This is a genomic window from Pseudomonas neuropathica (assembly GCF_015461835.1).
GTDB lineage: Bacteria > Pseudomonadota > Gammaproteobacteria > Pseudomonadales > Pseudomonadaceae > Aquipseudomonas > Aquipseudomonas neuropathica.
The window spans coordinates 346,029-403,065 of record NZ_JACOPX010000003.1 but is presented as its reverse complement, the minus strand read 5'-3'; the positions used below and the strand labels follow the sequence as shown (position 1 = coordinate 403,065).

At 58.7% G+C, this 57,037-nt stretch carries 51 protein-coding genes, 2 pseudogenes and 1 riboswitch (2 of these 54 only partly in view); of the genes and pseudogenes, 24 read left to right on the top strand and 29 right to left on the bottom strand.

Annotation, left to right across the window (positions count from 1 at the left end):
- Positions 1-20: riboswitch (FMN riboswitch) on the top strand; it begins 152 nt to the left of the window's first position.
- Positions 21-121: 101 nt separating this feature from the next.
- Entirely contained in the window at positions 122-631 is a 510-nt protein-coding gene (locus tag H8F23_RS05685) for a 6,7-dimethyl-8-ribityllumazine synthase (RefSeq protein ID WP_194933692.1), read from the top strand.
- A 155-nt stretch (positions 632-786) separates the two neighbouring features.
- Here H8F23_RS05685 and astE read toward each other — a convergent pair whose 3' ends face one another.
- The 7 genes from astE to H8F23_RS05650 all read right to left on the bottom strand — a co-directional run bounded on the left by astE (position 787) and on the right by H8F23_RS05650 (position 8,654).
- Positions 787-1,797, bottom strand: coding sequence for a succinylglutamate desuccinylase (gene astE, locus H8F23_RS05680; RefSeq protein ID WP_194933691.1), 1,011 nt, complete (start codon positions 1,795-1,797; stop codon positions 787-789).
- Between the two features lie 12 nt (positions 1,798-1,809).
- On the bottom strand, positions 1,810-2,100 hold the full coding sequence (locus tag H8F23_RS05675) for a hypothetical protein (protein WP_016983958.1): 291 nt from the start codon (positions 2,098-2,100) through the stop codon (positions 1,810-1,812).
- Between the two features lie 57 nt (positions 2,101-2,157).
- The gene (gene astB / locus H8F23_RS05670) at positions 2,158-3,504 is read right to left on the bottom strand and encodes an N-succinylarginine dihydrolase (protein ID WP_093430395.1); all 1,347 of its coding nucleotides are present in this window, start codon (positions 3,502-3,504) and stop codon (positions 2,158-2,160) included.
- A gap of 163 nt (positions 3,505-3,667) precedes the next feature.
- Entirely contained in the window at positions 3,668-5,137 is a 1,470-nt protein-coding gene (astD, locus tag H8F23_RS05665; RefSeq protein ID WP_194933705.1) for a succinylglutamate-semialdehyde dehydrogenase, read from the bottom strand.
- Positions 5,134-6,159 (bottom strand): arginine N-succinyltransferase, encoded by a 1,026-nt coding sequence (astA, locus tag H8F23_RS05660; RefSeq protein ID WP_194933690.1) that lies wholly within the window; start codon positions 6,157-6,159, stop codon positions 5,134-5,136. Before astA ends, astD begins: the two co-directional genes overlap by 4 nt.
- A gap of 51 nt (positions 6,160-6,210) precedes the next feature.
- The gene (gene aruF, locus H8F23_RS05655) at positions 6,211-7,230 is read right to left on the bottom strand and encodes an arginine/ornithine succinyltransferase subunit alpha (protein WP_007951057.1); all 1,020 of its coding nucleotides are present in this window, start codon (positions 7,228-7,230) and stop codon (positions 6,211-6,213) included.
- Between the two features lie 203 nt (positions 7,231-7,433).
- Positions 7,434-8,654 (bottom strand): aspartate aminotransferase family protein, encoded by a 1,221-nt coding sequence (locus H8F23_RS05650; RefSeq protein WP_008077923.1) that lies wholly within the window; start codon positions 8,652-8,654, stop codon positions 7,434-7,436.
- A 304-nt stretch (positions 8,655-8,958) separates the two neighbouring features.
- Here H8F23_RS05650 and H8F23_RS05645 point away from each other — a divergent pair, with 304 nt between their 5' ends.
- Positions 8,959-16,746 carry a dermonecrotic toxin domain-containing protein gene (locus H8F23_RS05645; RefSeq protein WP_194933689.1) on the top strand — a complete coding sequence of 2,596 codons (7,788 nt, stop codon included), beginning with the start codon at positions 8,959-8,961 and terminating at the stop codon, positions 16,744-16,746.
- A 7-nt stretch (positions 16,747-16,753) separates the two neighbouring features.
- On the opposite strand, the gene argR is transcribed toward H8F23_RS05645, so the two are convergent.
- From argR to acs, 7 genes are all read right to left on the bottom strand, one after another.
- The gene (gene argR / locus H8F23_RS05640) at positions 16,754-17,746 is read right to left on the bottom strand and encodes a transcriptional regulator ArgR (protein ID WP_194933688.1); all 993 of its coding nucleotides are present in this window, start codon (positions 17,744-17,746) and stop codon (positions 16,754-16,756) included.
- A 241-nt stretch (positions 17,747-17,987) separates the two neighbouring features.
- Positions 17,988-18,752 (bottom strand): ABC transporter ATP-binding protein, encoded by a 765-nt coding sequence (locus H8F23_RS05635; RefSeq protein WP_194933687.1) that lies wholly within the window; start codon positions 18,750-18,752, stop codon positions 17,988-17,990.
- Positions 18,753-18,779: 27 nt separating this feature from the next.
- Positions 18,780-19,892, bottom strand: coding sequence for a M14 family metallopeptidase (locus H8F23_RS05630; protein ID WP_194933686.1), 1,113 nt, complete (start codon positions 19,890-19,892; stop codon positions 18,780-18,782).
- A 1-nt stretch (position 19,893) separates the two neighbouring features.
- Positions 19,894-20,592: an ABC transporter permease gene (locus tag H8F23_RS05625; protein ID WP_007912703.1), complete on the bottom strand. Its 699-nt coding sequence runs from the start codon at positions 20,590-20,592 to the stop codon at positions 19,894-19,896.
- Positions 20,589-21,278: an ABC transporter permease gene (locus H8F23_RS05620; protein WP_016773583.1), complete on the bottom strand. Its 690-nt coding sequence runs from the start codon at positions 21,276-21,278 to the stop codon at positions 20,589-20,591. The genes H8F23_RS05625 and H8F23_RS05620 overlap by 4 nt, the downstream gene beginning before the upstream one ends.
- Positions 21,279-21,369: 91 nt before the next feature.
- On the bottom strand, positions 21,370-22,143 hold the full coding sequence (locus tag H8F23_RS05615; protein WP_038366516.1) for an ABC transporter substrate-binding protein: 774 nt from the start codon (positions 22,141-22,143) through the stop codon (positions 21,370-21,372).
- A 723-nt stretch (positions 22,144-22,866) separates the two neighbouring features.
- A complete protein-coding gene (gene acs / locus H8F23_RS05610) occupies positions 22,867-24,822 on the bottom strand; it encodes an acetate--CoA ligase (protein ID WP_194933685.1) in 1,956 nt (651 codons plus the stop codon).
- A gap of 450 nt (positions 24,823-25,272) precedes the next feature.
- On the opposite strand from acs, the gene H8F23_RS05605 reads away from it, so the two are divergent.
- From H8F23_RS05605 to H8F23_RS05595, 3 genes are all read left to right on the top strand, one after another.
- Entirely contained in the window at positions 25,273-25,533 is a 261-nt protein-coding gene (locus H8F23_RS05605) for a DUF2790 domain-containing protein (protein WP_093430405.1), read from the top strand.
- 542 nt (positions 25,534-26,075) lie between these two features.
- On the top strand, positions 26,076-27,326 hold the full coding sequence (locus tag H8F23_RS05600) for a ribonucleotide-diphosphate reductase subunit beta (RefSeq protein WP_095126160.1): 1,251 nt from the start codon (positions 26,076-26,078) through the stop codon (positions 27,324-27,326).
- Between the two features lie 347 nt (positions 27,327-27,673).
- Positions 27,674-28,207 carry a BRO-N domain-containing protein gene (locus H8F23_RS05595; protein WP_194933684.1) on the top strand — a complete coding sequence of 178 codons (534 nt, stop codon included), beginning with the start codon at positions 27,674-27,676 and terminating at the stop codon, positions 28,205-28,207.
- Positions 28,208-28,343: 136 nt separating this feature from the next.
- Here H8F23_RS05595 and H8F23_RS05590 read toward each other — a convergent pair whose 3' ends face one another.
- Positions 28,344-29,438, bottom strand: coding sequence for an HNH endonuclease (locus H8F23_RS05590; protein WP_324187878.1), 1,095 nt, complete (start codon positions 29,436-29,438; stop codon positions 28,344-28,346).
- 191 nt (positions 29,439-29,629) lie between these two features.
- Between H8F23_RS05590 and H8F23_RS05585 the strand changes: the two genes are divergently transcribed.
- A complete protein-coding gene (locus H8F23_RS05585) occupies positions 29,630-30,616 on the top strand; it encodes a hypothetical protein (protein ID WP_194933682.1) in 987 nt (328 codons plus the stop codon).
- A 3-nt stretch (positions 30,617-30,619) separates the two neighbouring features.
- On the opposite strand, the gene H8F23_RS05580 is transcribed toward H8F23_RS05585, so the two are convergent.
- The 3 genes from H8F23_RS05580 to H8F23_RS05570 form a co-directional block, all read right to left on the bottom strand.
- Positions 30,620-31,768 carry a hypothetical protein gene (locus H8F23_RS05580; protein WP_194933681.1) on the bottom strand — a complete coding sequence of 383 codons (1,149 nt, stop codon included), beginning with the start codon at positions 31,766-31,768 and terminating at the stop codon, positions 30,620-30,622.
- A 132-nt stretch (positions 31,769-31,900) separates the two neighbouring features.
- Positions 31,901-32,575, bottom strand: coding sequence for a DUF6933 domain-containing protein (locus tag H8F23_RS05575; protein WP_194933680.1), 675 nt, complete (start codon positions 32,573-32,575; stop codon positions 31,901-31,903).
- Between the two features lie 77 nt (positions 32,576-32,652).
- Positions 32,653-33,468 (bottom strand): sulfite exporter TauE/SafE family protein, encoded by an 816-nt coding sequence (locus tag H8F23_RS05570; protein ID WP_194933679.1) that lies wholly within the window; start codon positions 33,466-33,468, stop codon positions 32,653-32,655.
- Positions 33,469-33,580: 112 nt separating this feature from the next.
- Here H8F23_RS05570 and H8F23_RS05565 point away from each other — a divergent pair, with 112 nt between their 5' ends.
- The 3 genes from H8F23_RS05565 (at position 33,581) to H8F23_RS05555 (ending at position 35,051) form a co-directional block, all read left to right on the top strand.
- A complete protein-coding gene (locus H8F23_RS05565) occupies positions 33,581-34,348 on the top strand; it encodes an AraC family transcriptional regulator (protein WP_194933678.1) in 768 nt (255 codons plus the stop codon).
- 93 nt (positions 34,349-34,441) lie between these two features.
- A complete protein-coding gene (locus H8F23_RS05560) occupies positions 34,442-34,759 on the top strand; it encodes a helix-turn-helix domain-containing protein (RefSeq protein WP_194933677.1) in 318 nt (105 codons plus the stop codon).
- A gap of 10 nt (positions 34,760-34,769) precedes the next feature.
- Positions 34,770-35,051 (top strand): XRE family transcriptional regulator, encoded by a 282-nt coding sequence (locus tag H8F23_RS05555; protein WP_194933676.1) that lies wholly within the window; start codon positions 34,770-34,772, stop codon positions 35,049-35,051.
- A 21-nt stretch (positions 35,052-35,072) separates the two neighbouring features.
- Here the strand turns inward: H8F23_RS05555 and H8F23_RS05550 are convergent, their stop codons facing one another.
- Complete coding sequence (locus H8F23_RS05550) at positions 35,073-36,128, bottom strand: MBL fold metallo-hydrolase (RefSeq protein ID WP_194933675.1); 1,056 nt, start codon at positions 36,126-36,128, stop codon at positions 35,073-35,075.
- Positions 36,129-36,345: 217 nt separating this feature from the next.
- Here H8F23_RS05550 and H8F23_RS05545 point away from each other — a divergent pair, with 217 nt between their 5' ends.
- From H8F23_RS05545 to H8F23_RS05530, 5 genes and pseudogenes are all read left to right on the top strand, one after another.
- On the top strand, positions 36,346-36,954 hold the full coding sequence (locus tag H8F23_RS05545; protein WP_194933674.1) for a TetR/AcrR family transcriptional regulator: 609 nt from the start codon (positions 36,346-36,348) through the stop codon (positions 36,952-36,954).
- Between the two features lie 156 nt (positions 36,955-37,110).
- On the top strand, positions 37,111-38,178 hold the full coding sequence (locus H8F23_RS05540; RefSeq protein WP_194933704.1) for a diguanylate cyclase: 1,068 nt from the start codon (positions 37,111-37,113) through the stop codon (positions 38,176-38,178).
- Positions 38,179-38,367: 189 nt separating this feature from the next.
- Positions 38,368-39,141: pseudogene (locus H8F23_RS29240) on the top strand (PAS domain-containing protein); the annotation flags it as partial.
- Positions 39,127-39,687, top strand: a complete 561-nt coding sequence (locus tag H8F23_RS29235) for a methyl-accepting chemotaxis protein (RefSeq protein WP_407692551.1) — start codon at positions 39,127-39,129, stop codon at positions 39,685-39,687. The pseudogene H8F23_RS29240 and the gene H8F23_RS29235, both read left to right, overlap by 15 nt.
- 187 nt (positions 39,688-39,874) lie before the next feature.
- Positions 39,875-40,408, top strand: coding sequence for a DUF1003 domain-containing protein (locus tag H8F23_RS05530; RefSeq protein ID WP_194933672.1), 534 nt, complete (start codon positions 39,875-39,877; stop codon positions 40,406-40,408).
- Here the strand turns inward: H8F23_RS05530 and H8F23_RS05525 are convergent, their stop codons facing one another.
- Positions 40,409-41,350 carry a LysR family transcriptional regulator gene (locus tag H8F23_RS05525; RefSeq protein WP_194933671.1) on the bottom strand — a complete coding sequence of 314 codons (942 nt, stop codon included), beginning with the start codon at positions 41,348-41,350 and terminating at the stop codon, positions 40,409-40,411.
- A gap of 15 nt (positions 41,351-41,365) precedes the next feature.
- Here H8F23_RS05525 and H8F23_RS05520 point away from each other — a divergent pair, with 15 nt between their 5' ends.
- Together H8F23_RS05520 and H8F23_RS05515 are read left to right on the top strand one after the other, a co-directional pair.
- Positions 41,366-42,070, top strand: a complete 705-nt coding sequence (locus H8F23_RS05520; RefSeq protein ID WP_194933670.1) for a CTP synthase C-terminal region-related (seleno)protein — start codon at positions 41,366-41,368, stop codon at positions 42,068-42,070.
- Positions 42,070-42,375 (top strand): antibiotic biosynthesis monooxygenase family protein, encoded by a 306-nt coding sequence (locus H8F23_RS05515; protein WP_194933669.1) that lies wholly within the window; start codon positions 42,070-42,072, stop codon positions 42,373-42,375. Before H8F23_RS05520 ends, H8F23_RS05515 begins: the two co-directional genes overlap by 1 nt.
- Before the next feature lie 125 nt (positions 42,376-42,500).
- On the opposite strand, the gene H8F23_RS05510 is transcribed toward H8F23_RS05515, so the two are convergent.
- Positions 42,501-42,827 carry a DUF2025 family protein gene (locus H8F23_RS05510; protein ID WP_116029935.1) on the bottom strand — a complete coding sequence of 109 codons (327 nt, stop codon included), beginning with the start codon at positions 42,825-42,827 and terminating at the stop codon, positions 42,501-42,503.
- Between the two features lie 221 nt (positions 42,828-43,048).
- Between H8F23_RS05510 and H8F23_RS05505 the strand changes: the two genes are divergently transcribed.
- Positions 43,049-44,176, top strand: coding sequence for a glycerophosphodiester phosphodiesterase (locus H8F23_RS05505; protein WP_194933668.1), 1,128 nt, complete (start codon positions 43,049-43,051; stop codon positions 44,174-44,176).
- A gap of 161 nt (positions 44,177-44,337) precedes the next feature.
- The gene (locus H8F23_RS05500) at positions 44,338-44,643 is read left to right on the top strand and encodes a PepSY domain-containing protein (protein ID WP_194933667.1); all 306 of its coding nucleotides are present in this window, start codon (positions 44,338-44,340) and stop codon (positions 44,641-44,643) included.
- 310 nt (positions 44,644-44,953) lie between these two features.
- Here H8F23_RS05500 and H8F23_RS05495 read toward each other — a convergent pair whose 3' ends face one another.
- From H8F23_RS05495 to H8F23_RS29225, 3 genes and pseudogenes are all read right to left on the bottom strand, one after another.
- Entirely contained in the window at positions 44,954-45,397 is a 444-nt protein-coding gene (locus H8F23_RS05495) for a hypothetical protein (RefSeq protein ID WP_194933666.1), read from the bottom strand.
- Positions 45,398-45,507: 110 nt separating this feature from the next.
- A complete protein-coding gene (locus tag H8F23_RS29230; protein WP_407692550.1) occupies positions 45,508-46,212 on the bottom strand; it encodes a methyl-accepting chemotaxis protein in 705 nt (234 codons plus the stop codon).
- A gap of 228 nt (positions 46,213-46,440) precedes the next feature.
- A pseudogene (locus H8F23_RS29225) lies at positions 46,441-46,551 on the bottom strand (hypothetical protein); the annotation flags it as partial.
- A gap of 855 nt (positions 46,552-47,406) precedes the next feature.
- Here H8F23_RS29225 and H8F23_RS05485 point away from each other — a divergent pair.
- Positions 47,407-48,429, top strand: coding sequence for a transporter (locus H8F23_RS05485; protein ID WP_099756971.1), 1,023 nt, complete (start codon positions 47,407-47,409; stop codon positions 48,427-48,429).
- A gap of 201 nt (positions 48,430-48,630) precedes the next feature.
- Positions 48,631-50,244, top strand: coding sequence for an inorganic phosphate transporter (locus H8F23_RS05480; protein ID WP_194933664.1), 1,614 nt, complete (start codon positions 48,631-48,633; stop codon positions 50,242-50,244).
- Between the two features lie 124 nt (positions 50,245-50,368).
- On the opposite strand, the gene H8F23_RS05475 is transcribed toward H8F23_RS05480, so the two are convergent.
- A complete protein-coding gene (locus H8F23_RS05475) occupies positions 50,369-51,265 on the bottom strand; it encodes a LysR family transcriptional regulator (RefSeq protein ID WP_194933663.1) in 897 nt (298 codons plus the stop codon).
- A 120-nt stretch (positions 51,266-51,385) separates the two neighbouring features.
- Between H8F23_RS05475 and H8F23_RS05470 the strand changes: the two genes are divergently transcribed.
- Positions 51,386-52,144 (top strand): SDR family NAD(P)-dependent oxidoreductase, encoded by a 759-nt coding sequence (locus H8F23_RS05470; RefSeq protein ID WP_194933662.1) that lies wholly within the window; start codon positions 51,386-51,388, stop codon positions 52,142-52,144.
- A 92-nt stretch (positions 52,145-52,236) separates the two neighbouring features.
- On the opposite strand, the gene H8F23_RS05465 is transcribed toward H8F23_RS05470, so the two are convergent.
- The gene (locus H8F23_RS05465) at positions 52,237-52,674 is read right to left on the bottom strand and encodes a multidrug/biocide efflux PACE transporter (RefSeq protein WP_093430434.1); all 438 of its coding nucleotides are present in this window, start codon (positions 52,672-52,674) and stop codon (positions 52,237-52,239) included.
- Between the two features lie 89 nt (positions 52,675-52,763).
- On the opposite strand from H8F23_RS05465, the gene H8F23_RS05460 reads away from it, so the two are divergent.
- Complete coding sequence (locus H8F23_RS05460) at positions 52,764-53,618, top strand: LysR family transcriptional regulator (protein WP_194933661.1); 855 nt, start codon at positions 52,764-52,766, stop codon at positions 53,616-53,618.
- A 225-nt stretch (positions 53,619-53,843) separates the two neighbouring features.
- On the opposite strand, the gene H8F23_RS05455 is transcribed toward H8F23_RS05460, so the two are convergent.
- Genes H8F23_RS05455 through H8F23_RS05445 form a run of 3 tightly spaced genes read right to left on the bottom strand, consistent with a single transcriptional unit; the run spans position 53,844 to position 55,888 of the window.
- Positions 53,844-55,085 carry an RNA polymerase sigma factor gene (locus tag H8F23_RS05455; RefSeq protein WP_194933660.1) on the bottom strand — a complete coding sequence of 414 codons (1,242 nt, stop codon included), beginning with the start codon at positions 55,083-55,085 and terminating at the stop codon, positions 53,844-53,846.
- The gene (locus H8F23_RS05450; RefSeq protein WP_194933659.1) at positions 55,078-55,422 is read right to left on the bottom strand and encodes a YciI family protein; all 345 of its coding nucleotides are present in this window, start codon (positions 55,420-55,422) and stop codon (positions 55,078-55,080) included. The genes H8F23_RS05455 and H8F23_RS05450 overlap by 8 nt, the downstream gene beginning before the upstream one ends.
- Before the next feature lie 40 nt (positions 55,423-55,462).
- Positions 55,463-55,888, bottom strand: coding sequence for a YybH family protein (locus tag H8F23_RS05445; protein ID WP_194933658.1), 426 nt, complete (start codon positions 55,886-55,888; stop codon positions 55,463-55,465).
- Between the two features lie 140 nt (positions 55,889-56,028).
- Between H8F23_RS05445 and H8F23_RS05440 the strand changes: the two genes are divergently transcribed.
- Together H8F23_RS05440 and H8F23_RS05435 are read left to right on the top strand one after the other, a co-directional pair.
- On the top strand, positions 56,029-56,514 hold the full coding sequence (locus H8F23_RS05440; protein WP_194933657.1) for a GNAT family N-acetyltransferase: 486 nt from the start codon (positions 56,029-56,031) through the stop codon (positions 56,512-56,514).
- 18 nt (positions 56,515-56,532) lie between these two features.
- Positions 56,533-57,037: the 5' portion of a pyridoxamine 5'-phosphate oxidase family protein gene (locus tag H8F23_RS05435; RefSeq protein ID WP_194933656.1), read on the top strand. 101 nt of this gene lie beyond the right edge of the window; 505 of the gene's 606 nt are visible here — the first part of the coding sequence; its start codon is at positions 56,533-56,535; its stop codon lies beyond the right edge, outside the window.

Sequence of the window (57,037 nt, the reverse complement as noted above, 5' to 3'; positions counted from 1 at the left end):
CGGATGAAGAGAGAACGGGATTAACGCCAAAGGGCCGTCCGCGCGATGTTGTGCGTGTGCGCACCCTTGAATCCCTTTCGATTCATAACGCCCTGTTTTTCACACAAACAGGAGTCAGAAAATGCAACCCACCGCTATCGACAGCAAAAGCAAACACCCTCACGGCGAGCGCGTCGCGTTCATTCAGGCCTGCTGGCACAAGGAAATCGTCGACCAGAGCCGTAAAGGCTTCGTCGCCGAAATGCTTGCCTTGGGTTATCAGGAATCGGACATCGACATCTTCGAAGTCGGCGGCGCTTTTGAAATGCCTCTGCACGCCAAGTTGCTGGCCAAGACCGGTCGTTATGCCGGCATCGTCGCCGCAGCCCTGGTCGTGGACGGCGGCATCTACCGTCACGAATTCGTTGCTCAGTCGGTGGTCAGCGGCCTGATGCAAGTGCAGCTGGAAACTGAAGTGCCGGTGTTCTCGGTGTCCCTGACGCCGCATCACTTCCATGCTGGTGAAGAGCATCAGAAATTCTTCTTCGAACACTTTGTGCACAAGGGTCAGGAAGCGGCACGGACTTGCGCCGATACGCTGCGCAAGGTTCGCGCACTGCGCCGCACCGAGCCGCATGCTGTAGCCGTCTAAACACGATGAGTGAGATCTGTGGTCTCACTCATTCCCCTGTGGGAGCGAGCTTGCTCGCGAAAGCGGACTGACAGCCAACTCAAATGTTGAATGCCAGATTGCATTCGCGAGCAAGCTCGCTCCCACAGGGTTATATGTCGAAACCGAAACTGGGGTCAGGCGAGGTTTTCGCCGCTGGTCGGGACGATCAGGATGCCTGCGCGCAAGCCGTTCTTGACCTTGGGATTGGGGAAGATGATCCGTGCGCCCTCTTCCTCAATGACCCAACGGGTATTGGCCAGATCTTCGGCCAACACATAGCCCATCTCCAACTCGGAAAAGTTTTCGATGTCCTGCGGCAGGTTCAGACGGAATGCATCGCTGTGCTTGATGATTTCCCGGGCGACACTGAACAGCTGCAAACCATCCAGCTGCGCTTCAGCCATCTGGGGCTCAGTGCCTTCGATAATCTGCTTCAAACGAGTTTCCAGCAGCGAGACGTTAACCCCGTCGTTCTGCCCGAACGGCCGCGCCTTGCCCAGCTCCAGCGTAAACGCCTCGGCACCGAGCTTGTCGTAGGTGTACGAGCTGAAGACGATCGACGGTTTGTTCTGCAACAGCACCGCTTCCATCCCGGCAGCGCGCAGACGTGCCAGCTCCAGGCGCGAATGCTGCCGACCTTCCTTCCACGGATAGAGTGCGAATTGTTCGATCTTCGAACCGCGAATCGCCGTGTGCAGGTCATAGTGCAGACGCTGGCGATCCGGCAGGCTGAAGAAACTCGCCGCCAGACGTTCCAGCTCACAGGCACGCAGCGCTTCGCTGCCACTGCTTTGTTCATGACGGCCGTTGAACAGCCGATTGACGTCCTGCTCGACGAAACGCTCGCCCTTGCGAATCGCTTCCGGGTTGCCGAACAGGAACAGAATGCGTGCGCGCGGCTTCAGATCGCCGCGGGCTATGTCGTGCAGCAGCCGATCAAGTAACTCGATCGGCGCAGTTTCATTGCCATGGATGCCTGCCGACAGCAGCAGGTCCAAGCCGTTGTCGCGAGCTTCCGGTGGCCGGACTTCCAGCGCACCTTCGCTCAACCAGCGCATACGCACGCCTTCGACAGTCAGTTGAGTCTTCTCCGCCGGTTCGCGGCCGGCGAGGGTCAGTTCAAGCAGTTTGCCGAGGGCGAGCATAGAGCGGTTTCCTTAGTGATCGTGGTTGCAATCCGGGCCGTGCACGTGGTCTTCGTCGTCGCCGACGTCAGCCGGTTCCATTTCCAGTTGCAGACTTACCAGATTAGTCGCCAATGGGCGCAGCAGCAGGTTGGCGTACTCGGCGTCACCTTCTTCTACGTCCACGCCGATCAGCAACTGGCCACGGCCGTCCTGCTGGATCCACAGCTCTTTGCCTTGCCACATGACCGCGACGCGGGTGCACGAGGTTTGCAGTTGCGTGCCGTCGGTGTCTTCAAGGATCAGCTGCAGGGAATCGCTCATGTTTTTACTCTCTTGGGGAGACAAGCCGCGCGCCGCGTTCAGGCGACGCGCCGGCCATCAATTGATCTGGAATGGATAAACCGCGCCCAGTTTAAGGATTTGCGTCAGTTCATCCAGTGCCGTCCGGCATTCAAGCAGCAATTGCGGATCCGCCAGATCGGTCTCGCTCAGGCGGTCGCGGTAGTGCTTTTCAACCCATGCGGTCAACGAACCGTACAACGGTGGCGTCATGATAACCCCTGGGTTGACCGCCGCCAGTTCGGTTTCGTTAAGCGCGACGCGCAGTCGCAGGCACGCCGGGCCACCACCGTTCTGCATGCTTTGCTTGAGATCGAAGACTTTCACTTCGCGGATCAGGCCGCCGGAGCTGGTCAGGCTTTGCAGATACGCCCAGACGCGCTCGTTGGCCTGGCACTCTTGCGGCACGATCAGCAGCATCGAGCCGTCAGGGCGCGAGAGCAACTGGCTGTTGAACAGGTAGGAACGCACCGCATCATCCACGGTGACTGCCGAACGCGGCACACACACGGACTGGAAGTTGCCGCCGACTTTGGCGAGCTTGCTTTGCAGTTCAGCCAGCATCTGATCGGTCTCGAGGAATGCATCCTCGTGATAGAACAACACTTCACCGTTACCCACGGCGATCACGTCGTTGTGGAACACGCCTTGATCGATCACGTTCGGGTTCTGCTGCGCGTAAACCACGCCTTCGTCACGCAGACCGTGCAGACGCGCAACGGCTTGCGAGGCTTCGAGGGTCTGGCGCGCCGGGTATTTTTGCGGCGCTGGGTAGCGATTGTCGAAGGCACTGCGACCGAATACGAAAAACTCGACGCCCGCTTCACCATATTCGCGGCAGAAACGTGTGTGGTTGGCCGCACCTTCGTCGCCGAATTGCGCCACTGCCGGCAGCGCGGCGTGATGGGCGAAGTGTTGCTGATTGGCGAACATCGCGCCGAGCACGCGACTGGTGGTCGGGTGCTCGATGCTGCGGTGGTATTTGCAGTTGAGGTTGGCTGCGGTGAAATGCACGCGACCGTCTGCGGTGTCGGCACTCGGGCTGACAGTCGCGGCGTTAGCCACCCACATGCTCGACGCGGAACAACTGGCGACCAGCAGCGGCATGGCCTCTTTGGCGGCGCGCTCGATCACTTGCGCGTCGGTACCGCTGAAGCCCAGACGGCGCAGAGCGGCCACGTCCGGACGCTCCTGCGGTGCGAGCACGCCTTGCTGAAAGCCCATTTCCATCAGCGCTTTCATCTTCGCCAGACCTTGCAAGGCCGCTTCCTTCGGGTTCGAAGACTGCTGGCTGTTGCTCTGGGAAGCAACGTTACCGTAGGACAGACCACCGTAGTTATGGGTCGGCCCCACTAGACCGTCAAAATTGACTTCATAGGATTTCATCAGCGAGGCTCCACGAGAATCTGTTGTTATAGGCTTCAGGTAACAATTCAGTCAGACCGCGTCGCGGCTATCGCGAGCAGGCTCACTCCTACAGGTTTAGCGGTGAATACACATGTTGTGTACGACACAAGTCCTGTAGGAGTGAGCCTGCTCGCGATGGCCGTTACGCCATTTTCACGCCTGGCGTGAGGGCCGATGGCAACACCAGGCTCGGCGTTTCCAGCGACGCCACCGGGTACGCGCAGTAATCCGCCGCGTAATAGGCGCTGGCGCGATGGTTGCCCGAAGCACCCACCCCACCAAACGGCGCGCTGCTCGCAGCGCCGGTCAGCTGTTTGTTCCAGTTGACGATGCCGGCACGGCTTTCCAGCCAGAACTGCTGATAACGCGCTTCAGAATCCGACAACAGACCTGCGGCGAGGCCGTAAGCAGTGTCGTTGGCTTCAGCGATCGCCGCTTCGAAATCGGTGTAGCGGATTACTTGCAGCAACGGGCCGAACAGTTCTTCGTCCGGGCGATCGGCAACTGCGGTGACATCGAGGATGCCCGGGGTCAGCAACGCGGCTTGGGCCTGCGGCTGAGTCATTTCCAGCAGCGACACCGCGCCATTGGCCAGCAGATGTTCTTGAGCATCCATCAGCGCTTTTGCCGCGCCGAGGGAAATCACCGAGCCCATGAATGGGGCTGGTTGCTGATCGAACGCGCCGACCTCAATGCTCGCACTGACTTCCACCAGACGCTTGAGCAGACTGTCGCCCCACGCGCCTTGCGGCACCAGCAGACGGCGTGCACAGGTGCAACGCTGACCGGCAGAGATGAACGCCGACTGAATGATCGTGTAAACCGCCGCATCCAGATCCGCGACCTGATCCACCACCAGCGGGTTATTGCCACCCATTTCCAACGCCAGAATCTTGTCCGGACGCCCGGCAAACTGCTGGTGCAGATGATTGCCGGTGCGGCTCGAACCGGTGAAGAACAGGCCGTCGATGCCCGGGTTCGCCGCCAGCGCGATGCCAGTTTCGCGAGCGCCTTGCAGCAGGTTCAAAACGCCTGCCGGCAGACCGGCTTCAATCCAGCACTTGACCGTCAACTCAGCAACTTTAGGGGTCAGCTCGCTAGGCTTGAACAGCACGCTGTTACCGGCCAACAGTGCCGGAACGATATGGCCGTTCGGCAAGTGCCCAGGGAAATTGTAAGGACCAAACACCGCAACCACGCCGTGCGGCTTGTGGCGCAGTACGGCGGTGGCGTCGCCCAACGGGCCGCTCTTCTCGCCGGTACGCTCGCGGTAGCTCTGCACCGAGATCGCGATCTTGTTGACCATGCTGGTGACTTCGGTCGCGGCTTCCCACAACGGTTTGCCGGTCTCTTCACCGATGGTACGAGCCAGTTCGTCGCTGTGGTTTTTCAGTGCGACAGCAAAGGCTTCGAGGACGCTGATGCGCTCTTCCAGCGTACGACGTGCCCAACCCGGAAACGCCTGACGTGCAGCCTGCACCGCCGACTCGACCTGAGCGGCGGTAGCGCCCTCCCCCGACCACAGCACTTGCTGGGTCACCGGGTTCAGCGATTGAAACGCTTCGCCCTGACCGGCCAGCCACTCACCTGCGATGTATAGCGAATTCATTATTTCGACTCCCGTGCAGCGGACAACGCCACGGCGCGCACTTGATCGCCAGCGTTGAGTTGAAGACGTTTGGCGGTCTGCGGATCGACCACCAGGGTGCCGGCAGCCAGACGCGCCGGCGCAGCAGTGATGCGGCAGTCTTCGCGCTTGCGGTTATGGATGATGAACGGCGTCGCGTCTTCGCCCGGCGTGCCAACGGCGAGCACCAGCGCTTCACTGTCACGCACTGCGCGGATCTTGCCGGTTTCGCATTCGATGGCCGGGCCGGCGTCGAAGATGTCGACGTAACCCTGATAGCTGAAACCTTCGCCCTTGAGCATCGCCAAGGCTGGCTCGGTGTCCGGGTGAACCTGGCCGATGACGTTACGTGCGCCTTCGGAGAGGAAGCAGGTATACAGCGGGAACTTCGGCATCAGCTCAGCAATGAACGCCTTGTTGCCGACACCGGTCAGGTAATCGGCCTGGCTGAATTCCATCTTGAAGAAGTGACGACCGAGGCTTTCCCAGAACGGCGAACGGCCGGCGTCATCGGACACACCGCGCATTTCGGCGATGATCTTGTTGCCGAACAATTCAGGGAATTCCGCGATGAACAGCATGCGCGCTTTGGACAACATGCGACCGTTCAGACCGTTGCGGTAATCGGCATGCAGGAACAGCGAACACAGCTCGGAATTGCCGGTCAGGTCGTTGGCCAGAAACAGCGTCGGGATCTCGCGATAGATGTTCAGCTCTTGCGAAGCGCTGACGGTCAGACCGACACGGAAGTTGTACCACGGCTCACGCAGACCAACGGCGCCAGCAATGGCGGAAATCCCTACCACACGGCCATCGTCGTCTTCGAGCACGAACAGGTAGTCCGCGTCGCCACGGCCAGCTTCGCCGCGAAAGGTCTTCTCGGCCCAGCCGACCCGGTGGGCCAGACGTTCTTCGTTGGCCGGCAACGTGGTCAGGCCGGTGCCGGTGCTGCGGGCCAGGTCGATCAGAGCGGATAAATCGCTGCTGCGTACGGGACGAACAATCATGCTATCTCCTCAAACGGGCCGCCTTCGCCACCCGTGAAACTCGCTAAGGCGTTAAACCGCCACCAGGCGCACGCTGGCACCTTCACCGACGCCCAGGGCTTCGGCCGCTTCCAGATCCAGAGTCACCGGTTTGCCCGGCGCGTAATCCAGCTCCAGCAACACCGCGCGGTAATCCTGCAACTGCGCGTTAGCCACCAGATACTGACGCCCGGCACCTTTCACCGGCTCGCCGATCTTCACCGGCACCACGCGGCTCTGGGCGATCGAACGGATCCCCGACACACGCGCATGCAGGGTCGGGCCACCGTCGAAAATGTCGATGTAGTGATCGGTCTCGAAGCCTTCGCGCATCAGGATGTCGAAGGTGATCTGCGCACGCGGGTGCACCTGGCCCATCGCCTCTTGGGCGGAATCCGGCAGCAGCGGTACGTAGATCGGGTAATGCGGCATCAGCTCGGCGAGGAACGTACGGCTTTTCAGCCCGCACAGGCGTTCGGCTTCGGCGTAATTGAGGTCGAAGAAGTTGCGACCAATGGCATCCCAGAATGGCGAGTCGCCGTTCTCATCGCTGTAACCGACGATCTCGGTCACCACCGAATCGGCGAAACGCTCAGGATGGCTGGCGACGAACAGCAGACGGCCACGGGAGTTGAGCTCGGACCACGGCGAACCGACCAGCTCGCGCTGTACGTAGAAACTGGTCAGCAAGCTGTTGCCGGTCAGGTCGTGGCACTGCGAAAGCACGTGGATCTTGTTGTGGATCTTCAGCTCACGGGAGGCATGCACGAACGTCTCGTTGCGGAAGCTGTAGAACGGCTCCGAGTAACCGGCCGAAGCAACAATCGCCGAGCAGCCGACCAGCTTGCCAGTGGCGGTGTCTTCGAGGACGAAGAAATAGCTTTCCTCACCGTTGAAGCTCACTTCGGCAGCAAACGAGGCTTCGCTCGCGGCGATCTTGTCGCTCAGACGTTCCACGTCATCCGGCAAGGAAGTGACACCAATCGGGCTGTCCGCAGCCAGACGCTGTACCTCGCCCAGATCAGCCATTTGCGCGGGGCGCATCACCAGCATGGTGTCACTCCTTTCTCTTATAAATTCACAGAAAAAAACACCGGACACTGTGGGAGCGAGCTTGCTCGCGAAAGCGGTGTATCAGTCAGCATAGATGGCGACTGAAACTCCCTTTTCGCGAGCAAGCTCGCTCCCACAATGAATCTCACCGGCATCAAAAATTAGGTTCGACGCCTGAAAAACTCCAGGCGCCGAAGGGTCTATCAGGCTTGCGTCAGGGCAGCAGCAGCGCGTTCGAAGCGGTCCAGGCCAGCATCGATATCGGCGTCTTCCACCACCAGGCTCGGGGCGAAACGGATCACGTCCGGGCCGGCTTGCAGAATCATCAGGCCTTCTTTTTCAGCGGCGTTGAAGATGTCTTTGGCCTTGCCTTTCCAGGCATCGCTCAGCACGCAACCGATCAGCAGACCGAGACCACGTACCTGAGTGAACAGGCCGTATTTCTCGCCGATCTGCTCAAGGCGCGCCTTGAACTTGTCGTGCTTGGCGTTCACACCGTTCAGCACTTCAGGGGTGTTGATCACATCGATCACCGCTTCAGCGACCGCGCACGCCAGCGGGTTGCCGCCGTACGTGGTGCCGTGAGTGCCGACGACCAGATGTTTGGCCAGCGCTTCGGTGGTCAGCATCGCGGCGATCGGGAAACCGCCGCCCAGGCTCTTGGCGCTGGTCAGGATGTCCGGGGTCACGCCGTAATGCTGGTAGGCGAACAGCTTGCCGCTGCGGCCCATGCCGGTCTGCACTTCGTCGAACACCAGCAACGCGTTGTTCGCGTCGCACAGTTCGCGGGCACCTTGCAGGTAAGCCAGTTCGGCCGGCAGTACACCGCCCTCGCCCTGGATCGGTTCCAGCACAACCGCGCAGGTCTTGTCGGAAACCGCCGCTTTCAGCGCGGCCAGGTCGTTGTAAGGCACGTGGGTGATGCCGGTGATTTTCGGACCGAAACCGTCGGAGTACTTCGACTGGCCACCGACGTTGACGGTGAACAGGGTCCGGCCGTGGAAGCTGTTCAGCGCCGCAATGATTTCGTACTTCTCAGTGCCGAAACGGTCGAACGCAACGCGACGGGCCAGCTTGAACGCGGCCTCGTTGGCTTCAGCGCCCGAGTTGCAGAAGAACACGCGCTCGGCGAACGTGGCATCGATCAGCTTGTGCGCCAGGCGCAGGGCTGGTTCGTTGGTGAACACGTTGGACACGTGCCACAGCTTGTTCGCCTGTTCGGTCAGTGCACCGACCAGCGCCGGGTGCGCATGGCCCAATACGTTGACGGCAATCCCGCCGGCGAAGTCGATCAGCTCGCGGCCGGCCTGATCCCAGACGCGGGAACCGGCGCCACGCACCGGAATGAAAGCGGCAGGCGCGTAGTTGGGAACCATTACCTGGTCGAAATCGGCGCGTTGTACCGCAGCGTGCTCAACGGACATCGGAGTCTCCTGATGAGAAGCACTCGCCTGAAACTGGCGAGCTTGGTGAGGATTGTAAGGACAGTTTTCAGCCCGGCCTTGTCGCCAAGCGACAACTTCTTATAGCGCAAACCCCGGATTTTCCCGGGTTTACGGCAATGCGACATATAGCGTCGCAAAGGCGCAGTTTAACTGGCGCCGTCGATTTGCGGCAGGCGGCAGAGAATACCAACTCAACCCAGCGACAAAGATATAAATATGTACCGCACACGGGTGGCCGGTTGCTGATTTGCTGCGCGCTCTTTTCAACGCCAAGGAATGGCCCATGCACCTGACTCAGCGACACCCTCCGACAGCCTCGACCGCCACGAACAACGCGCTGCATCCAGACGATCATTACCTGCCGCTGAAAAATGCCTTGCCCGATTGGCTCGGCGCCGCGACACCGACTCGCCGCCAGGCACTCACGAACAGCCTGCCGCGCCTGTCCCTCACTCTCCAGTCGGCACCTGCCGAGCAACATCAGCAGATGAATAGCCTCAACGCCAAGCAATGGGCCGCGCAAAGCAAGGTCGATCAAAGCCTGGAACACTTGCAGGACGCCAGCACCTTTGCCGAGCCCTTGCTCCAGCAAGAACTGAAAAACTGTTTCGACCTGGACCTGGATGTGCGCAACACCTTCGTGCGTCTGTACATCCCCGCAACCACTCCATGGTTTCCGATCCGCACCGGCACGCGCGCCTGGACCGTGTCGTTACTGGAGGCCGCGCTGCACAACTTCGAGGAATCGGAAACCCGTGACGACGCCTTCGAAGCTGACTCGACCTTCGTCACTCGTCCCACCGCCAGCGGCCAGTTCAGCCCCCTGCCGGCGATCAAGGCGAAAATGAGCATCGTCGCATTCACTCGGTTGTGCCGAAGGCTGGACATCGGCGCGCGATACAAGGCCCATCTCGAAGACAACCTCGGCTATACCGATCCGATGGTGGCCACCGTGCTGCGCAACAAAATCGATGACAGCCAGAAAGCCGCGATGAAAGCCGCCCTGCAGTGGGCGCGGATGAACCGCGATGTGTCGGAAAGCTATTTTCGCTTGATCGATGCCGTGCTCGACGGCATGAAGGGCCTGTATATCAGCGGGGCAGCAGTGTTGTGCCATGACATGGGGATGCTGTGCGCGCCACTGACCGGTATCGTCGTGTTTGCCCCCGATCTTTACACCTCGCGAGATCCCGCGCGGGTGGTGGCTTATGTCCCCGACGATCCCGAGCATCCCTTCAAGGAGTACGCCTCGACCTATGAAATGATCGCCGAACTGACCCGCCAGTTGCGCTCGAAAGACTACCAGCAGTTTTTCAGCCGATTCGTGAACCACGAACACCGAGGTGTTTTCTTCAGCACCCTCAATAGCCGCTTGAGCCAGATCATGTGGCACCCGCCCGAGTCCGGCAGCTCGCTGCCCGCATGGCGCGACACCGCTGTCGAGCGCCCGGACCTGCAAACCACGCTGACCGTGTTCCACGACGATCTCTGGCAACACATCCATCACGCGAAACTGAACAAGATCTTCAATGACGCCCGGGTGATCGCCGTACCCACCGCCGTGGTCGACCAGAAAGCGCGCTGGGCCTTCTGGGACTCGGTGAGCAACATCATCTCCACCATCGTGCAAACCGCCGCGCTGATCGTTGCGCCGTTCGTGCCGGTGCTGGGTGAAGCCATGATGGCGTACATGGCCTATCAAATGCTCGATGAGGCGTTCGAAGGCATCGTCGAGTGGGCGCAGGGGCGAACGACCGAAGCCTTGGAACACTTGATGGGCACCGTGGAATCGATGATCCAGTTGGGCCTGTTCGCCGTGGGCGGCAAGATTGGCGCAGCCGAGTTCCGCAAGGTATTGCCCAAGGAAGTCGTGGCGTTCATCGACCGCTTCAAACCGGTACAACTGGCCAGTGGTGAGACCCGCTATTGGGAACCGGATCTCGAACGCTACAAGCACCCGCAGGGCCCCACTGCCGATTCGCAACCCGATGCGCTGGGTTTGCACACGCATCAGGGCAAGCGCCTGCTGCCCTTGGAGGATGCCCACTTTGCCGTAAAAGAAAGCCAGGTGCCGGGGCAGTTCCGCATCGAACACCCGAGCCGCCCCGACGCCTACCAACCGCTGGTGCGCCACAATGGCGAAGGCGCCTGGCACACTGAACTCGAGCAACCGCTGGAATGGGACGGCGAGACGGTTCTGCGCCGTATCGGTTCTTCCGTCGAGAGCCTGTCGCCGAACGAGCGCGAAACCGTCTTGCGGATCAGCGGAACCAGCGAAGACGCGTTGCGCAAAATGCACGTCAATCAGGAGAAAGTCCCGCCTTTGCTTGCCGACAGTATCCAGCGCTTCAAGATTGATCAGCAGTTGCAACGCTTTATCGATCAGCTCGACAGCAATGTCGCCGAAGAGTTTTTGCGCGCCGACCCGGTCACACAGCTGCAGGTGCTCAGCGAATACGGGCGTTGGCCAAGCGATAAGTGCCTGCGTCTGCTCGATCGACAAGGGCAGCAGCTGTGGCAATCGTCTGCGGATGCAAACCTGCCCGTGACCGAACTGCGCCAGGACAGCCTGCTCGGTGACGACGTGCTTAAAACCCTGCTCTATAGCCTCGACGAGACGCAGATCAAAGCCTTGTTGAACGAACCCTTCGCGGGACCGACACTGTCCATCGAGGTACGCAGCCAGAACCTGCGCAAGCAAGTGGCCGATCTCGCCAAACGTAACAGAAGCGCGCTGTTCGAGAGGCGTTATCAGGCCCTTCAGCACCTCGATGATCCGCTGGCGGCACGACTCAAGGCCCACCCTCCCGAACTGCCGGCCAGCATCACCCGCGAACTGCTCGATACTGCGACCGGCAGCGAACTGTTGCAGATCAGCGAAGGACAATTGCCCGCGCGCCAGCAGGCACTCATGCAGATGGCCAGTCAGGAAGTGCGCGTTACCCGCGCCTATGAAGGCCTGGAGCTGGACTCGGTGAGCAATTCCGACTCCGACTCTCTGGCGCTGCACAGTCTCAAATTGTTGCCGGGCTGGAGCGGCGATGTACGCATCGAGATCCGTGACAAGCGCTACGAGGGCCCGTTACTGGACACCATCGGCCGTGAAGATGCAGCCGCACACAAGGTTCTGGTTCGCCGCGACGATGGCCAATATCAACCTTACGACGATCGTGGGCAGCAGCTGCATTCGTTCAGCGATTTCTATTCCAGCCTGTTGTACGCATTACCCGACAGCGAGCGCCAGAACCTCGACATCCGGATTGGCCAGGGCCAGGCGCTGAAGGCGACCATCCGCGAACGTTCGCTTGAGCGCAACGAGTTGCGTCAGGTGATCGGCGAGACGCCGACCCAACCGTCGGCTGTCGACACGCTGCGGCTACTGGGGACCGATGGTTATCCCCCTGCTCCACCACGTCCGCCGCGCCCCAGTTCCCAACCGCGCACACTCGAAGAAGACATCCGGGGGCTCTACCCGCGGATGCCGAGGCATGAGTTGGACTTTCTCGCCGAAAGCATGCTGCGCAGTCCCGCTGGCTCGCGCGCAGAGATACTTCGCTTGCAAAATGACTACCTGCAATTGCAGAACGAACTGCATGTCTGGGCCAACAATCCGCCCGCCATTCACCCCGAAACCGGCACGGCGCTCACGCCGCTGGAGAAGCGCGCCGAAATCCAGAACCGCAGGTTGCTCAGCGACGAATTACTCAAAAGCTGGCGACGGGAGAACGTCACGCACTACGATCAACAGGACTTCGCCGCCGGGCACGCCGTGCTGCTGAAGCACGCCATCATCGGCGACTTGCCCGTCCTCTCGAGCGATTTCAGTCATATCACTTCGCTCTACATTGATGGCAGCCCCATGACCACCTCGGTCGAGCGCTTTTTGCAGTCTTTCAGTCAGTTGCAGATTCTGCATGCGCACAACCTCAACCTGCCAAGCCTGCCACAAGCGCTGACCTCGATGCGCTCGCTGCGCGAATTGAGATTACGCGATTGCCGAGTCAGCCTGACAACGGTCACCGAGTCGGTGTTCGCCTCTATGCCGCAACTCACCCTGCTCGATCTGGAAGGCAACGCGCTGGGCTTGCCGCCGGACCTGCACTCGATGCCTGCATTGCGTTACGTCAACCTGTCGAATACCGGTATTTACACGGTGCCCGACGACTTGCTGGATCATCCACGCCTGATCTCGGCGCAATTCGATCGCAACCGCATCACCCGGATACCGGAAAGGTTTTTCAACCTGCCCAGCTCCCTCAGCAACGGTTACACCTTTGCTGACAACCCGTTGAGTGCGGCCTCTCGCGAACGGGTGAAAGTGTTCTTCGAGCACACCGGAAAGTACTTCGGTGTCCGGCCTCCGCAGGAGGATCTGCAGCGCACGATCGCCTTGTTCCCAGCCCTTGATGCTGAAAAAGCCACACAGGTGTTGTACCGACTGCCCGGGCCGTTGGTCGAATTCGGTGCACAGTTGTCGCGCTGGGAAGATGAACTCGGCGCCCTGAACCTCGAACTCAATCAATGGACCAACCAGGCCGCCGTCCTTGACCCTGAGACGGGCGAACGTCTGCCCCTTGAAGCACAAACCCGCGAACTGGATGCCAGGCGATCCTTTGCGCAACAGATCGAGCAGCTCTGGCGCAGCCCGCCCGGCTTCTACCGCCTCGAGGCCCTCAGGGCAACAGCAACGTTCACGGGGGATATGCCGACGCTCAACGCCGGTTTCGAGCACGTTACCCGGCTGGACCTCACCGGTAACGCCAATATCACCAACGCCCTGCGCTTCGTCGAGTGCTTCCCCAACCTGACCAAGCTGAAAATGAACGGCTTCGAACTGGAGCCGCTTGCGCTTGGCGAAGTAAAACTGCCTCGACTGACCGACCTGGAGCTGAAAAATTGTGGCGTGGTCATGACCCCGGAAAATCAGGCTGTGCTGCTTTCACTCGACAGCCTCGACTCGCTGAACTTGAGCAACAATCCGTTGGGGACGTTCCCCAACCTGAACCTGCTGCCCCAACTGGACGATCTCGACCTGTCCAACTGCGGGCTGACCGTCGTGCCTGAAGGATTGACCAGCCATCCGGGGTTTCGAACCGTGGTGCTTGCGGGGAACCGCATCACGCAACTGCCTGACGCGCTGTTCGACCTTCCCGCCGACCGCAGTGACGGCATTTACCTTGCCGACAACCCGCTATCGGCAGCCTCCCGCGACCAGATCAAGAGCTACTTCCGTAGCCATCGAAACGACTTTGACGTAATGGCTGACGAGCAAGACGTTGCCCTCGCCCGGCAGTTGTTTCCCGGTCTGAACGCCCAAAAGGCCAGCGAGATGATCTACGACTTGCCTGGCGACCTGGCCGGCGGTCGAAAACAACTCGTGCGCTGGAGAGCGGAGCTGCAACAAATGCGCGAGGATCTGGCGCGCTGGGCACTGGAAACTCCATCAGCGCACCCGGTTACAGGTCAGGTGCTTAGCGAAGGCGAGCGTCTGGAGCAACAAGCCGCGCGTTCCGCCTTCAAGGAGCTCACGGAGGATTTCTGGCGTGAAAGGTCAATTGACAGCGGCGCGCGCACCGCGTCTTTTGCGACAGACCTGAAGTTCTTCGGCGAACTGCCCCGCCTGACTGTGAATTTCGATCACGTGACAAGCCTCCAGCTTGCAGGCAATGCAACGACTACAGGCATCGATTCATTTGCTGCCTTGTTTCCGAATCTGCAGGCGCTGGAACTGAAAGCCTTCGCGCTCGATGACATCCCCTCATTCGTCGGGCGCCTCAAGGATCTCAAAACGCTAAAACTGACTGACTGCGCGCTGACACTCACGCCTGAAGGGCAGCAACTGCTCGGTGCCATGTCCAAACTGCAGTTGCTCGATCTGAGCCACAACCCGCTGACAATCGCACCTGATTTGAACGCCTTGCCAGACCTGACGAGCGTTTCACTTGCCCATACCGATATCAGCAGCGTGCCCAAGGGTATCGCCGAGCATCCGGCACTTGAAATTCTCCATCTCAATAACAACAACATCACCGAGCTGCCGGACGCGATTTTCAGCTTGAGTTCCGATCAGGCCGACGGCGTATATCTGAACGATAATCCGCTGTCCTTGAATGCTCGCGAGCGCATCAAGCGCTACTACGCCACACAGGGACGCAACTTCCGGGTCAAACCGGCATCGGCTGACATTGCCATGGCGCAAAGACTGTTCCCGCGACTGGGTGACAACGCGGCCATCAACATGATTTATCGCCTGCCCGGGACATTGCTGGCCGGCACGACTCAACTGCTCAGTTGGGAGGCAGAAATCGCCCGAATGATGGGCGATCTCAACGCGTGGCGTGAGCGTTTGCCGGTCAACAATCCGTTGACTGAACTGCCATGGACTGCGCAGGAAAAAGCCACAGAACTCGCCGCCAGACAAGAATTTCGCGACAAGCTTGAGCAACTCTGGCGCGGCCGGCGTAACGACAATTCAGCACTACGGTTCAACACTTTCGATGCCAAGCCGGCGTTTACCGGTGAGTTACCGGAGCTGAGCACCGATTTCACTCACATCACGCATCTCAATCTTCAGGGCAATCCAGGGCTTAAGGTTTCCGGGGGTTTTCTCAGAAGCTTCAGCGGATTGCAGGGACTGGAACTGCAGGGCTTTGCCCTCGGCCGCATACCTCAAGCACTGCAAGGTCTGCCGTCGCTCGAAACGTTGATGCTGAGCAAGTGCCAGATCACTCTGGATCCTGACGGACAAGCGATCCTGTCCACGCTGACCCGATTGAAATCGCTGGACTTGTACAGCAACACATTGCAGGCCACGCCCGATGTATCGACCCTGCAAAACCTGACGTTCATCGATCTGATCAACACCGGGATCGATAGTGTGCCTGTCGGGCTGGAACAGCTGCCGCATCTGGAAGTGGCGTTGCTGAGCGACAACAACATCATCGAACTGCCGGCGCAACTGACGCGTTATTCCGGTCGCGGTATTGAACTGGGCGGCAACCCATTGTCAGTGGCTTCCAGAGAACGAGTCAAAGCCGCCTTCCAGGCCAAAGCCGACAACTTTGGTATCTCGGCCCAACAGGACGACATCGAACTGGCTCAAAGTCTGTACCCATCGCTGTCCGGCTTCGACGCCAACGATCTTATCTACAGCCTTCCGGGTACGCTGGCCGATGGACGTCTTGAACTGATGCGCCGCAAAACCGACCTCACCCGCCTGCTCGAACGCCTGGGCACCTGGGCAGATGAGATCCCCAGCGATGCTGTGACGCAGATGCCATTTGGGAACGACGCTGCAGCGAGGGAAAAACTCAAACGCCAACATTTCAGGGACAACCTGGAAAACGAGCTGCGCCGGGCGCCCACGCACCTGACAGGTCCAGAGGTCAACTGCGAGTTGTCGTTTACCGGTGAACTGCCGCCGCTGACCGCACGCTTTGACCACATCGAACAATTGAAACTCACCACCAGAGCGTCGGCCCCGCCTCGGGTTGATCGTCTGCTGGCGCTTTTTCCGAAGCTCAAAGACGTCGAGATCCGCCACTATCCGCTGGGCGAGATTCCTCCCTCGATACTCGGTATGGACAGGCTGCGCAGCCTGTATCTGCCCGACTGTCAAATCACTCTGACTGCGCAGACTGCAGAGGCCTTCGCAGCCTTGAAAAACCTGAGATCGGTAGACCTGAGCAACAATCCGCTCAACAGAGCCCCAGACCTGAGTCATTTCCCGCAGATGACCGATGTGCGTTTCGGCAATTGCGCCTTGACCAAAGTGCCTGACGGTCTGTTCGAGCTGCCTCGATTGATGTACGCGGACTTGTCCGGGAACGCGATTACCGAGTTGCCAAGCGAGTTTCCTTTACAGCCCGGCAACGCGGTGACCGAATACGACTTCGACGACAACCCCCTTCACCCGGAAAGTCAGCAACGCCTGGACAGATACACCACGGCGTTTAACGAGCAAATTAACGAAAGATGGATGCCGGAGGCCCGGCGCGAACTTGACGACTTCGTGGATTCGGATTTTTCCGATGGCGAGGAGCGACCATTACCATCGACAAGGCATAGCTGACCCGCCGTCAGCCACGTTCTGGCGGCACTGACGACAACTCGAACGGGCTGCTGCTGCGCCGCTGGTTGCGATCTTCCCGCGGTGTGGCACCGAAGAAGTTGCGATAGGCGCTGGAGAAATGCGGCCCCGAGGAGAAGCCACAGGACAGGCCGATCTGGATGATCGACTTGCTGGTCTGCATCAACATCTGCCGGGCCTTGTTCAGGCGCAGTTCCAGGTAGTACTGGCTCGGCACACGGTTGAGGTATTGCTTGAAGATCCGCTCCAACTGGCGACGGGACACGCACACATGCTGGGCGATTTCGTCGGTGGTCAGCGGTTCTTCGATGTTGGCTTCCATCAGCAACACCGCTTGGGTGAGCTTCGGATGGCTGGAGCCGAGACGGTTCTGCAACGGGATGCGCTGACGCTCGCCGCCCTCGCGAATGCGTTCAACGACCAGTTCTTCCGAAACCGCTCCGGCCAACTCTGCACCGTGATCGCGAGCCAATACCGCCAGCAGCAGATCAAGCACGGACATGCCGCCACACGCGGTCAGGCGATCACGATCCCAGTCGAACAGGTGACTGGTGGCAATGACTTTAGGGAAACGCTCGGCGAAATCGTCCTGCCAGCGCCAGTGCACGGCAGCACGATAACCGTCGAGCAACCCCAGTTGTGCCAACGGATAGACACCGGCCGACAGACCGCCGATGACTGTACCCGCACGTACCAATTGCTTGAGCGCACTGCTGAGTGCCGGCGCCAATGTGGTCGGCGGCTCGTCAGCGAGCAGGAACAGTTTCTGGAAGTTTTCGAGTTTGCCGGTCCAGGCTTCACCGGGCAATTGCCAGGTGCCTTCGGCCGCCGCTGCGGTCACGGCTTCCGCCTGCAGGAACGACAGCTCGTAAACCACCTCCGGGTGCACACGCTGAGCAACACGCAAGGCTTCCTCCGCCAGCGCCAGCGTCAACGCTTTAGTGCTGGGCCAAATCAGGAAACCAATTCGATGGGCAGTCATGGGCGGGCGATCCGAAACGAAGAACAGTGATGAAGGCATGGGCCAATGCTAGCCCGTAAATGAACACAAATCATGAGACCAACACCGGTCAACTGTAGGAGCTGTCGAGTAAAACGAGGCTGCGATCTTTTGATCTTAAAAGCAAAGTCAAAAGATCGCAGCCTGCGGCAGCTCCTACAAGGGATCTCGGTCAGTCTCTAGGTCGCGAAGCATGACCTAATCAGGTGCATAACGGCAGCGATTACTTGAGGCTGCCCGAGAGGAATTGCTGCAAACGTTCCGATTGCGGATTCACCAGCACTTCACGCGGGTTGCCGCTTTCTTCCACCAAACCTTTGTGCAGGAACACCAACTGGTTCGACACTTCACGGGCGAAGCCCATTTCGTGCGTGACCACGACCATGGTGCGACCTTCCTGAGCCAGCGCTTGCATGACTTTCAGCACGTCGCCCACCAGTTCCGGGTCAAGCGCCGAAGTCGGCTCGTCGAACAGCATCACTTCCGGCTCCATCGCCAGTGCACGGGCGATCGCCACGCGCTGCTGCTCGCCACCGGACATGTGCCCCGGGAACGCATCTTTGCGATGGGCCACGCCGACCTTGTTCAGGTAGTGCTCGGCTTTCTCGCGGGCTTCAGCCTTGGACACGCCGAGTACATGCACCGGCGCTTCCATGATGTTTTCCAGCGCGGTCATGTGCGACCACAGGTTGAAATGCTGGAACACCATCGACAGGCGCGAACGCATGCGTTGCAGCTGTTTCGGATCAGCGGCTTTCAGCGCGCCGTCCTTGTTCGCTACCAGTTTCAGCTCTTCGTTGTTGAGCAGAATCTTGCCCGCGTGCGGCTGCTCGAGCAGGTTGATGCAGCGCAGGAAAGTACTTTTGCCGGAGCCACTGGAGCCGATGATGCTGATCACATCGCCGGCTGCCGCTTTCAGGGACACGCCCTTGAGCACTTCGTGACTGCCATAGCGTTTATGCAGGTCTTGGACTTCAAGTTTGTACATGCGGTCGGTTCTCACAAAAACAGTCAGTCAGTCGTTGAGCAAGCGCCCGTGACGCAGCGCTTCGCGCCCCGCCACCTTGGCCAGCCAGAAACCGGGTTGGGCATAACGCAGCCGTTCAATGGCAAACAGCACCCCGGAGGTACCAGCACACACCGTGCTGACCCGATCGGACAGAGGATCAATCACTTCAAAAATCTCGTCGCCGGCCTCGACCCACTCGCCGGGTTTGCGCAGAAAACTCACGACGCCCGGATGCGGCGCGAACAGCAACTCGGTGCCTTCGAACGGCATGCCTTCACAGGCTTCGTGCGCCGGGTTCGGCCACTCGCCAGTGATCAAACCTTGCTCGGCGAGGAAGGCGAGAATGCCTTCAGCATACGCCTGCGCTTCGGCGCGACCGGTGTCGGCCTGACCACCCAGTTCAATGGTCGTCGCCAGACACGCCAGCGGAATCTGCGCATCGGGGAACTGCCGCGACAGACGCAGCCACGGCAGCGAACAGGCTTCATCGAACGAACTGCCGCCGGAATCTTCCGCCAGCAATCCGACCTTCACATTCAGGTGCGCGGCCAGTGAGCGCCACTGCGGCCAGTGCTGCGGCAACGCATACATGTGCAACGCGGCTTCGGCATCGCAGTGCAAGTCCAGCACCACGTCGGCGGTGCAGGCATGGCTGAGCAACACACGCTGCATGCCCTGCAACTGGCTGCTCGCCTCTGGCAATGCCGCCAGATGATCGGCCATGGCCTGACGGATCAGGCGCACATTGACGTGCGGATCATCACCGAGACTGTCGGCCAAAGCGGCCGCAACCGGCGCGCTCAGCTCAACGAAATCACGATTGAAGTTCTTGCCGCTGCCCGCCTCGAAACGGCCCTGGTGATTGCCTTGCAGCAATTGCCCGAGACCCAACGGGTTGGCGACCGGCACCAGCTCGATGACACCGTTGAGCAAGCCTTTGGCTTCGAGTTCGCCGAGGCGCTTTTTCAGCTCCCAAGCGGTGCGCATGCCCGGCAATTCGTCAGCGTGGAGGCTGGCTTGAATGTAGGCCTTGCGCTCGCCATGACCGAAGCGAAAAACCGAAATCTTGCGCTCGCTGCCCAGGTGGCTCCACGGCAATACGTGGTCGATGCGTTCCATATCAGTGCTTCCGCGGGGCCAGGTAGCTCAACCAGCGACGCTCGGCCAGTTTGAACAGTTTGACCAGAATAAAGGTCAGGCACAGGTAGAACACGCCAGCGGTGATGTACGCCTCGAACGGCAGATAGAACTGCGCGTTGACGGTACGTGCCGCGCCAGTGATGTCGATCAAGGTCACGATGGACGCCAGACTGGTGGTCTGCAGCATCATGATCACTTCGTTGCTGTACTGCGGCAGCGCCCGGCGCAGGGCCGATGGCAGCAGAATGCGCTTGTACAGCTTGAAGCGCGACATGCCCATGGCCTTGGCCGCTTCGATCTCACCGTTCGGCGTGGCCTTGAGGCTGCCGGCAATAATCTCAGCGGTGTAGGCGCTGGTGTTGACCGCGAAGGCCAGGCACGCGCAGAACGTTGCACTGGACAGCCACGGCCACAAGAAGCTTTCGCGTACTGCTTCGAACTGCGCCAGACCGTAGTAGATCAGGAACAGCTGCACCAGCATCGGCGTGCCACGGATCACGTAGGTGTAAAGCCACGCGGCGCCGTTGACGACCGGGTTCTTCGAGACGCGCATCAGCCCCAGCGGCAGAGCCGCGAGCAGACCGAAAAACAGCGACAGCGCGAGCAATTTGAGGGTGGTCAGCAAGCCGCCGAGGTACAGCGGCATGGCCTCCCAAATGACGTTGTAGTCGAAGATCATAGATCAGCCGCCCTTACGCCTACCGAGTAGCGCTTCTCAAGGTGACGCAATGCCAGCAACGAGACGCTGGTGATCACCAGGTACATCGCCGCCACTGCGAGGAAGAAGGTGAAAGGCTCGCGAGTGGCATCTGCCGCCTGCTTGGCCTTGAACATCATGTCTTGCAGACCGACCACGGAAATCAGCGCGGTCGCCTTGGTGAGTACCAGCCAGTTGTTGGTGAAGCCCGGGATCGCCAGACGAATCATCTGCGGCACCATCACCCGGAAGAACACCTGAAAACTACTCATGCCGTACGCCATGCCCGCTTCGGCCTGACCTTTTGGAATGGCCATGAAGGCGCCACGGAAGGTTTCCGACAGGTACGCACCGAAGATGAAACCGAGGGTGCCGATACCGGCGGCCAGCGGGTTCAGGTCGATGTAATCGTCATAGCCGAGCATCGGTGCGACGCGGTTGAGCAAGTCCTGACCGCCGTAAAAGATCAGCAGGATCAGCACCAGATCAGGAATCCCGCGGATCACCGTGGAATACAGATCGCCCAGCCAGGCCAGCCAGCGCACCGGCGACAGGCGTAACGCGACACCGATCAGCCCGAGAACGATGGCCAGAGCCATGGACGACAAGGCGAGCTGAAGCGTCAGCCATGCGCCATCGAGGATGACAGCCCCGTAGCCTTTCAACATGATTCAGGTCCTCGAAAGTTGGGATGAAAAAATGGCGCAAACCGCAGAGATCCTGTTGCTTGCGCCATTTCGGACTTGTCGCAGAGACGTGTTACTTGCCGTAGATATCGAAGGCGAAGTACTTGTCCTGGATTGCCTTGTATTTGCCGTTTTCGCGGATGGCCGCGATGGCAGCATTGATCTTGTCTTTCAGGGCGTCGCCCTTACGGACTGCGATGCCTACGCCGTCGCCGAAGTATTTGACGTCGGTGAACGCCGGGCCTGCAAACGCAAAGCCTTTGCCGGCGTCAGTGTTGAGGAAGCCGTCTTGCAGCAGGGTGGCGTCAGCCACGGTGCCGTCGAGGCGACCGGCGGCCACGTCGAGGTAGATTTCGTTCTGCGAGCCGTACGGCTTGATCTCGGCACCCAGTGGCGCCAGGACTTCGCGGGCGAAACGCTCGTGGATCGAACCACGTTGCACGCCGATGTTCTTGCCCTTCAGCTCAGCCAGACCTTCGCTGACCTGAGTACCGGCCTTCATGACCAGGCGTGCCGGGGTGTTGTAGTACTTGTTGGTGAAGTCGACCGACTTCTTGCGATCTTCAGTGATCGACATGGACGACAGAATCGCGTCGATCTTGCGCACTTTCAGTGCCGGGATCAGACCGTCGAACTCTTGCTCGACCCACACACACTTGACCTGCATCTGCTCGCACAGAGCGTTGCCGATGTCGTAGTCGAAACCGACGATGCTGCCGTCCGGTGCTTTCGAAGCGAACGGAGGGTAAGCCGCTTCGATACCGATCTTCAGAGGTTTTTCGTCAGCGAAGGCGTTCATCGACAGCACGGACAGTGCCAGGGCGCCAAGCAGCACAAGTTTCTTCATCTCGGGACTCCATCGGTAAAGGGCAAAAACGGCAGAGTGAGCGACAGCCCAATATGCGAATGGGTGAATCGGGAAATCGGTTGCTGCATCGGTGGGAAATTTCCCATTGAAACCGTCAGAGATTTCAACGTCAGCCACGATGAGCGAGTGATCGGCATTCTAACGACAGGCCCGAAGCCGATATTTCTTCAATGCGACAACTAATTACAGATGCACAGAGAAAGCGACTTGGGCGCATTGACAGCCCTGCAATTTCATGCAAGAGCGAAAGACAGTGAACCGATCTATGCTGCAAATTGCGGGCCTATTATTCGCAAACCCTTCTAATCCGGCAAGCGCAGCGTTGTGTCTTATTTTTCACCGGGGGTTTCGAGGCTCTAAAACGGGGCAATGCGTTTCCCTTTGCCCCGTCGCGGAGCGGGCGGTTACACATTCGGTTACGAGGAAGGTGTTGGGTAACAGTGGGAAATGTCTTACGGGGTAGATCGATAATTATTGGTTGGGTCGATTTGTATTCCGACAATGGACTACCCCGGCGTCTGACAAATTGCTATCGCGAGCAGGCTCACTCCTACAGTTGATCGCGTTTCTTCAGGTGGAATGCGATCCCTGTAGGAGTGAGCCTGCTCGCGAAGAGGCCAGCCCAGCCACCACAAAACCTGAAGACACAAAAAAGCCCCACCCGGCATACACCGGACGGGGCTTCCTTTTCAGACCCCCTACTTAAGCAACATTCATGGTCTTGTGCGTATCAATCAAATGCTGCACTACACCCGGATCCGCCAGCGTCGAGATATCCCCCAACCCGTCATATTCCGCCGTGGCAATCTTGCGCAGAATGCGGCGCATGATCTTGCCCGAACGCGTCTTCGGCAACCCCGGTGCCCACTGGATCACGTCCGGCGAAGCAATCGGCCCGATCTCCTTACGCACCCAGTTTTTCAGTTCCAGACGCAGTTGCTCAGTCGGCTCTTCGCCATTTTTCAAGGTGACATAGACATAAATGCCCTGCCCCTTGATGTCATGCGGCACACCCACAACAGCCGCCTCGGCAACTTTCGGATGCGCAACCATCGCGCTCTCGATCTCGGCGGTGCCCATGCGGTGACCCGATACGTTAAGCACGTCATCCACGCGACCAGTGATCCAGTAGTAACCATCGGCGTCACGGCGCGCGCCGTCACCGGTGAAGTACATGCCACGGAAGGTCTTGAAGTAGGTATCGACGAAACGATCGTGATCGCCATACAGCGTGCGTGCCTGACCTGGCCACGAATCGAGAATCACCAGATTGCCTTCAGCCTCGCCCTCGATGATGTTACCGAGGTTGTCGACCAGCGCCGGCACCACACCAAAGAACGGACGCGCCGCCGAACCCGGCTTCAGCGCGTGCGCACCCGGCAACGGGCTCATCATGTTGCCGCCGGTCTCGGTCTGCCACCAGGTATCAACGATCGGGCAACGCGACTTGCCGACATTCTTGTAGTACCAGTCCCAGGCTTCCGGGTTGATCGGCTCACCGACCGACCCAAGCAGACGCAGGCTGCTGCCATCCGCACCTTCAACGGCGGCCTGACCCGAGGCCATCATCGCGCGAATCGCGGTCGGTGCGGTGTAGAGGATATTGACCTTGTGCTTGTCGACGATCTTCGCCACCCGGGTGATGTCCGGGTAGTTCGGCACACCTTCGAACAGCAGCGTGGTCGCGCCATTGGCCAGCGGGCCGTAGACGATGTAGCTGTGGCCGGTGACCCAGCCGACGTCGGCGGTGCACCAGTAGACTTCGCCTGGGCGGTAGTCGAACACGCGCTCGTGGGTCATCGCCGCGTACAGCAGATAACCGCCGGTGGTGTGTTGCACGCCCTTTGGCTTGCCGGTCGAGCCGGAGGTATAAAGGATGAACAGCGCTTCTTCTGCGCCCATCTCTTTCGGCGCGCAAACGGTGCCCGCCACTTTCATCAAGTCTTCGTACCAGATGTCGCGATGCTGGTTCCACTTGATGTCGCCACCGGTGCGCTTGCACACGATGACTTTCTGGATGCTGCTGGTTTCCGGATTGGTCAGCGCGTCGTCGACGTTGGCCTTGAGGGAAATCTTCTTGCCGGCACGAATGCCTTCATCAGCGGTGATCACCACTTTCGATTTGCAGTCGATGATGCGACCGGCCAGGGCTTCCGGCGAGAATCCACCGAACACCACCGAGTGAATCGCGCCGATCCGGGTACAGGCCAGCATGGCGACCACGGCTTCGGGAATCATCGGCATATAAATGGTCACCACGTCGCCACGGTGCACGTCCTGACCACGCAGGGCGTTGGCCAGTTTGCACACTTGTTCGTGCAGATCGCGGTAGGTGATGTTGCGACTCTCGGAAGGATCGTCGCCTTCCCAGATGATCGCGACTTGATCGCCGCGCTCGGCCAGATGACGGTCGAGGCAGTTGTAGGAAACGTTCAGGGTGCCGTCGGCAAACCACTTGATGTCGACATGGTGATCGTCGAACGACGTCTGTTTCACCGTGGTGAAAGGCTTGATCCAGTCGAGACGCTTGGCTTGCTCGCGCCAGAAGCCGTCAGGGTTGACGACCGACTGCTGGTACATGGCTTTGTAGGTCGCCTCGTCAGTCAGCGTGTTAGCCAGAACCTCGGGACGAACGGGATACAGAGAAGCCGCACTCATCTTTCCTACCTCGGTGTAATAGTTGTTTTTGTATGACCCTGTTGTAACGGGGCGGGGGCCATAGAACCATTCGACGATGGTAGTAACAAGCCCTCCCCCACCAGCCGCGCCCTGTGTAGGAGCTGCCGAAGGCTGCGATCTTTTGATCTGGATGTTTAGAGGCAAGATCAAAAGATCGCAGCCTTCGGCAGCTCCTACAGGTGATTTAGGTGTTCTTTGGGGGATTGTTACCAAATCTGCCAAAGGTGTTTATCAAAACCCGCTCTGTTTACCCCCGCCCCATCTCCCTAAAATTCACCTCGCCGACAAGGCAAACGCGATTAACAACGTTACAGCCCCCACGAAGGCCGTTAATCCAGCTCTCAAGTAATAACTGCAAACGATGAAGTTCCACACGCAACCCTAAAAAGGTTGCGTGACCCCACTCGACCTCAAAAAGGTAAATCTGAAATGAAAGCTTTATTGGTTCTGGCCCTCAGCAGTCTGTGCGCAACCGCCATGGCAGATGAGGTTCCGACTGATGTCGCGCAGCAACAACCGGTTGTTGAGGAATACACTTACTCGACTCACCTGGACATCGCCAAAGTTGTGTCGATGAGCGAAGTTCCGAATGTCTGTGAAGTGGTTCCGGCCAAAATGGAATACGACGACTCCAAAGGTCAGCGTCACATCCTGCGTTACAGCATCATGGGCAACGGCTGCACCAATTGATGATTCGAGACTGCACCGAATTGGATCTCTCAGCGCTTCATTGAGGGTCGATTCCAGCCCGACTTCGGTCGGGCTCAGTTGTGTTTGAAGCCGGCAAAAATGCTTGCAAAACACTAGATGTAGTAAAAAACCGGTTTTTTTGTTCGTTTTTTGAGCAAATTCACAATGGCGAGATTTTTACGAAAAAAAATCTATCCCCGGCAAAGCCCTGTAAACCCTCACTCTCATCGAAAAACCACCCTCCTCGACCGCTCCATGCGCGGATTCGCCTCAGCACAGCCGTGTTTTTTTCCCTATAATGCCGCCCCATACGGGTCAGCAATATTCCCTTACAGGGAGCAAAAGCCATTCTGAAGCCCCGCAGCAGCGTTCAACGCTGATTGCGCCCATCAGAGGCTCTCGGAACCCGTCAAAATTTCTGTTTATTTGCCTGCGTGCATCGCTGCAAAAAACGACATCCAACGCGGTCTGTACGACCGTGTGAAAAACCAACCAATCAGGTTTCACACGGGCACAGGCCCTCACGCAGGAGACGACACGTCATGCTGAGCTGGGACGAATTCGACAAAGAAGACAGTGAAGTAGCAGCAGTGAAAGGCGCCAACGCCGGCCACGCTAGCGAAGCCAACATGGACCGCCTGGACAACGCCGGCGGCGCCGCCGCGCTGGAAGCCCGCGCCGTGACCGCCGACGACTCGGCCGCTGTCGCTCGCGCCAAGGCTGCACTGAACTCCCTCGACGTTGCCGAAGGCCTCGCCGAACTCGAAGGCGCCTCCGCCCGTGTCGCCGTTGACGAAAAGCGCATGATCAACTGCCGCGCCGACCTCAACCAACTCGTGCCATTCAAGTACGACTGGGCCTGGCAGAAGTACCTGGACGGTTGCGCAAACCACTGGATGCCGCAAGAAGTCAACATGACCGCCGACATCGCCCTCTGGAAAAACCCGGAAGGCCTGACCGACGACGAGCGCCGCATCGTCATGCGCAACCTCGGCTTCTTCTCCACCGCCGACTCCCTGGTTGCCAACAACCTGGTCCTGGCCGTGTACCGCCTGATCACCAACCCGGAATGCCGCCAGTACATCCTGCGCCAGGCTTTCGAAGAGGCGATCCACACCCACGCCTACCAGTACTGCATCGAATCGCTGGCCATGGATGAAGGCGAAATCTTCAACATGTACCACGAGATCCCATCGGTCGCCAAAAAGGCAGCCTGGGGCCTGAAATACACCCGTTCGATCTCCGATCCGAAGTTCGAAACCGGCACCCCGGACACCGACAAAGAGCTGCTGCGCAACCTGATCGCCTACTACTGCGTGCTGGAAGGCATCTTCTTCTACTGCGGCTTCACCCAAATCCTCTCCATGGGCCGCCGCAACAAAATGACCGGCGTCGCCGAGCAGTTCCAATACATCCTGCGCGACGAATCCATGCACCTGAACTTCGGCATCGACGTGATCAACCAGATCAAAATCGAAAACCCACACCTGTGGGATGCCGAAATGAAGGAAGAAGCGACCCAGATGATTCTGCAGGGTACGCAACTGGAGATCGAATACGCACGTGACACCATGCCTCGCGGCGTACTGGGTATGAACGCGGCGATGATGGAGGACTACCTGAAGTTCATCGCTAACCGTCGTTTGTCGCAGATTGGTTTGAAGGAAGAGTACCCAGGGACGACTAACCCGTTCCCTTGGATGAGCGAGATTATGGACTTGAAGAAAGAGAAGAATTTCTTTGAGACTCGCGTAATTGAGTACCAAACTGGTGGTGCTCTGAGCTGGGACTAATGGTCTCGCTCGGCATGATTTGACGATTGCTGTTTGAGTCGGCGAGTCGAGAAGCAAAAAGCCCCGATCTGATCGGGGCTTTTTTATGGGCGATGGGTAAACCTTTTTACGCCTACGCCACAGCGCTCAATCTCCTACAGCACTTACAGTCGCTTCCCATTGAAGCCTGCTACGAGCACTACTAAGCTCTATCGCAGGTGCCTAAGAAACGCCCAACGTAGAAAGTTTGGCCAGTGACACAGACGTGTAATTCGTCGGTGGTAACTGCTCTGCTCGTTGGGATTTCTTAAGTCCGCTCTACGTTGGGGTCAGGCCCTCCCAAAATCCAAAACGTAGAGGTCATAAATATGTCTGATCCATGCTCGGTAATAGTCTTCTCTCGCCACAACCTTTCTCTACATGCCCTTCTAATAGAAAACCAGCCTTGGTTCTCCGCTCGCGACTTCGGCCGCTTGATGGGTTTCCATCTGAATGATCGGGTAGTCAACAAGCTGGATAGCGATCAGCGCCGCATCATGTGGATTGAGTACTTTCGAGAACCTGAACAGCATCTGATGCTCAGTGAGTCTGGGGTGTATGCGCTGTTGGTCTATCACTACGTTCCGGGGAATCGGTTGTTGCGTGAGTGGCTGACCAATGAGGTAGTGCCGACCTTGCGCGATGCTGCGGATTCGGGAGATTCAAATCGGCCAATGTTGAGCTTGTTGGATTGGCCAGAGATGTCTTTGAGTTTGCTGCATTGGCAGGATGAGGGGTGGATTCGGCTGCGGGATATGCCTCACCTGTTAAATGATCAGCCGCAGCGGAGAGCAACTACGACTCGACCTTGGTGGCGCCGAGTTGCTCAGGCGTTCCATTCTTCGAAGCGCTCAATGGGCTAGGTGACGTGTTTATAGGAGCGCTTTCGAGCCCCACGACTCTTCATAAGGAGTTCATGACAGCCATTCAATATCGGCCGAGGGTTTGCACCCTCGGCAATCGTATGGGTGCGAAAAAGAACAACCGTGATTGGAATATTTAACCTTCAATTGCTTCCAACCGAAGCTTCAATCTCTGATTCACCAATGCGCCATGCACCCCAGAGTGAATTTCCCGGTGACAACTTGGACATACAGCTGCCACATACCGTGGGTGGTCTAAACCGCCATCGGAGAGCCTATTCACATGATGTGGTTCTAAATAGGGTGTGCCATCCTTCTTCAAGAACGGAGCTGGCATTTCACAGCTTTCACATATTCCCTGAGCACGCATCAATACGTAGTACGAGACCTTCTGGCTACGCTGATAAATCTTACGCGGGGCGGATTGCCCGACTCCATCACTGGCAAGCTTACAAGCAGCGAGCGCCACCAGCCGCGCAGCAGCCAGAGACTCGGGAAGGTCAGCCTTATCCTCGTACTCGTCACCAACTTCAATCGTTCCGCCAGAAATACCAACTGGGACTAGTCGAAACACAATAGCCGCACGATCCTGGCCACTTACATCCGGCTGAGTCCGTGTGAACATATCAGCACAAGAAAACTCACCCACATAAGCGCAGCCTTTACTTTTGCCGAGTGACTTAAACAAATGCAGTGCTCGGCCATCCACAGCATGCTCAGCAATAGCGCGGTTGCCACGAGTCAAAGTCATCGCCCCTCGTCGACCTTCACCGGTATAAAAATAGACGCCATCTTCACAACGGTCGGCATAACCATATTGCTCACCGCTATCGCCAGTGAACAAAAAAATCACAGGATAGATAGCTGACGCTGCTATGCCGCTTTGTCGACTACCACCGAACGGCCCATTGATTTCAGTTTTTCGGTCATAAACAACCCCTGGCGTGAACTGCAACACAAGCTCACCTTCTTCACGAGGTAACTCCACAATAGTGAAGCCTCGCTTCTTAAGGTAACTGTTGGTCGGATGCCCACCCGAAAAATCGCCTACCGCAATGCCAGTCGCCAAAGAGACAATTTTCTTCGCTGGATACAGGACCCCGCCCGCGTTAATGGCATAACGATGCGATTGGTTTTTTTCCCAGCTTTGCCACTCAGGCCTACTCCGAAATTTGTGATCAAACTCCAGCATCGCGCTGCCTATTCGTTCCTTCGAGACCGCTTTGATCACCACGAGTGCCGCCCTTTGTAGTCTATGGCTGTAGGAAAATTCCTATAGTCGCCAAACTCCAAAAGGGTTTCAATACATGACAGAGCAAAGAGCCACTATTTCTAGGCGTTGCCTTTAATATCGGCGTGCTCCCCCTAACTCGTTTACTCGTCTTAACGCGCCATCTTCTCCTCAAGGACCCGAGCCCCACCATGAAATTCGATCTCGCCTACTGCCTCAGCCTCGACGACAAGTTGTCGATCTATGATGTTCGCGATCTCAATTTCGATGAGACGGTGGCGTTCGACTCTGCGAAGGAACACTTCCAGTGCCCCAACGATGCCTGTCGTTCGGCGTTCGAGGCTTCCAATGAGTTGGGTACGTTCAACGCCAAGAACGTGAATTACGTGCGCACGCCGCACTTCAAGAATCTGCCCACTACGCAGCATGTGGCGGGTTGTCCGTATGTGAGTTTGAAGGCTTCAGCGTCTGGCGTTGAAACGGCGGATGGCGAGGTGGATGACGGGCGTGAGGAACACTTTCCATCGGAGTTGTTACTGACCCGGCGTGAGTATGTGCGCAAGCCTGTCGCGCCAGCGGGGGCGGCGGATGTGTTGCGGGATGATCCGGTGCGGGTGACGGCGGAGAGTGGTAAAGAGTCGGCGGGTCGTGAGTCGGCGCCGGACAAGACCAGTGTGTTTGCGCATCCGGTGGAGTGTTTTGTTTCGAACTTCGCGGACAAGGAGTTGCTTAAGCGGATGCCGTTGAAGGTCGGCGAGCATTCGGCGCCGTACAGTTCGTTCTTCAAGAAGATCGAGTATCTGACGGACAACAAGGGGCTGATTTACTGGGGTCGGATCAAGAAGATTGAGGACTTCCACAGTGCCAGTTTTCGCATCGATTTCGAGGACAAGGTCTGGTTCAAGAAGCCCGAGGACAGTAAGAAGAAGCCATACCCGGTCAGCGTTTATCTGAACAAGAAGCTGATCGACAACTACCGCAAGCGCAAGGCGTTTCTGGAAGAGATCAAGCATGCGGCGGATAGCGACAAGGCGTTGTTCTGTTTCTTCTATGGGGTGACGCCGGAGTTGAAGCAGGTGCCCGGCAAGAAGAACCCCGAAAAGCCTTTCGAGGTCTTCAATGCCAATATCGAGAACCTGGATCACTTCATTATTCGTGAAGCGCCGGGGCTGGAGTGACGGTTAACCCTGGGGCAGTTGCAGGTTGACGGCGCCGGGGTGTTGTTTGACGAGGGAGTACGGCAGAATCGACCACTCTGGTTCATCGCAACCACGTTGTACGCGCGGAAAGTACGGTCCCAAGTAAATGCCCTTGGCAGTGAAGTGCCAATTCAAAACGCTCCAGACATTTTCATCGGTGTAATCGCAGCTGTCCTCATCACCGTCGGCCGGTTTTTTCATTTCGTTGGGATACAGCGTTGTGAATTGTTTGATCAGCCACGGCGTCAACACATCGCTCTGATTGCTGGCGCTTGCTCCAGTCGAAGTATTCTCGCGCTCTCCAACCCACAACACGTCTTGCAGCTTTATGTCTTGGCCAGTGTGAACATTGAGGTTGACGGGGGAATTAGTGACATCGGGGTGCGCGCCACCACAGTCATACCCGGTATTGATGTTCAGGCTGACCACGTCCGGCGACAGGAACGTGGGCGCGACACTCTGATACTGCTCGGCATTTTCGCCACCTTGCAACATGCAGGCGTGGTAGCTAATGACCTCTCGCCAGAGTCGCTCAAGCAATAGCTGATTGATGCGTAGTTGATCTTGCGCCGGGTAGCCGGATGCCACGCTGAACAACGAAATTTTCGAATCCGGTTCGACCCACCACTGCAGGTTATAACCCATGAAGCTTTCTGTTTTCGCGGGCTTGAGCTTGAGTCCCTGTAAACGCAAATATTCGTAGGGTTCGCTCTTCGGCAGTGTGGCAATGAAAGGCAAAGTCGTTGATGTCGGCGCTGGAAGTTTGGCTTCGGCAAGTTTCACCGGCAGCTTCTTGCCCTTCGGACTTTGCCACTCGCCCTGCCAGCCATCAGCAGTGGGTTTCAGTTTCAGCGTCGGCAGCGGCTTGTCATCACTGTAGCGATTGTTGCCCTCGGTCAGAGTAAGTGTGCTGTTCTGCAACCCACCGTTGAGAGGTAAATCGCGATGATACTTCTCGTAGAAGTAACGGCCAGTCACTTCATCCGGCTGCGTGGTGTCGAGCTCAACGACAATCGGCGTTTTGCCCAACGTACCGGTAAATACGCGCCGGCCATCTTCGGCATGGGCAGTGGAAATCAGTGTGAACAGCGACGCAGCATATAGCGCCAGGCGCATCAGTCCCTTGAGCATTGATCGATCCTTGAAAGAGGCGGAGGCCGCGCCTGGGGTTTGCACGCCGGCGAGGAGAAAGTCGGGGCGGATTATGGCGATGCCAAGCCAGAGAATCGAGTGCAACCGTACATTTCGGCTGCACATGGGCGCTTAATGAAAAGCCCTGATTTCTCGCCACGCCTCCAGACGTCGCTTCAAAGCACTTTCGATACCCGCCTCATCAACAACGCAATACTCACGCAACCAGTGAGCGACCATTTCAACATTCGGCCAGTAGGTATCTTTCTGGCCTTTGCTGCTTCTGGGCGTGTCATTCATCGCGGCATCGAAACCAATCTCTTCACGCTCACTCTGTGGCAAACAACCCCACTCGGCTGCATTGCCCTCGAAATACCAGGCAATTTCATCAATATGTTTTTGTGCACTGCGATGGCTGCGCCGATAAAACTTATAGTCGCTACAGACTTGCTCCATACGCTCCGGCATGATGCCCCCATCGACCCAATCCATAAGGCCGTGATTGATCGCATCGCGGATCAATCCTTCACGCCAACGATCAGCAAACCAGGCAACGAAACCTTCTGTGTCAGCCTTTTTCGCGTCGGCGAAGACCATGCAGTAACGGGTTTTCACATGGATAACCAACAAAACATGCTTGCGTTGCACTGTGATCGCATGGACTAGCCACTGCTCTACGGAACTGGAGGCTTCGTCATCTTCGATGGCCGGCGACGGCGGTTTGTTGTCCACCGGCGTAATCTTTTTGCCTTTGTGAACACGGCTGAAAAACTTGCTGGCGGCTTCGGTGCAATTGAAGATCAACATCCTGGTTCTCTGGTCATTGATGGAGGACAGTACTCGGTTGTCGATTTTGATTTCTTCTGCTGTGACATGGCAATGGTTCATTTAAGCGAGATACACAGCAGCACAATAATCAGCAACCCGATATAGACCCAGGCATGCACCCGATCTGGTATCCGTCCAATCCATGGCGCGGCCAATCGAATCCCGATGAGCGAGCCAACCGTCAGCACCGCAAACGCGAGCAGATCCACATACCCGACAAACCACGTGCCCAAGTCAGCCTGACTGAACCCGGCCAATGCCATGTACGTCAGCGTTCCGGCCAACGCCACCGGCACGCTCAGCGGATTGGCCATGGACGTCGCTTGCGACATGCTCAGTCCACAGCGGCGCAACAGCGGCACGGTCATGACGCTGCCTCCTACACCGAGAAACGTCGCGATGGCGCCGATGCCTACGCCACCTGCGGAAGTTTCCATAGCGCCAAGTCGGCGTGGGATGACGTCTGCGTTTTGCGTGAGGAATCCGCGTCGCAGCAGGCAATCGACGATGGTCACGCCGAGGTAGCCGATGAATGCGTAGCGAATCACGTCGCCGCTGACCCAAACCGCCGCTATTGCACCCACGATTGCGCCCAACCCGATGAACCCACCCAACGGCCACAGGTAATGACGAATGAGATTGCCGACGCGGCGGTGTTTGTCGGTGGCGATCAGGGCGTTGACGATCATCACGCAGGTCGAAGTGGCGACGGCGATGTGCATCGCCGACTGGCCGATCGGGTCGTCGGCGCCGTGGCTGGCGGTGAGCATGCGATACAGCAGCGGCACCACGACGAAGCCGCCGCCGAAGCCGAACAGGACGGCGGTGATGCCGGTGAGGCAACCGAAGAAAGTCAGCAGTAGATAGAACATGTCGAGGCGTCCGTGTAGGGAGAACGGCCGACGATAGAGCGGCATCGCTTGGCCTGCTTCAGCAAGTCAGCCAATAATGTTTGCGTTTACGCCAACCACTGGGAAACGCCTGATGCGCAATGTTTCGATCAATCTGCTGGATGACACGCCGCGCGCGGTGGTGGCGATCGGTACGGATTATTCCCACGGTCACTTGCTGCCTTTTCACACGCATCGGCGGGCGCAGTTGTTGTACGGCGCGACCGGTGTGATGCAGGTCAGCACCCATGACGGCAACTGGGTGGTGCCGCCGCAGCGGGCGGTGTGGATTCCGCCGGGGGTGGCGCATGAGGTGGTAATGCTTGGGGTCAGCACTCGCAGCTTGTACATCGAACCGGGTGCAGTGGATTTGGGGGAACGTTGCCAGGTGATCAGTGTGTCGCCGTTGATGCGACATTTGCTGATGGAGGCGGTGGAGGTGCCGCAGGTCTATGACCCTAACGGGCGCGATGGCGTATTGATCGATCTGTTGCTGCATGAATTGACGCGCAGTGCGCCGCTGCCGTTGCACATTCCGCTGCCGCCTGACGGAAAACTCCTGTCTCTGTGTCAGAACTTTCTGCATCAGCCGTACGCCCACCAATCACCACAGGTATGGGCTGACCAGTTACACATAAGCTTGCGCACCTTCAACAGACTGTTTCGCCAACAAACCGGGCTGAGCTTCAGGCAATGGCGGCAGCAGGCTTGCGTGGTCCTGGCGCTGGCACGTTTGGCCTCGGGTGAAGCGGTGACGCGCATCGCGCTGGATTTCGGTTATGAGAGCCCGGCGGCGTTCTCGACGATGTTCCGGCGGATCCTTGGTCAGGCACCGTCCGTCTGGTTGGAGGCGGCAAATTAGGGCAAATCAAAAAATGCGTTTGATCCCGGCCGAAAACAACTGTACAAAAACACAGTACACTTTCAATCAGCACTCTTGAGCCCGGAGCACACCATGGCCTCTCTTGCGATGAACCACATCCTCGAACGCATTGCCCTTTTCCAGTTCACCCCGACGCACTGCGTCCAGGCCCGAGCGATGCTGGGCTGGAGCGTGGAACAGCTATCGCGGGAAGCTGAGGTTTCTGTGGAAGACATCCAACGCTTTGAAGCACAGCAGGATGTCGCGGATGCGGCTCGGCTGGCGTTGGCTTACCGGTTTGAGGCGCAGGGGTTGGTGTTCTTTCCCGGATTTGCGCCGGGGCGTAGTGCGAGTTCTCAGGGCGTTTCGTCGGAAGCGGTGGGGCGTGGGGATTTTGCGATGGCTGAGTAAGGATAAAAACATGAGCGAAATCGAAGAAAGCACAGGCAATGTTTATAAAGATTTAGGGCTTGAGCATGCAGGCGAGATGCTGATCAAGTCCGAGTACGCGACAAAATTGATCTCGCTCATCGAGTCCACCGACATAAGCGAATCTGAAGCCGCACAAAGACTGGGAATATCTCTGGAGAATCTCCAGCAAATCCTTCGTAGAAAATTCCGGGAGGTACCCGTTACTACGATGGCCAATTACAACATCAAGATTTCAGGGCTTGGTTCTGGAGCAACCGGTTCGCCCCCTTAGACGCGAACCGTTTCCAACTCATCAGGCGCTCTGCACCACCCCCTCACTCTCCCCTTCAACCGCCAACCACCACGCCTCCCCGCGTTGCGGTTGAGCAATGTTAAACGCCTCGCCCATCTGCGGCGTGGTAATGGAAACACTGCGCTCCCACGCCAGTGCCAGGATCCGGTCAAACGGTTCGTGCCAGGCGTGCATCGCGAGGTCGAAGGTGCCGTTGTGGATCGGGAAGAGCCAGCGGCCCTTGAGGTCAATGTGCGCTTGCAAGGTTTCTTCGGGCTGCATGTGCACATGCGGCCATTCGACGTTGTAGGCGCCGGTTTCCATCAGGGTCAGGTCGAACGGGCCGTATTGTTCGCCGATGCGTTTGAAGCCGTCGAAGTAGCCGCTGTCGCCGCTGAAGAAGATCCGCGTGGCGCCGTCGATCATCACCCAGGACGCCCACAGGGAGCTGTTGCCATCGAACAGGCCACGGCCGGAAAAATGCTGCGACGGTGTAGCAACGAAGCGGATGCCGGCAATCTCGGCGCCCTGCCACCAATCGTACTGGCGGACCTTGCTGGCATCGATACCCCATTTGATCAGCGTGTCGCCGACGCCCAGTGGCGTGAGGAACAGGTTGGTCTTGGCGGCCAGTCTGAGCACGGCCTGATAATCGAGGTGGTCGTAGTGGTTGTGCGACAGAATCACCGCTTCGATCGGCGGCAACTGATCGATGCTGATTGGTGGCTGGTGGAAGCGTTTCGGCCCGGCCCATTGCACCGGCGAGGCGCGCTCGGCGAAGACTGGGTCGGTGATAAAGAATTTGTCGCGCAGCTTCAGCAGCAGGGTCGAATGGCCGAGGCGATAGACGCTGTGGTTGGGCGCCGCCAACAGCTCTTCCCGGGTCAACGCTTGCACCGGGATTGGCGCTGCGGGCCGGGTATTGCGCGGTTTGTGGAAAATCATGTTCCACATGATCCGCAGCATTTTGCGCAGGCCTTCGCGTTGCACGGGTGCGTGATTGCGAAACAGCCCCTGATGCTGCCGCGAGGCTTCAGGCGTGGATGTGTTATCCGGGATCGAAACTGGATTGGCCATGACTGAATGACTCCAGAAAAACCGCGCAATTCGCGGTTTCTCCACGGTTGGGACGATAAATGGCCAAAGCTGCACGCATAGGCCGAACTGTCTGTTTTTTAGATTGCGAGGATTAACGCAACATTACACTGGGCGGTGTAGTTTCTAGGTTGCATCAAAGCGGATGACAAGTAAACTGCCAAGTGTAATTTCACCCTTTCACTGCCGAAGCGTACTTATGACAGCTCCACAACGCCTCACCGACCGTAAACGCGAAGCCATTATTCAAGCGGCGATTACCGAATTCCGTGCCAACGGTTTCGAGATCACCAGCATGGACAAGATTGCCGCCACGGCCGGTGTGTCGAAACGTACGGTGTATAACCACTTCCCCAGCAAAGAAGAGCTGTTCGCCGAAATTCTCAACCAGTTGTGGGCACGAATCAGCGCTGAGCAATCGGTGACCTACAACCGCGATCAGCCGTTGCGTGAGCAGTTACTGAAGATGCTGCAGGCCAAGGTGCAGTTGATGGCCGACGAGAATTTCCTGACCCTGGCACGCGTGGCGATTGCCGCCACGATCCATTCGCCGGAGCGTGCGCAGAACATGGTCGAGCGTATGGGTGAACGTGAGGAAGGTCTGACTGTTTGGATTCGCGCCGCACAGGCCGATGGCCGACTGAAGCCGGTCGATCCGGAGTTCGCCGCGCACCAGGTGCAAGGCTTGCTCAAGACCTTTGCCTTCTGGCCACAGATGTCGATGGGCCGCGCCGCTCTTGATATCGATATGCAAAACACCGTCGCCGAATCGGCGCTGGAAATGTTTCTGGCCCACTATCAGCTCTAAATCGCCCCTCTCCTGCGCGAACCATCGACTAAATGGCTCGGAAGGACACTGATTATTCCCGTTGGAATAAATGACAATGTCCGACAATCGACCGACGAACGGTTAGCCTGAGAAAATACTGCAAAGTATTTCAGGATGAATTTCGCGCAGGGCATCATGGAAAACCAACGCGGCAAAGGCTTGTCATTCGCCAGACGTATTTATCTGCCCAGAGCCATTGGTCTGGGCGTGGGATTCTTCAGCGTCGCTGCGGCGCTGTATCCGCTGAACATGCCCGACTGGCTGTGGGCGCTGTTGTTGTTTAACGGTTTCGCCTGGCCGCACTTGGCTTACCAGATCTCCACGCGCTCGGCGTTCCCGTATCAGGCTGAACGCCGCAATTTGTTATACGACTCGATGTTCGGCGGTTTTTGGGCGGCGTGCTTTCAGTTCAACCCGCTGACCACCGTGACCATCCTGTCGATGATGACCATGAACAACGTTGCCGCCGGCGGCCAACGTCTGTTCGTGTTCGGCGTCCTCGCGCAACTCGCCGGTGTACTGCTGGGCTGGGCGATTTTCGGTGTCCAATTCAGCCTGACGATGACCCAAACGCAAGTCTGGGCCTGCCTGCCGATGCTTACTCTTTATCCGCTGGCGCTGGGCATGGTCTGTTATCACCTGGCGATCAAACTCTCCCAACACAAACGCGCACTGAGTGCCCTGAGCCGCACCGACAGTCTCACCGGCCTGCTCAACCACGGGGCCTGGAAAGACCTGCTGCACCTGAAATTTCAGCAATGCCGCCAACACAACAGCCAAGCCACGCTGGCGTTGATCGACATCGACCGTTTCAAGGAGATCAACGACAGCTTCGGGCACATCGTCGGCGATGAAGTGCTTCAGCAATTGAGTCAGGAGCTCAAACGGCTGCTGGACCAGTACGAATTGGCCGGACGCTATGGCGGTGACGAGTTCTGCGTGATACTGCCGACACTGCCGCTGCACAAGGCCGAAGCCTTGATGGAGCAACTGCGTGAGTCTCTGCAGCAGTATCGTCATCCGCAGGTGCCAGAGTTGCGAGTGAGTCTGAGTATCGGTTTGGCGCGCTATCAACCCTTGTACAAGGATGCACTGGACTGGCTGGACGATGCCGACAAAGCGCTCTACACCGCTAAACACACAGGTCGCAATACCATCAGCGTGGCCTTGAGCCGGGCCGCGACAGACAACGCCAGCGCCTAAAAAGTTATACAAAATTACAAATAATTACTTTCTTGTACAACTTTATGAAGTTTTGTATAAGTAGCCATCTGCCAGCTATGGAATGCTGGCATTGAGCAGTCATTGCCGAATGCCGTCCGCGCATTCGGTCTGCCGGCGCGGAAATAGGGACTGAATCCTCGATCTCCCCACTTCCAGAGTACTGCGAGCATGTTCTTCAAACGCCACAAAGCCGTCGTCGACGATCTTCAGCGCACCCTCACCGAACAAGCCGGCCTGCTCGATGCGATCAATCGCTCGATGGCGGTGATCGAGTTCGACCTGGATGGCGTGGTGCTGCGCGCCAATGACAACTTTCTCAAAACCATGGGTTACACCGCCGAACAAGCGATCGGCCAACCGCACCGGCGCTTTTGCACACCAGAGTTCGGCCGTAGTGCTCAATACACTGAGTTATGGTCACGCCTGAAAAACGGCCAGTTTCAGTCCGGTACGTTTGAACGGGTCGACGGCAAGGGCCAGCCGATCTGGCTGGAAGCCAGCTACAACCCGATCAAGGATGCTTCGGGGCGGGTGGTGAAAGTGGTCAAGTACGCCATGGACGTGACCGCCAAAGTGCAGCAGGAAAGTGAGGCCAACGCCAAGTTGCAGGCGATTGACCGGGCGATGGCAGTGATCGAGTTCAACCTCGACGGCAGCATTCTTACGGCCAATCAGAATTTTCTGACGCGCATGGGTTACACCCTCGCCGAGCTGAAAGGTAAACATCACCGTTTGTTCTGCACGCCGGCACTGGTCAACAGCAGCGCTTATGAGGATTTCTGGCGGCGTTTGAACCAGGGCGAGCTTTTCCAGGGGCAGTTCGAGCGCGTGGACAAACGCGGGCAAACCGTGTGGCTCGAAGCCAATTACAACCCGGTCTACGACGCTGCCGGGCGCTTGTGCAAAGTGGTGAAGTTCGCCTCCGATGTGACCGCGCGCGTGGAGCAACACGAACAGGATGCACGCAGTGCCAGCGCGGCCTATCACATCTCGGTAGCGACGCGAAAAGTCGCCGAGCAAGGTACGCAGGTGATCCAGCAAGCCGCCAGCGAAATGCGCGAAATCGCCGAAGACATTGCGCAATCTTCAACGCTGATTGCCCAACTGGGCGAACGCTCCGAGCAGATCACCGCCATCGTTAATACCATCCGCGCGATTGCCGACCAGACCAACCTGCTGGCGCTCAACGCCGCGATTGAAGCCGCGCGCGCCGGTGAGCAGGGTCGCGGATTTGCTGTGGTGGCCGATGAAGTGAGACAACTGGCGGCTCGAACCAGCGGCTCGACGGCGGAAATTTCCAGCATGATCGGGCTGATCCAGAACGAGACCCGTCAGGCCATCAAGAGCATGGAAGGCACCCGGGGTCGCGCGGCTGAAGGGGTCGAATTGGCGAATCAGGCGGGGACGGTGATTCTGCAGATTCGTGATGGTGCCAGTGAGGCGGTGGATGCGGTGAGCATGTTTGCCAATGAGCGGGTGCCGGGTTAAGCCTTGTGCAAGGCAGCCAGACCGCGTCGCGGCCTTCGCGAGCAAGCTCGCTCCCACAGGGACCCATTCGATCACAATGTTTGTGAACACCCCGAATACCTGTGGGAGCGAGCTTGCTCGCGAAGGGGCCGGTCGCCACAACGCAGGGCTATAGTGACTGCACGTCCCACGCCCTGCCGAGTTCACCATGACCACTGAGAAAACCGCAGCACCTGAAGCAGTCCCCGTCGATCACCTGCGCTTCCACCGCCCCCACGCCCACCTCAACACCACCTTCGGCAACGACAAGTTTGCGCTGCGCGCCGAGGCATTCGCGCGGTTCTTCGGCACGCCGCTGTTTCTCGGTGCGCAAACCGTGATCGTCGCGGTGTGGATCGGCCTCAACGTGTCGGGCGTGACGCAATTCGACGTTTACCCGTTCATCCTGCTCAACCTCGCCTTCAGCCTCCAGGCCGCCTATGCCGCACCGCTGATTCTGCTGGCACAAACCCGTCAGGCCGCCCGCGACAAGGCACAAGCCGATGCCGATGCGCTACACCGTGAAGCGCTGGCACAGGCCAATACCGAGCGTCAGGCCCAAGCGGCGAAGAACACCGCGCAACTGCTTGAGCTGCTGGAGCAGAACACCCGTCTCACCGAAATGACCAAAAACCTCACCGAACGCATCGCCAGCCTGACCAGCGAGCTGCACGATCATATGCGCCAGAACCCGCAGCGCTGATCACGGCAAACGCAGCGCACGCCCAAGTTCATCGAACAACGTCACCACCGAGCGCAACGCCCGGCAATCCGGGCGCGTCAGCAGCCATAACGCGGTGTCGTAACCGTGCAGCGGCTCGCTCAACGCCTGCACCCCCTCGGTGATGAGGAAGTCCGGTAATGCCGCCACACCGAGGCCTGCGCGAACCAGCTCCGTGACTGACAACATGCTGTTGCAGCGATAGCCCGGGGTGACACCGGGTAGATGCTGACGACGCCAGGCGACAGTCGGATGATCGGGCAAAAAGTCATCCGGGGCGATCCAGGTCAACGCCGTCAGATCCGAAGCATCGACATTTTGCAGATAGCGCGAACTGGCGCAGACCCGGTAGGAAATCTTCCCCAACTGCCGTCCGACCAGATGCTCGGGCGGTGTCCGCGTCAGGCGCAGAGCAATGTCGGCATCACGGCGACTGAGGTTGGCGAAGTCGTTGGAGGTGCTCAGTTCGATGGCCAACGCCGGATAATTGGGCATGAACTGCGCCAGCGCCGGCAGCAGCAAACCCTGCAACACCGAATCGGTGCAGGTCAGACGCACCGTGCCGCTGACCACTTCGCCGCCCTGGTCCACGCCGATACGTGCGGCTTCCAATGCCTGTTCGGCGCGTTCAGCTTGCTCGGCCAGCGTCTGCGCGAGGTTCGTCGGCAGGTAACCGGCACGGCTTTTTTCGAACAATTGCTGGCCGAGTGCGGCTTCGAGACGGCGCACGGCGCGGAATACCGTCGACACATCGACCTTCAACAGCTGCGAAGCCCGGGCCAGAGAGCCGCCACGCACCAAGGCGAGAATCAGGGCGAGGTCGGGGTAGTCGAGCTGATAGTGCGTGGCTGCATTGATCACTTGGGCAAACGCCAATGTTGAGTGCGTGAACGCCAATCTATAGTGAGTGCCATCAATCAACAAGCGCAGGGAACCCCCATGGAAAACAGCGCCATTCGTATCGCCCTGATTGGCGATTACGACCCGCAAGTCACCGCCCACCAAGCCATTCCCGTCGCCCTCGGCCTGGTCGCCGAACACCTCAATCGCAACGTGCAATTCGAATGGCTGGCCACCGAGCAGATCCACGCCGATACACCACTCGGCGATTTCGACGGTTTCTGGTGCGTGCCGGCCAGCCCCTACAAAAGCGAAGACGGCGCACTGCGAGCAATCCGTTTTGCCCGCGAACAGCAGCGCCCGTTCCTCGGCACCTGCGGCGGTTTTCAGCATGCGGTGCTGGAATTTTCCCGCAACGTGTTGGGCTGGGTGGATGCGGAACATGGTGAAACATCGCCCGACTCTGAACGCGCGGTACTTACGCCGTTGACCTGTTCGCTGGTCGAAGCGGTGGACACTATTCACTTGGTTCCCGACTCGTTGATCGCCAAGGCGTACGAAACGTCGCAGATTAGTGAAGGGTATCGCTGCCGCTTTGGTGTGAATCCGCTGTTCGAACAGGAACTGTTGAACGATCGGCTACAAGCTGTCGGTCATGATTCGTCAGGGGATTTACGCGCGATTGAACTCAACGATCACCGATTCTTTGTCGCGACGCTGTTTCAACCGGAACGTGCCGCGCTCAAAGGGCAGATGCCGCCGCTGGTGCGCGCGTTTGTTGAAGCTTGCATGGAGCCGCGTTGATGGCGTCCTGCTTTGCGGTGATTTTTACCTCGACCCGAACCGAGGGTGACAACGGCTATGCCGAGGCGGCTGAACGCATGGAATTATTAGTGCGTGAACAGCCGGGTTTTCTCGGGGTGGAGTCGGTTCGCGGCGCGGATGGCGTCGGGATTACGGTGTCGTATTGGCAGAGCGAAGCGGCGATTCTGGCGTGGCGACAGAACCCTGAGCATCGGCTGATTCAGGAGCGCGGGCGCTTGCAGTGGTATTCGGCGTTTCATACGCGGGTGTGCCGGGTTGAGCGTGAGTATTGGTTCAACCAGTAATTGCAGGGTCATGCTTTCGGCCGCCTTCGCGAGCAAGCTCGCTCCCACAGGGGATTTGTGATCAACGCAGATCCAATGTGGGAGCGAGCTTGCTCGCGAAGAGGCCCGCACTGTCACAGATAATCTCAGCCGCGCACCAGACTGCGCACCGCGACAATCTCCGGCACCTCAACCTTGCTCATATACACCCGCAACGGCTCGGTGATGTTGATCCGCTCATCGATGTTCTGATCCAGCAACAACTGAATCAACTCGCGTTTAAGGGTCATGGTCTGCGCCGTCGCCGGCGCCCAGACGAATTCATTCACAGGAATAATGCCGTCATCCGCCACGTCCATGCCGAACGAATCTTCGCTGAAACGCACGATGTATTGACCGGTCTTGCGGTTGAGGCCGACAAACCCCTTGAGATCGTCGGCAGCCTGGCAGATGAGTTGGGAGGTGATGCGCATGGTAAACCTCACGAAAGATGATCGATGGTTTACACGCAGGGCAACGGAGCGGCGCGCCCTCTGCCGGGACGTCTGCCGAGGGCAAGCGTACTGCAAACAGCGCCACAAAAGTGCAGGAAAAATCGCTTTTAATACGTTTATGTCGGTCCTGCGATAGCACGCAATCAATTCAGTTGTTAAAAGGTACGTCTTTGAAAATGCCCTGCGAAAGGAACTCGAACATGCCCGCCACTTTCACCAAAAGCGCTCTGGTCCTGAGCCTGCTGCTCGGTCTTGGCCAGGCACACGCTGCCAGCCAAACCGACCCGAAAGCGATCGCTGCCGCCAACGGCATCCCGCACCCGGCGGTGATTGCTCACCGTGGCGCGTCCTTCGATGCACCGGAATCCACCGCCGCGTCCTACAAACTGGCCCGCGACCTCGGCGCCGATTACCTGGAAATGGACCTGCAGCGCAGCAAGGACGGCGTGCTGTTCGCCCTGCACGACGACAACCTGCAACGCACCACCGACGTCGCCACCAAGTTTCCGGAGCGCAAGGATGCCTCGGCAACCGCGTTCACCATGGCCGAACTGAAAACCCTCGACGCGGGCAGCTGGTTTAACGCCAAGTACCCGGATCGTGCCCGCCCGTCCTACACCGGGCTGAAAATTCTGACCCTCGATGAAATCATCGACATCGCTCAGGCCAATCCGCAACACAAGCCGGGCCTGTACATCGAGACCAAAGAGCCGCAGCTGTTTCCCGGGATCGAGAAAGACCTCAAGGAAAAACTCCAGGATCGCGGCTGGCTGAGCCCGGCCGGTTCGAAGCTGGCGAAAAGCGCACTGGGTGTTGGTCAGGGTAAAGGCAAGGTGATCCTGCAGACGTTCGAGAAGAACAGCCTTGCCCTGCTGGAAAAAGAAATGCCGCAAGTGCCGAAGATCCTCCTGCTGTGGGTCGGTGAAGGCAGCATCGAGCCGAAATCGAAAGTGACCTTTGCCGAGTCCGGCGAGAAAGACAAAAACGTTTTCTACGGCAAACAAGAGCCGAAGTCCGAAGCCGAATTCAAGCAATGGGTGGACTACGCCAAGTCGCAAGGTGCCATCGGTACCGGCCCGTCGGCGAAGCTGACCAAGGGCGGCGATCAGAGCTATTCGGATCTGGTGCAACCGTGGATGAACCAATACACCCACGATCAGGGCATGCTGGTGCACGTCTACACCGTTGACGAGCCGGTGGACTTCGAGAAAGTCATGGCGGCCGGTGTCGACGGCATCTTCACCAACCGCGCCAGCGAATTGTTGAAGTTCTACAAACGCCCGGCGGCCGGCAGTGTTGATCAGGTGTTGAAGAACAACGGGTTCTGATCTGAAATCCAGGCGCCATCATCACGGGCAAGCCACGCTCTCACAGGTTCTGTGCAGGTGCATGGCTTGCCCGTTTTGTTTGGGTGCAGGGTTTTAAGGGTGAGTTAAGTTGCGCTGGGTAACCTGAGGCCACTTAAACGAGTCACCCAAGGAATGAGCCGATGAAAACTTTGACTGCCCTGTTTACCGCCGCTGCCCTGACCCTCACTGCTGGCGTGGCCCTGGCTGATGTCCGCGTCGACCAGATCCCGCAACTGGTCAAGGAAGGCAAGATCAAGTCGCTGGAATCGATGAATGCCGAAGCGCTGAAACTGCATCCGGGTGCGACTATTACTGACACGGACCTGGATAACCACTTCAACGGTTATGAGTACGAAGTTGAACTGAAGACCGCTGATGGCAAAGAGTTCGATGTGGACTTTGATGCGACCACTGGCAAGGTGTTGAGCAACAAGCAAGACACTTGATACCGCAAATAGGGAAAGCCGCACGATTGAGAAATCGTGCGGCTTTTTTTGTGTCTGGTGTTTGGTTTTGTTGATGCGTTGTCAGTGAGATTTTCTCCCCCTCACCCCAGCCCTCTCCCCCAGGGGGGCGAGGGGGAAAGGGAGCCGATCGGGGGCTATTCAAGGCCTGAGTTCGACTCGCAATCTTGCAGCCGACAAGAAAACACCAAGACCTGAGTGCGCCTCGATATTTCAGGTCGGCGTACCTCAAATAGTCACCACGGTCAGTTCCCTCTCCCTTGGGAGAGGGCTAGGGTGAGGGAAAAGGGCATCACACCGAGGTGCTGACCAAAGAACCCGAGGTGCTCGAGTCGGAATCCTGCAAGGCCTGCAACAATGAGGCAGTGGCGGTGGACAGGGAGGCCGAGGTGGCAGTGATCTGCGCCTGTGCAGCGGCTACTTCGGCAGCCTTGGCATCCGAACTTTCCTGCTTCGCCTGGGCCGCTTGCAGCGCTTGCTGCTCCTCCTGCAATTGCTTCTGCAACTCGGCAATCTGCTTGCGCAGTTCCTTCACCGAATCCGATTCTTCACTGCTGGAATCGCTGTCACCCGCAGGTGCCGCACCACCGCCCGCAGCCACTTTGCTGGTGTCCGCTTTCACGCCAGTGCTGGCGGCTGCCGTGGTCGAGGTATCGTCACCGACGTCGCTGATTGCGGTTTTGCTGGAAGGTGCGCTGACGGTCTGATTGATCGAAACAGAAGTGATGCTGACCATGGAAAGGCTCCAATGCCGGTTATAGATAACCGGTCATCGACCACGGCTGCTTCAATTTGAGATCGACTGTGTACCGACTCGGTATCCGAACCGGTACACAGGCATTGGCGTCAGGCACTCAGACGCGCGGTGACTTCGTTCAGCTCCCCCGACAGACTGTGCAGGTTCTGACTCGCGCTTTCGGTGCGCTGCACGTTGTCGAGGTTGGTGCTGGCGATCGAGGTGATCTCGGTGAGGTTGCGCGAGATGTCCTCGGCCACCGAGGTCTGCTCTTCGGCGGCGGTCGCAATCTGACGGTTCATGTCGCGGATCGCTTCCACCGCGTGGGTGATGCGCTCCAGCATCGCGCCGGCCTGGGTCACCTGCTCGACGCTTTCATCACTGCGCGTCTGGCCGCTGTCGATGGCTTGCGCCGCGTCCACCGCGCCGGTCTGCACGCTCTGGATGATCTGGTTGATCTCGATGATCGACTCGGCGGTGCGTTGTGCGAGGTTGCGTACTTCATCGGCGACCACGGCAAAACCACGCCCGGCCTCACCGGCGCGCGCCGCTTCGATGGCCGCGTTCAAGGCCAGCAGGTTGGTCTGTTCGGCGATGCCGCGAATCACTTCCAGCACTTTGCCGATGCGGCCGCTGTCGGCTTCCAGACGACGGATCACCGTGGCGGTATTGGCGATTTCGCCGCGCATCTGGGTGATCGAGTGGATGGTGCTCTGCATGACCTTTTCACCCTGCTGGGCGGACTGGTCGGCATCGTCGGCCGCACGCGCAGCATCAGCGGCGTGACGCGCCACTTCCTGGGCGGTGGCGGACATTTCATTCATCGCCGTGGCCACTTGATCGGTGCGATTGAATTGTTCGTTGGTGCCGCCGGCCATGGTCGTGGCGATCGCATTCAACTCGCCACTGGCGCTATCCAGATCGCTGGCGCTGCGTTGCAAACGGGTGAAGGTTTCGGCGAGGAAATCGCGCAAGGTGTTGGCGGCGGCGGCGAGGTTGCCCAGCTCATCCTGGCGGTCGCTGACCACGCGCTCGGCGAGTTTGCCGCGACTCAACTGAGTGACGTAATCGATCAGCTTGCGGATTGGCTCGACCAGGTTGCGGTTGACCAGCCACAGGCTCAGCAGGCCGATCAGCAGGCCCGATGCGAGCATCACCAACAGTCCGAACAACACCGTGCGATCGGCTTCGGCACTGATCAGCGCCGACTGCTCTGTACCTTGCTTGCGCAATTCGGCGACCAGTTCGCTCATCTGATCGCTGGTGGCGCGATCGACGCCTTTGACCGCTGTGTCACCCGCCGTCGGATCGCCACCGGCGGCCACGTAGGCATCGCGGCCCTTCTGATAGGCGGAACCGAGCTGACGATGCTCATCGCGCAGGCGTTCGATACGGTTTTTCAGGCTCGGCTCGAGGCCTTTCTGCCCGGCCAGTTCGCCGAGGATGTTCTGCACGTCGCGCTGACGATCTTCGAACTGCCCCCAATATTTGCTCAGATCCGCCGGTTGCTTGCCGCGCAGCAGAACGTTTTTCCATTCCTGCACCTGCACCTTGAATTGCAGGTTGGCCTCGTCGATCAATTGCGAAGTGTGCAAGGGACCGGCGATCAACTGGCTGTAACTCTGCACGCCGTTGGACAGAAAGTGAAAACAGGCCAGGGCGATCAACAGCATCGCCAGCAGGCTGCCGCTCAGCAGGGCGAGAATTTGCGCTCTCAGGGATTTTTGCAGCATCGAAAGATACTCAGGACAAGGATGAGGCACGCCCGATAAGGCGTGAAATTTGCCGGACATCCCTGTCGGCACGCCTTGGCTCATGGCCAAGCGCGCGCAACGTAACCCAAGCGTGATCGGCGCACCAGAGCGTTTCTTGAAGAAATCCCGACCGCCGGTAAGTCGCTGATTTGGCGTCACTTTGCTGTCACACAAACGTCATGTGACATTGCGATGATGCGGCTCAGTGAACCTGCCATTTGCGCGACCGACGCACCCTCCTCGCAGCGAGCCTTCATGAACCACAGCCTCGATATCAGCCATCGCGATCCCGATCTGTTTGGCCTGCTCTACGGCTTTCGTTTCCTGCCCGGCGAACGTGGCCGCGAAGTCGACTCGGCGACAGCGTTGCGCTGCTTGCAGGACGATAACGACACGGGCGAATTCCTTTGGCTGCACCTCAATCTGGCGCATGCGGCGTGCGAGCGCTGGATGAAAAGTCATCTGCAATTGCCCGAGGAGTTTTTCGAAGCGTTGCACGAAGGTTCGCGGTCGACGCGCATCGAGCATGTCGACTCGGCGTTGCTGGCGGTGGTCAACGATGTGGTGTTCAACCTCAGCAGCATGGTCTCCTCGGACGTGTCGACGCTGTGGGTCTGTGTGCGCAGCAAACTGATCGTCAGTGCGCGTCTGCAACCGCTGCACTCGGTGGATAAATTGCGCTCGTCGGTGAAGGCCGGCGAGCGTTTTCGTTCGCCCTCGGAATTGCTCGTGCATCTGCTGCGCGATCAGGGCGAAGTACTCACGCAGATCGTGCGCAAGACCAGCATGAGCGTCGATCAGGTCGAGGACGAATTGCTCTCCTCGCGGCTGTCGACCAACCGTGCCGAACTCGGCGCCAATCGCCGTGTGCTGGTGCGGCTGCAACGGCTGCTGGCGCTGGAGCCGGGTTCGCTGCTGCGTCTGCTCAACCGGCCGCCGCCCTGGTTGCAAAAGGAGGACGTCAAGGAGCTGCGCAAATCCACCGAGGAGTTTGCGCTGATCATCAACGACCTCACTGCGCTGGGTGAGCGGATCAAACTGTTGCAGGAAGAGATCGCTGCCAACCTCAACGAACAGAGCAACCGCACGCTGTTTACTTTGACCGTGGTGACGGTGCTGGCGCTGCCGATCAACATCATTGCCGGTTTTTTCGGAATGAATGTGGGCGGGGTGCCGTTGTCGCAGGATCCGGAAGGGTTCTGGATATTGGTTGCGCTGGTAGCGACGTTTACTGTGATTGCCGGGCGATGGGCATTTCGCAAGCGCGGGGATTACTAAGAACAAAGATCGCAGCCTTCGGCAGCTCCTACCTTGGAATGAGTTCCCCCTGTAGGAGCTGCCGAAGGCTGCGATCTTTTGATTTTGCCTCCAGATCAATGGTCAGGCTATTCAGCCAAACACTGACATGGCGCAGTCTCCCTGTAACATTCTGCAACGATCATGGGCGACATTCCTTCCCTCGCTCAGGATTGTCCTGCCATGGCTACTCCCTCCCTGACCGCCAGCCCTGCGTCCGCCGCCAGCGGCAGGCCGGCTCTTGATAAAAAAACCGGCCCGTTCACCTACGTGATCTTTTTCGCGGTGCTGGCGATGGGGATGCTGTTCACTGCCTACAGCCTGATGCATGACATGCACGAACTCGGCACGGTGGTCACCACGTGGACGCCGTTCCTGCTGCTCGGCGTGGCGCTGCTGATTGCCTTGGGTTTCGAGTTCGTCAACGGTTTCCACGACACCGCCAACGCCGTCGCGACGGTGATTTACACCCACTCGCTGCCGCCGAATGTGGCAGTGGTCTGGTCGGGGTTCTTCAACTTTCTCGGCGTGTTGCTTTCGAGCGGCGCGGTGGCGTTCGGCATCATCGCGTTGCTGCCGGTGGAGTTGATTCTGCAGGTCGGTTCGTCTGCCGGTTTCTCGATGATTTTCGCCCTGCTGATCGCGGCGATCCTGTGGAATCTCGGCACCTGGTGGCTCGGTTTGCCGGCATCGTCTTCGCACACGCTGATCGGTTCGATCATCGGCGTCGGCGTGGCCAATGCCTTGATGCACGGCCGCGACGGCACCAGCGGTGTCGATTGGGCGCAGGCAACCAAGATCGGTTACGCCTTGCTCCTGTCGCCACTGGTGGGTTTCGGCTGCGCGGCGCTGTTGCTGCTGGCGCTGCGTGCGTTCGTGAAGAATCGCGCGCTGTACAAGGCCCCTAAAGGCAACACCCCGCCGCCGTGGTGGATTCGCGGTTTGCTGATTCTGACCTGCACCGGCGTGTCCTTCGCCCACGGCTCCAATGACGGCCAGAAAGGCATGGGCCTGATCATGCTGATTCTGGTCGGCACGTTGCCGATGGCCTACGCCTTGAACCGCACCATGCCCGAAGAACAATCGCTGCAGTTTGCCGCCGTGGCGCAAGTCACCCAGCAAGCGCTGGTGAAAAATGCCCCGCTGCCGACGCCGGCCGATCCGCGTGCGGTGCTCTCCGATTACGTGCGCAGCAAGGACGCCACGCCGCAACTGATCCCCGCCCTCGCCGCTCTCACCGGGCACATCGGTGAAGAAGTCAAAGGCTACGGCTCGCTGGCGAAAGTCCCGGCCGAAGCCATGGGCAACGTGCGTAACGACATGTACCTGGCCAGCGAAAGCATTCGCCTGATGGACAAGAACAAGGTCGGCAATTTCGACGCTGACACCAGCAGCAAACTGCAACTGTTCAAGCAACAGATCGACAACGCCACACGGTTTATTCCGCTGTGGGTGAAGATCGCCGTGGCCATCGCGCTCGGGTTGGGCACCATGGTCGGCTGGAAGCGGATTGTGGTGACGGTCGGCGAGAAGATCGGCAAGACCCATCTGACCTATGCCCAGGGCGCCTCGGCGGAAACTGTGGCGATGCTGACCATCGGCGCGGCGGACATGTTTGGTTTGCCGGTGTCGACCACGCATGTGTTGTCTTCAGGGGTAGCCGGGACCATGGTCGCCAACGGTGGCGGGTTGCAGATGAAGACCATCCGCAACCTGTTGATGGCGTGGGTGCTGACACTCCCCGCCGCCATTCTGCTGTCAGGCAGCCTCTACTGGCTGTTCACCCAGATCTTCTAACCGACGAAGATCCCTTGTAGGAGTGAGCCTGCTCGCGATAGCGGTGTATCAGTCAACATTGATTCAACTGACACACCGCTATCGCGAGCAGGCTCACTCCTACAGTTTTGACCGGTGTTCAGGTTCAGAGCGCGGAACGAATCAGATCGCCGAGCCAGTCCATAAACACCCTGACCCGCAACGGCAAATGCCGCTGCCGCGCATACAACAATGAAATCCCCATCGCCGGCGCGGTGAATTGCGGCAGCACGGTGACCAGTTCGCCGTTTTCCAGATGCGTTTGCATGCCGGTGCGCGGCACCTGCGTCAGACCAAAACCGCCCAGGCACGCCGACTCGTAAGCGTCAGTGCTGTTGACCGTAATGCTGCCAGCCATCGGCAAGCGTTTAACCTGACCGCCCTCCTCGTACACAAAACCTTCCGAGCGCGAACCGAGCACGCCGACGTAATGCACCAGTCGATGCTGCGCCAGATCCTCAAGGGTTTGCGGCACGCCGTAACGCTCGAGGTACGCGGGGCTGGCGCAGTTGGCCATCTGGAAATCGCCGAGGTGCCGCGCGACCACCGACTGATCCGGTTGCGCGCCGATGCGCACCACGCAATCGAAGCCTTCGCTGAGCAGATCAACCCGGCGATCGGTGCTGCTGATTTCCAGCTCCAGGTTCGGATGACGCTCCATGAATTGCGGCAGGCGCGGCATGATCAGACGCCGCGCGAGAATGTTCGGCATGTCGACCCGAATGCGCCCGGTCAGCGACGCCTCGTCCTGGCGGAACAAGCCCTCGATCTCGTCCATGTGCGAGAGCAGGTCCTTGCTGCGCTCGTACAACACCAGCCCGTCCTGCGTCGCCTGCACCTTGCGTGTGGTGCGTTGCAGCAGACGCGTGCCGAGCAGGGTTTCCAGCGCTTGCACATGTTCGGACACGGTCGAGCGCGGCAAGCCAAGGCTCTCGCCCGCGAGGGTAAAACTCGACAGTTCGCTGACCCGGACGAAGGTGCGCAGCAGTTCCAGTTTGTTCATAAGGCACCTATGGATTGTTCGGCTGAGCCGACCAGTGATTCCGTTTTCAACCTGTTTATCACCCCTTGGCGGACAAATAAACTGAGGCCATCACCACTCACCGCAATCGAGGAAGCCTCCATGAATCGCAAAATCGCATTGATCACCGGCGCCAGTCGCGGCTTGGGCAAAAACGCCGCCCTGCACCTCGCCGCTCAGGGCATCGACATCATCGGCACCTACAACAGCCGCGCCGATGAAGCCCAGGCGCTGGTAACCGAACTGCAGGCACTCGGCGCGAAAGCCGTGATGCTGCAACTGGACGTCGGCCGCAGCGAAAGCTTCGCCGATTTCAGTACACGTGTTGAGCAGGCGTTGCAGCAGACGTTTGACCGTCAGCGTTTTGATTTCCTGATCAACAATGCCGGGATCGGCGTGCATGCGCTGTTTGCCGAGACCACCCCGGAGCAGTTTGATTTGCTGATGAACATTCAGTTGAAAGGGCCATTCTTCCTGACCCAACAGTTGCTGGCGCTGATCAACGATGGCGGGCGGATCATCAATATTTCCAGCGGCCTGACCCGTTTCAGTCTGCCGGGTTACGGCGCCTATGCGGCGATGAAAGGCGCGATGGAAGTGCTGACCCGTTATCAGGCCAAAGAGCTGGGGGCCCGGCAGATTGGCGTGAACATTCTCGCCCCGGGCGCCATCGAAACTGACTTCGGCGGTGGCGCCGTAAGAGACAACTCGGCGGTGAATGCGATGGTTGCCAGCAACACCGCACTGGGCCGGGCCGGGCAGCCGGATGACATTGGCGGGGCATTGGCGTTGTTGCTGTCGCCGGGTGCGCAGTGGATCAATGGTCAGCGGGTCGAGGCATCCGGCGGCATGTTCCTCTAACCAACGCTGAAAACACTTGCCCCCCTGTAGGAGCTGCCGAAGGCTGCGAGCAAAAGGTCGCAGCCTTCGGCAGCTCCTATACGGGGGTGGTGTTAGCCTTGGCAAGCGTTACGGGTCATGAAGCGCTCACGTACCACGTCATAGCCCCAGTGATAAACATAGGTGTACGGCAGGAAAAACAGCAACACGCCGATGTCGAGCAAAAACGCCTGCCACAGGCTGACCGACAGCCACCAGGCAATCAGCGGCACGCCCATCACGATCAAGCCGCCTTCGAACAGCAGCGCGTGCACCACACGTATCCAAGCGTTGTGCGCGACGTTCATGCGTTCCAGCATCCGGTCGAAGAAACGGTTGAACACCACGTTCCAGCCCAGCGCCAGCAACGCGATCAACACAGTCACCGCGCCCATTTCAAGCATCGGTTTTTGCATGATCCACGCCAGCAACGGGGTGCAGATCAGGATGGCCAGCAGTTCGAAACCAACGGCCTGGAAAATACGTTCAGTGATCGATTTGTGGGCAGTCATGGCCTGACTCCTTGAGTGAATAGGGTTGCCATGATCTATCTTGATACCGATACTTCATAACCAATAACCATCGATCAAGGCGATAGTTGATGATCTCGCAGGAAGTGCTGCTGGCGTTTGTCCAGGCGGCGACCCAAGGCTCGTTTTCGGCAGCGGCGCGCAAACTGGGGCGCAGTCAGTCGACCATCAGCGCGGCAGTGGCCAGCCTTGAGATCGATCTGGATCTGCAGTTGTTCGATCGCAGCAGCCGCAAACCGGCGCTGACCCCGGCCGGGCATGTGATGCTGCAACGCGCCGAGGCGATTCTGGCGGCCAGCAGTCGTCTGGAAATGACTGCGCGGCAGTTGTCCCAAGGCGTCGAGCCGAAGCTGACCGTGGCGATTTCCGACACTTATCAGTCGTACCGTTTTGAAGCGGCGCTGGTCGGGTTTGAGCAGCGTTATCCGGATCTGGAGCTGGAATGCCTGATCGCCGAATGCGATGACCTGATCGAGCTGGTGCAGCGCGGTCGTGCGCATCTGGCCTTCGCCGAGATGCAAGAGAGCTACCCACCGGACCTGGCGACGTCGACGGTGGCCGAGCGCACGGAAATCGCCTTGTTCGTCAATCGCGATCACGCGCTGGCCAAGCTTGATCACGTTGATCAACACGTCCTGGAACAGCACCGTGAATTGCGCCTGGCGACAATCGTCAATCCTTACGACAGTCGCGGCAAAGGTCGGGTGTGGTCGGCACCGAGTTATCTGATGTTGCTGGAAATGGCCGAGAAAGGTTTTGGCTGGGCGCCGTTGCCGCGTTGGCTGGCACAGCGCTTTGGCAATGATTTGCTGGTGGAATTGAACGTGCGCGGCTGGCCGAAACCGGTGTTTGTCGATGCCTTGTGGTCGCGGCTGTATCCGCCGGGGCCGGCGGGGAGCTGGTTGCTCAGCAAGATGTTGGAATAGCGGTCAAGACAGAGCCACCCTCACCCCAGCCCTCTCCCGGAGGGAGAAGGAGCCGACCGAGGTGTCTTGCGTCATACATCGACCTGAGAGACCGAGTCGATTGTGGATTCGTTGCGGCCTTGAACCTCGATCAGATTGGGTTGATTCTGAATTCAATATCGATCGTTCAAGTCGGTGAACCTCTCCAATATCCCCCAATCAGTCCCCTCTCCCCCTGGGAGAGGGCTAGGGTGAGGGCAATTCCAGCGCCGAAAGCCGCCCTTCAATAAACCGCCGTTCCGGTTCCTGCCGCGTAAGCTCCAAGGCGCGCAAATACGCCGCCCTCGCCTCTTCCACCCTGCCCAATTGCCGACAAAACTCCGCCCGCGCCGAATGCGCCAAGTGATAATCCTGCAACTCGCCGCGTCCCAAAATCCCTTCAATCAGATTCAAACCGTTCAGCGCCCCATCCCGCTTGGCCACCGCCACCGCCCGGTTCAACTCGATCACCGGCGAAGGCACCGCACGCAACAGCACGTCATACAAACCAACGATCTGCTCCCAATCCGTCTCCCCCGCCGACGGCGCCTCAGCATGAACCGCCGCAATCGCCGCCTGCAAACAATATGGCCCAAAGCGCCGCGTGGTCAGTGCACGTTCGACCAGCGCACATCCCTCAGCAATCAACCCGGCATCCCACAGTGAACGGTCCTGATCATCCAGTAGCACCAGTTCACCACTCGGCGAAGTGCGCGCCGACCGTCGCGACTCGTGCAACAGCATCATCGCCAGCAGCCCCATCACCTCCGGCTCCGGTAGCAATTCCATCAACAGCCACCCAAGCCGTATCGCCTCGCGGGTCAGATCCTCACGGATCAACTCGGCCCCGCACGACGCCGAATACCCTTCGTTGAACACCAGATAAATCACCCGCAACACGCTATCGAGGCGCTCGGGCAGTTCGCTCAGGCTCGGTACTTGATAGGGAATTCTCGCGTCACGAATCTTCGCTTTGGCGCGCACGATGCGCTGGGCAATCGCTGCCGGCGCGCAGAGAAAGGCGCGGGCGATTTCCTCGGTGGTCAGGTCGCAGACTTCACGCAAGGTCAGCGGCACTTGCGCATCCGCCGCCAGCGCCGGGTGGCAACAGGTGAAGATCAGCCGCAGACGATCGTCTTCCACGTCTTCGCCACTCCAGTCGGCCTGTTCCAGTTCTTCCAGTTGCGCCAGCAACAGCGGCTGCGAGGCCTTGAACCGCGCACGCCTGCGCAACACATCGATGGCCTTGAAGCGCCCGGTGGAGACCAGCCAAGTGCGCGGATTGTCTGGCACGCCGTCGCGCTGCCAGCGTTCGACCGCAACGAAGAACGCCTCGTGCAAGGCTTCTTCGGCGAGGTCGAAATCACCCAGCAGGCGAATCAGCGTCGCCAGAATCCGCCGCGACTCTTCGCGGTAGACCTGCTCGACCCGCGCCTTGACCTCAGACATTCAATTGCCGCACCGGTCGTACTTCAACGCTGCCAACCCGCGCCGCCGGAATATTGCCGGCTATCTGAATCGCGTCGTTGAGATCCTTGGCGTCAATCAGGTAGAAACCGGCCAGTTGCTCCTTGGTTTCAGCGAACGGGCCATCGGTGATCGACAATTTGCCGTTGCGCATACGCACCGTGGTGGCGGTCTGCACCGACTCCAGCGCCTCGGCGGCGACCATTCGCCCACTGCCCTGAATCGACTCGGCGTAGGCCCTGCATTCGGCGTCCTCCGGGCTGTCGGGCGATGAATGCAGCAGGCGCTCATCGCTGTAGACCAGGCATAAATACTTCATGGCGTTCTCCTGAAGCGGACGGATCAACTATGGCTGAAGATCAGGGGGTCACATCGAACAGGGTCGCGCCGCTCATCGGATCGAACGGCGCCGACCAGTGTTCGTGGACGATTTTCCATGTCCCGCCAACCTGCCGATAGCAAGCGGTGACGCGCATCCAGCAACTCTGGGTTTCGCCCTTGTCATTGGTGCCGCCGCAGTTGGCCACCCAATGGGCGAAGGCGATGTCGTCAGCGCTTTCGATGGCGATTTCGTGGAACTCGAAAATGTGCGGGCCGGGGCACATTTCCATGCACTCGACCCAATGCGCGCGGTAGGCGGCTTTACCCTTGAATTGCAGGGCCTTGATTGCGTCGAAAGAGACGATGTCGTCGGCGTACAACGCCATGACTTTCTCTACGTCCTTGGTCATGACGGCTTCGCGGTAGGTGTTGATCAGGGTCTGGATCTCGGTTTGTGCGCTCATGGTGTTCTCCGTGTTTTTGTTGTGAGGACACCCTTAGTCGTTCGGCACTCGAGGTGATCGACAGGCGAAACAAAAAATTTCCGCAGAAGACAAAATCGCTAGAATCCGAGGCTCATCTTTGTAGGAAAAAGGAAATTCCCGTGTCAGCCCAACTCGTGCCGTACGACAGCCTTAACACCTTGCAGCGTGAGCAAGTCGAGGCGATTGAAATCCATGCCGAGCAGATCAAGTTCTCCGGCGATATCCATGGGGCTTTGCACACCTTGCTGTCGAAACCCGGACGGGGTGTGAAGGGTTTTGCGCTGCTGGCAGATGAAGTACCCGTGGCGTTTCTGTTGCTCAAGCGCCCGCCCGTGTTGCCGGCCTGGGCCGATGAACACAGCGCCACCCTGCATGCGTTGCAGGTCGATCGCCGCGCTCAGGGCAAGGGTTACGGCAAGGCCTGTCTGCAAGCGTTGCCCGGCGTTGCGCGTCAGGCGTGGCCGGAGATCAAGGGACTGGAATTGTCGGTCGACGCGGATAACGACGCAGCCATCGCGCTGTATGCCAAACACGGCTATGTCGACAGCGGCGAAGCGTACAAGGGCCGGATCGGTTACGAACGGCGCATGGGCCTGGTTTTCTAAGTCATCGAGGGATGCACGATGATCGATTCAATCGAAGCGCTGGAAGCGATTTACGGATTGCCGCATGAACGGGCGCTGCGCAAGCAGATCGGTTTTCTCAACGAGGATTATCAGGCAATGGTGCGCCTGTCGCCGCTGGTGATTGTCAGCTCGGTGGGCACCGATGGCCTGGATAATTCGCCGCGCGGTGACAAAGCCGGGTTTGTGCGGATCATTGATGAGCGCACGCTCGCGCTGCCGGATCGCCCGGGCAATAACCGCATCGATACCCTGCGCAATGTGTTGCACGATTCGCGGGTGTCGCTGCTGTTCATCATCCCGGGGATTGGCGAGACATTGCGGGTCAATGGCACGGCGGTGATCAGCGCGGAGCAGCATTTGTTGGAGAGTTTTGCGGTGAATGGCAAACCGGCGAAAACGGTGTTGCTGGTGACGGTGGAAGCGGCGTTTTTTCATTGTTCAAAAGCGTTTGTACGCTCGGATGCGTGGAACCCGGAAACGCATCTGCCGCGCTCGGCCCTGC

Bases quoted from the DNA above. Each gene is read 5' to 3' on its own strand.
- H8F23_RS05685 (WP_194933692.1), top strand. From the start codon at position 122: ATGCAACCCACCGCTATCGACAGCAAAAGCAAACACCCTCACGGCGAG.
- astE (WP_194933691.1), bottom strand. From the start codon at position 1,797: ATGCTCGCCCTCGGCAAACTGCTTGAACTGACCCTCGCCGGCCGCGAA.
- H8F23_RS05675 (WP_016983958.1), bottom strand. From the start codon at position 2,100: ATGAGCGATTCCCTGCAGCTGATCCTTGAAGACACCGACGGCACGCAA.
- astB (WP_093430395.1), bottom strand. From the start codon at position 3,504: ATGAAATCCTATGAAGTCAATTTTGACGGTCTAGTGGGGCCGACCCAT.
- astA (WP_194933690.1), bottom strand. From the start codon at position 6,159: ATGATTGTTCGTCCCGTACGCAGCAGCGATTTATCCGCTCTGATCGAC.
- aruF (WP_007951057.1), bottom strand. From the start codon at position 7,230: ATGCTGGTGATGCGCCCCGCGCAAATGGCTGATCTGGGCGAGGTACAG.
- H8F23_RS05650 (WP_008077923.1), bottom strand. From the start codon at position 8,654: ATGTCCGTTGAGCACGCTGCGGTACAACGCGCCGATTTCGACCAGGTA.
- H8F23_RS05645 (WP_194933689.1), top strand. From the start codon at position 8,959: ATGCACCTGACTCAGCGACACCCTCCGACAGCCTCGACCGCCACGAAC.
- argR (WP_194933688.1), bottom strand. From the start codon at position 17,746: ATGACTGCCCATCGAATTGGTTTCCTGATTTGGCCCAGCACTAAAGCG.
- H8F23_RS05635 (WP_194933687.1), bottom strand. From the start codon at position 18,752: ATGTACAAACTTGAAGTCCAAGACCTGCATAAACGCTATGGCAGTCAC.
- H8F23_RS05630 (WP_194933686.1), bottom strand. From the start codon at position 19,892: ATGGAACGCATCGACCACGTATTGCCGTGGAGCCACCTGGGCAGCGAG.
- H8F23_RS05625 (WP_007912703.1), bottom strand. From the start codon at position 20,592: ATGATCTTCGACTACAACGTCATTTGGGAGGCCATGCCGCTGTACCTC.
- H8F23_RS05620 (WP_016773583.1), bottom strand. From the start codon at position 21,278: ATGTTGAAAGGCTACGGGGCTGTCATCCTCGATGGCGCATGGCTGACG.
- H8F23_RS05615 (WP_038366516.1), bottom strand. From the start codon at position 22,143: ATGAAGAAACTTGTGCTGCTTGGCGCCCTGGCACTGTCCGTGCTGTCG.
- acs (WP_194933685.1), bottom strand. From the start codon at position 24,822: ATGAGTGCGGCTTCTCTGTATCCCGTTCGTCCCGAGGTTCTGGCTAAC.
- H8F23_RS05605 (WP_093430405.1), top strand. From the start codon at position 25,273: ATGAAAGCTTTATTGGTTCTGGCCCTCAGCAGTCTGTGCGCAACCGCC.
- H8F23_RS05600 (WP_095126160.1), top strand. From the start codon at position 26,076: ATGCTGAGCTGGGACGAATTCGACAAAGAAGACAGTGAAGTAGCAGCA.
- H8F23_RS05595 (WP_194933684.1), top strand. From the start codon at position 27,674: ATGTCTGATCCATGCTCGGTAATAGTCTTCTCTCGCCACAACCTTTCT.
- H8F23_RS05585 (WP_194933682.1), top strand. From the start codon at position 29,630: ATGAAATTCGATCTCGCCTACTGCCTCAGCCTCGACGACAAGTTGTCG.
- H8F23_RS05580 (WP_194933681.1), bottom strand. From the start codon at position 31,768: ATGCTCAAGGGACTGATGCGCCTGGCGCTATATGCTGCGTCGCTGTTC.
- H8F23_RS05575 (WP_194933680.1), bottom strand. From the start codon at position 32,575: ATGTTGATCTTCAATTGCACCGAAGCCGCCAGCAAGTTTTTCAGCCGT.
- H8F23_RS05570 (WP_194933679.1), bottom strand. From the start codon at position 33,468: ATGTTCTATCTACTGCTGACTTTCTTCGGTTGCCTCACCGGCATCACC.
- H8F23_RS05565 (WP_194933678.1), top strand. From the start codon at position 33,581: ATGCGCAATGTTTCGATCAATCTGCTGGATGACACGCCGCGCGCGGTG.
- H8F23_RS05560 (WP_194933677.1), top strand. From the start codon at position 34,442: ATGGCCTCTCTTGCGATGAACCACATCCTCGAACGCATTGCCCTTTTC.
- H8F23_RS05555 (WP_194933676.1), top strand. From the start codon at position 34,770: ATGAGCGAAATCGAAGAAAGCACAGGCAATGTTTATAAAGATTTAGGG.
- H8F23_RS05550 (WP_194933675.1), bottom strand. From the start codon at position 36,128: ATGGCCAATCCAGTTTCGATCCCGGATAACACATCCACGCCTGAAGCC.
- H8F23_RS05545 (WP_194933674.1), top strand. From the start codon at position 36,346: ATGACAGCTCCACAACGCCTCACCGACCGTAAACGCGAAGCCATTATT.
- H8F23_RS05540 (WP_194933704.1), top strand. From the start codon at position 37,111: ATGGAAAACCAACGCGGCAAAGGCTTGTCATTCGCCAGACGTATTTAT.
- H8F23_RS05530 (WP_194933672.1), top strand. From the start codon at position 39,875: ATGACCACTGAGAAAACCGCAGCACCTGAAGCAGTCCCCGTCGATCAC.
- H8F23_RS05520 (WP_194933670.1), top strand. From the start codon at position 41,366: ATGGAAAACAGCGCCATTCGTATCGCCCTGATTGGCGATTACGACCCG.
- H8F23_RS05515 (WP_194933669.1), top strand. From the start codon at position 42,070: ATGGCGTCCTGCTTTGCGGTGATTTTTACCTCGACCCGAACCGAGGGT.
- H8F23_RS05510 (WP_116029935.1), bottom strand. From the start codon at position 42,827: ATGCGCATCACCTCCCAACTCATCTGCCAGGCTGCCGACGATCTCAAG.
- H8F23_RS05505 (WP_194933668.1), top strand. From the start codon at position 43,049: ATGCCCGCCACTTTCACCAAAAGCGCTCTGGTCCTGAGCCTGCTGCTC.
- H8F23_RS05500 (WP_194933667.1), top strand. From the start codon at position 44,338: ATGAAAACTTTGACTGCCCTGTTTACCGCCGCTGCCCTGACCCTCACT.
- H8F23_RS05495 (WP_194933666.1), bottom strand. From the start codon at position 45,397: ATGGTCAGCATCACTTCTGTTTCGATCAATCAGACCGTCAGCGCACCT.
- H8F23_RS29230 (WP_407692550.1), bottom strand. From the start codon at position 46,212: ATGTCCGCCACCGCCCAGGAAGTGGCGCGTCACGCCGCTGATGCTGCG.
- H8F23_RS05485 (WP_099756971.1), top strand. From the start codon at position 47,407: ATGAACCACAGCCTCGATATCAGCCATCGCGATCCCGATCTGTTTGGC.
- H8F23_RS05480 (WP_194933664.1), top strand. From the start codon at position 48,631: ATGGCTACTCCCTCCCTGACCGCCAGCCCTGCGTCCGCCGCCAGCGGC.
- H8F23_RS05475 (WP_194933663.1), bottom strand. From the start codon at position 51,265: ATGAACAAACTGGAACTGCTGCGCACCTTCGTCCGGGTCAGCGAACTG.
- H8F23_RS05470 (WP_194933662.1), top strand. From the start codon at position 51,386: ATGAATCGCAAAATCGCATTGATCACCGGCGCCAGTCGCGGCTTGGGC.
- H8F23_RS05465 (WP_093430434.1), bottom strand. From the start codon at position 52,674: ATGACTGCCCACAAATCGATCACTGAACGTATTTTCCAGGCCGTTGGT.
- H8F23_RS05460 (WP_194933661.1), top strand. From the start codon at position 52,764: ATGATCTCGCAGGAAGTGCTGCTGGCGTTTGTCCAGGCGGCGACCCAA.
- H8F23_RS05455 (WP_194933660.1), bottom strand. From the start codon at position 55,085: ATGTCTGAGGTCAAGGCGCGGGTCGAGCAGGTCTACCGCGAAGAGTCG.
- H8F23_RS05450 (WP_194933659.1), bottom strand. From the start codon at position 55,422: ATGAAGTATTTATGCCTGGTCTACAGCGATGAGCGCCTGCTGCATTCA.
- H8F23_RS05445 (WP_194933658.1), bottom strand. From the start codon at position 55,888: ATGAGCGCACAAACCGAGATCCAGACCCTGATCAACACCTACCGCGAA.